At 35.2% G+C, this 57671-nt stretch carries 46 protein-coding genes and 4 tRNA genes (1 of these 50 running past the window's edge); 21 read left to right on the top strand and 29 right to left on the bottom strand.

Annotated features, from left to right (window positions below):
- Both pflB and pflA read left to right on the top strand, forming a co-directional pair.
- Nucleotides 1-930: the 3' portion of a formate C-acetyltransferase gene (pflB, locus tag J3U16_RS01705; RefSeq protein ID WP_267330063.1), read on the top strand. The gene continues 1353 nt to the left of window position 1, outside the view; only the last 930 of its 2283 coding nucleotides appear in the window; its start codon lies beyond the left edge, outside the window; its stop codon occupies nt 928-930.
- A 261-nt stretch (nt 931-1191) separates the two neighbouring features.
- A complete protein-coding gene (gene pflA, locus J3U16_RS01700; RefSeq protein WP_267330064.1) occupies nt 1192-1950 on the top strand; it encodes a pyruvate formate lyase 1-activating protein in 759 nt (252 codons plus the stop codon).
- A gap of 53 nt (nt 1951-2003) precedes the next feature.
- Here pflA and rarD read toward each other — a convergent pair whose 3' ends face one another.
- From rarD to recA, 11 genes are all read right to left on the bottom strand, one after another.
- The gene (gene rarD, locus J3U16_RS01695) at nt 2004-2900 is read right to left on the bottom strand and encodes an EamA family transporter RarD (RefSeq protein WP_267342428.1); all 897 of its coding nucleotides are present in this window, start codon (nt 2898-2900) and stop codon (nt 2004-2006) included.
- A 74-nt stretch (nt 2901-2974) separates the two neighbouring features.
- A complete protein-coding gene (gene serS, locus J3U16_RS01690) occupies nt 2975-4267 on the bottom strand; it encodes a serine--tRNA ligase (protein ID WP_065734216.1) in 1293 nt (430 codons plus the stop codon).
- A gap of 414 nt (nt 4268-4681) precedes the next feature.
- Nucleotides 4682-5749: an acyltransferase family protein gene (locus J3U16_RS01685; RefSeq protein ID WP_267330066.1), complete on the bottom strand. Its 1068-nt coding sequence runs from the start codon at nt 5747-5749 to the stop codon at nt 4682-4684.
- Nucleotides 5750-6275: 526 nt separating this feature from the next.
- A tRNA-Arg gene (locus J3U16_RS01680) sits at nt 6276-6352 on the bottom strand.
- Between the two features lie 18 nt (nt 6353-6370).
- Nucleotides 6371-6447: transfer RNA gene (locus J3U16_RS01675), tRNA-Arg, on the bottom strand.
- 16 nt (nt 6448-6463) lie between these two features.
- Nucleotides 6464-6540: transfer RNA gene (locus J3U16_RS01670), tRNA-Arg, on the bottom strand.
- 18 nt (nt 6541-6558) lie between these two features.
- Nucleotides 6559-6651: transfer RNA gene (locus J3U16_RS01665), tRNA-Ser, on the bottom strand.
- Between the two features lie 123 nt (nt 6652-6774).
- Entirely contained in the window at nt 6775-6975 is a 201-nt protein-coding gene (gene csrA / locus J3U16_RS01660) for a carbon storage regulator CsrA (RefSeq protein ID WP_065562297.1), read from the bottom strand.
- Nucleotides 6976-7114: 139 nt separating this feature from the next.
- The gene (gene alaS / locus J3U16_RS01655) at nt 7115-9748 is read right to left on the bottom strand and encodes an alanine--tRNA ligase (RefSeq protein ID WP_220225106.1); all 2634 of its coding nucleotides are present in this window, start codon (nt 9746-9748) and stop codon (nt 7115-7117) included.
- 196 nt (nt 9749-9944) lie between these two features.
- Nucleotides 9945-10445 carry a regulatory protein RecX gene (locus J3U16_RS01650; RefSeq protein WP_267330067.1) on the bottom strand — a complete coding sequence of 167 codons (501 nt, stop codon included), beginning with the start codon at nt 10443-10445 and terminating at the stop codon, nt 9945-9947.
- Entirely contained in the window at nt 10445-11491 is a 1047-nt protein-coding gene (recA, locus tag J3U16_RS01645; RefSeq protein WP_065562294.1) for a recombinase RecA, read from the bottom strand. Before recA ends, J3U16_RS01650 begins: the two co-directional genes overlap by 1 nt.
- 419 nt (nt 11492-11910) lie before the next feature.
- On the opposite strand from recA, the gene J3U16_RS01640 reads away from it, so the two are divergent.
- From J3U16_RS01640 to J3U16_RS01630, 3 genes are read left to right on the top strand one after another with little or no spacing between them, the layout of a single operon-like run.
- Nucleotides 11911-13149 (top strand): PqiA/YebS family transporter subunit, encoded by a 1239-nt coding sequence (locus J3U16_RS01640; protein WP_267330068.1) that lies wholly within the window; start codon nt 11911-11913, stop codon nt 13147-13149.
- Between the two features lie 15 nt (nt 13150-13164).
- Complete coding sequence (gene pqiB / locus J3U16_RS01635) at nt 13165-14802, top strand: intermembrane transport protein PqiB (protein ID WP_267342427.1); 1638 nt, start codon at nt 13165-13167, stop codon at nt 14800-14802.
- The gene (locus J3U16_RS01630) at nt 14802-15380 is read left to right on the top strand and encodes a PqiC family protein (RefSeq protein WP_220225102.1); all 579 of its coding nucleotides are present in this window, start codon (nt 14802-14804) and stop codon (nt 15378-15380) included. Before pqiB ends, J3U16_RS01630 begins: the two co-directional genes overlap by 1 nt.
- 61 nt (nt 15381-15441) lie before the next feature.
- On the opposite strand, the gene pabB is transcribed toward J3U16_RS01630, so the two are convergent.
- A complete protein-coding gene (gene pabB / locus J3U16_RS01625; protein WP_267342425.1) occupies nt 15442-17175 on the bottom strand; it encodes an aminodeoxychorismate synthase component I in 1734 nt (577 codons plus the stop codon).
- A 2-nt stretch (nt 17176-17177) separates the two neighbouring features.
- The gene (locus J3U16_RS01620) at nt 17178-17744 is read right to left on the bottom strand and encodes an anthranilate synthase component II (protein WP_267338217.1); all 567 of its coding nucleotides are present in this window, start codon (nt 17742-17744) and stop codon (nt 17178-17180) included.
- A 434-nt stretch (nt 17745-18178) separates the two neighbouring features.
- On the opposite strand from J3U16_RS01620, the gene manD reads away from it, so the two are divergent.
- The 9 genes from manD to J3U16_RS01575 all read left to right on the top strand — a co-directional run bounded on the left by manD (nt 18179) and on the right by J3U16_RS01575 (nt 26820).
- Nucleotides 18179-19393 carry a D-mannonate dehydratase ManD gene (gene manD, locus J3U16_RS01615; RefSeq protein ID WP_065734225.1) on the top strand — a complete coding sequence of 405 codons (1215 nt, stop codon included), beginning with the start codon at nt 18179-18181 and terminating at the stop codon, nt 19391-19393.
- A 31-nt stretch (nt 19394-19424) separates the two neighbouring features.
- Nucleotides 19425-20759, top strand: coding sequence for an MFS transporter (locus tag J3U16_RS01610; protein WP_267330072.1), 1335 nt, complete (start codon nt 19425-19427; stop codon nt 20757-20759).
- A gap of 24 nt (nt 20760-20783) precedes the next feature.
- Complete coding sequence (locus J3U16_RS01605; RefSeq protein WP_267330073.1) at nt 20784-22265, top strand: mannitol dehydrogenase family protein; 1482 nt, start codon at nt 20784-20786, stop codon at nt 22263-22265.
- 138 nt (nt 22266-22403) lie between these two features.
- On the top strand, nt 22404-23087 hold the full coding sequence (locus J3U16_RS01600; RefSeq protein ID WP_267330074.1) for a GntR family transcriptional regulator: 684 nt from the start codon (nt 22404-22406) through the stop codon (nt 23085-23087).
- Between the two features lie 79 nt (nt 23088-23166).
- A complete protein-coding gene (yccX, locus tag J3U16_RS01595) occupies nt 23167-23445 on the top strand; it encodes an acylphosphatase (RefSeq protein WP_267330075.1) in 279 nt (92 codons plus the stop codon).
- A 101-nt stretch (nt 23446-23546) separates the two neighbouring features.
- Nucleotides 23547-24113 carry an LPS export ABC transporter periplasmic protein LptC gene (gene lptC / locus J3U16_RS01590; protein WP_065562282.1) on the top strand — a complete coding sequence of 189 codons (567 nt, stop codon included), beginning with the start codon at nt 23547-23549 and terminating at the stop codon, nt 24111-24113.
- 3 nt (nt 24114-24116) lie between these two features.
- Nucleotides 24117-24671 carry a lipopolysaccharide transport periplasmic protein LptA gene (gene lptA, locus J3U16_RS01585; RefSeq protein WP_267330076.1) on the top strand — a complete coding sequence of 185 codons (555 nt, stop codon included), beginning with the start codon at nt 24117-24119 and terminating at the stop codon, nt 24669-24671.
- A gap of 1 nt (nt 24672) precedes the next feature.
- A complete protein-coding gene (gene lptB, locus J3U16_RS01580) occupies nt 24673-25398 on the top strand; it encodes an LPS export ABC transporter ATP-binding protein (RefSeq protein WP_065562280.1) in 726 nt (241 codons plus the stop codon).
- 6 nt (nt 25399-25404) lie between these two features.
- The gene (locus J3U16_RS01575) at nt 25405-26820 is read left to right on the top strand and encodes an RNA polymerase factor sigma-54 (RefSeq protein WP_416379925.1); all 1416 of its coding nucleotides are present in this window, start codon (nt 25405-25407) and stop codon (nt 26818-26820) included.
- A gap of 217 nt (nt 26821-27037) precedes the next feature.
- Here the strand turns inward: J3U16_RS01575 and leuD are convergent, their stop codons facing one another.
- The 7 genes from leuD to J3U16_RS01540 all read right to left on the bottom strand — a co-directional run bounded on the left by leuD (nt 27038) and on the right by J3U16_RS01540 (nt 35453).
- On the bottom strand, nt 27038-27640 hold the full coding sequence (gene leuD, locus J3U16_RS01570; protein ID WP_065562279.1) for a 3-isopropylmalate dehydratase small subunit: 603 nt from the start codon (nt 27638-27640) through the stop codon (nt 27038-27040).
- A gap of 11 nt (nt 27641-27651) precedes the next feature.
- Complete coding sequence (gene leuC, locus J3U16_RS01565; RefSeq protein ID WP_267330078.1) at nt 27652-29061, bottom strand: 3-isopropylmalate dehydratase large subunit; 1410 nt, start codon at nt 29059-29061, stop codon at nt 27652-27654.
- A gap of 64 nt (nt 29062-29125) precedes the next feature.
- Nucleotides 29126-30205 (bottom strand): 3-isopropylmalate dehydrogenase, encoded by a 1080-nt coding sequence (leuB, locus tag J3U16_RS01560; protein ID WP_267342423.1) that lies wholly within the window; start codon nt 30203-30205, stop codon nt 29126-29128.
- Nucleotides 30206-30266: 61 nt separating this feature from the next.
- Entirely contained in the window at nt 30267-31814 is a 1548-nt protein-coding gene (gene leuA, locus J3U16_RS01555) for a 2-isopropylmalate synthase (protein ID WP_065734235.1), read from the bottom strand.
- A 334-nt stretch (nt 31815-32148) separates the two neighbouring features.
- Nucleotides 32149-33456 (bottom strand): MFS transporter, encoded by a 1308-nt coding sequence (locus J3U16_RS01550; protein WP_267342421.1) that lies wholly within the window; start codon nt 33454-33456, stop codon nt 32149-32151.
- A 16-nt stretch (nt 33457-33472) separates the two neighbouring features.
- Complete coding sequence (locus J3U16_RS01545) at nt 33473-34360, bottom strand: sugar phosphate isomerase/epimerase family protein (RefSeq protein WP_267338222.1); 888 nt, start codon at nt 34358-34360, stop codon at nt 33473-33475.
- A gap of 10 nt (nt 34361-34370) precedes the next feature.
- Nucleotides 34371-35453 carry a Gfo/Idh/MocA family protein gene (locus tag J3U16_RS01540; RefSeq protein ID WP_065734238.1) on the bottom strand — a complete coding sequence of 361 codons (1083 nt, stop codon included), beginning with the start codon at nt 35451-35453 and terminating at the stop codon, nt 34371-34373.
- 456 nt (nt 35454-35909) lie between these two features.
- Between J3U16_RS01540 and nfsB the strand changes: the two genes are divergently transcribed.
- Complete coding sequence (gene nfsB / locus J3U16_RS01535; RefSeq protein WP_065562275.1) at nt 35910-36554, top strand: oxygen-insensitive NAD(P)H nitroreductase; 645 nt, start codon at nt 35910-35912, stop codon at nt 36552-36554.
- Nucleotides 36555-36607: 53 nt separating this feature from the next.
- On the opposite strand, the gene J3U16_RS01530 is transcribed toward nfsB, so the two are convergent.
- Nucleotides 36608-37459: a YcxB family protein gene (locus tag J3U16_RS01530; protein WP_267342419.1), complete on the bottom strand. Its 852-nt coding sequence runs from the start codon at nt 37457-37459 to the stop codon at nt 36608-36610.
- Between the two features lie 225 nt (nt 37460-37684).
- On the opposite strand from J3U16_RS01530, the gene ettA reads away from it, so the two are divergent.
- A complete protein-coding gene (ettA, locus tag J3U16_RS01525; protein WP_267342417.1) occupies nt 37685-39352 on the top strand; it encodes an energy-dependent translational throttle protein EttA in 1668 nt (555 codons plus the stop codon).
- A gap of 61 nt (nt 39353-39413) precedes the next feature.
- On the opposite strand, the gene J3U16_RS01520 is transcribed toward ettA, so the two are convergent.
- The 3 genes from J3U16_RS01520 to J3U16_RS01510 are packed head-to-tail and all read right to left on the bottom strand — an operon-like array spanning nt 39414 to nt 42972.
- Nucleotides 39414-41039 carry a DUF2813 domain-containing protein gene (locus tag J3U16_RS01520; RefSeq protein ID WP_267342416.1) on the bottom strand — a complete coding sequence of 542 codons (1626 nt, stop codon included), beginning with the start codon at nt 41037-41039 and terminating at the stop codon, nt 39414-39416.
- A 15-nt stretch (nt 41040-41054) separates the two neighbouring features.
- Entirely contained in the window at nt 41055-41858 is an 804-nt protein-coding gene (rfaP, locus tag J3U16_RS01515) for a lipopolysaccharide core heptose(I) kinase RfaP (protein ID WP_220225087.1), read from the bottom strand.
- A complete protein-coding gene (locus tag J3U16_RS01510) occupies nt 41851-42972 on the bottom strand; it encodes a glycosyltransferase family 4 protein (protein WP_267342415.1) in 1122 nt (373 codons plus the stop codon). Before J3U16_RS01510 ends, rfaP begins: the two co-directional genes overlap by 8 nt.
- Nucleotides 42973-43360: 388 nt before the next feature.
- On the opposite strand from J3U16_RS01510, the gene J3U16_RS01505 reads away from it, so the two are divergent.
- Nucleotides 43361-44299 carry a DMT family transporter gene (locus tag J3U16_RS01505; protein ID WP_065562269.1) on the top strand — a complete coding sequence of 313 codons (939 nt, stop codon included), beginning with the start codon at nt 43361-43363 and terminating at the stop codon, nt 44297-44299.
- 192 nt (nt 44300-44491) lie between these two features.
- On the opposite strand, the gene J3U16_RS01500 is transcribed toward J3U16_RS01505, so the two are convergent.
- Together J3U16_RS01500 and J3U16_RS01495 are read right to left on the bottom strand one after the other, a co-directional pair.
- Nucleotides 44492-45418 carry a TIGR01212 family radical SAM protein gene (locus J3U16_RS01500; RefSeq protein WP_065562268.1) on the bottom strand — a complete coding sequence of 309 codons (927 nt, stop codon included), beginning with the start codon at nt 45416-45418 and terminating at the stop codon, nt 44492-44494.
- Nucleotides 45419-45651: 233 nt separating this feature from the next.
- Nucleotides 45652-46059: a DUF1218 domain-containing protein gene (locus tag J3U16_RS01495; protein WP_065734244.1), complete on the bottom strand. Its 408-nt coding sequence runs from the start codon at nt 46057-46059 to the stop codon at nt 45652-45654.
- A gap of 291 nt (nt 46060-46350) precedes the next feature.
- Here J3U16_RS01495 and glyA point away from each other — a divergent pair, with 291 nt between their 5' ends.
- On the top strand, nt 46351-47607 hold the full coding sequence (gene glyA / locus J3U16_RS01490) for a serine hydroxymethyltransferase (RefSeq protein WP_065562266.1): 1257 nt from the start codon (nt 46351-46353) through the stop codon (nt 47605-47607).
- Between the two features lie 41 nt (nt 47608-47648).
- Here the strand turns inward: glyA and J3U16_RS01485 are convergent, their stop codons facing one another.
- Nucleotides 47649-49805 (bottom strand): hypothetical protein, encoded by a 2157-nt coding sequence (locus J3U16_RS01485; protein ID WP_267342413.1) that lies wholly within the window; start codon nt 49803-49805, stop codon nt 47649-47651.
- Nucleotides 49806-49988: 183 nt separating this feature from the next.
- Here J3U16_RS01485 and J3U16_RS01480 point away from each other — a divergent pair, with 183 nt between their 5' ends.
- Nucleotides 49989-51887: an ABC transporter ATP-binding protein gene (locus J3U16_RS01480; RefSeq protein ID WP_267338229.1), complete on the top strand. Its 1899-nt coding sequence runs from the start codon at nt 49989-49991 to the stop codon at nt 51885-51887.
- A 21-nt stretch (nt 51888-51908) separates the two neighbouring features.
- Here the strand turns inward: J3U16_RS01480 and J3U16_RS01475 are convergent, their stop codons facing one another.
- The gene (locus J3U16_RS01475) at nt 51909-53072 is read right to left on the bottom strand and encodes a sugar transporter (RefSeq protein WP_267336748.1); all 1164 of its coding nucleotides are present in this window, start codon (nt 53070-53072) and stop codon (nt 51909-51911) included.
- A gap of 170 nt (nt 53073-53242) precedes the next feature.
- On the opposite strand from J3U16_RS01475, the gene J3U16_RS01470 reads away from it, so the two are divergent.
- Nucleotides 53243-53596, top strand: coding sequence for a DMT family protein (locus tag J3U16_RS01470; RefSeq protein ID WP_065734248.1), 354 nt, complete (start codon nt 53243-53245; stop codon nt 53594-53596).
- A 63-nt stretch (nt 53597-53659) separates the two neighbouring features.
- Here J3U16_RS01470 and apbC read toward each other — a convergent pair whose 3' ends face one another.
- Nucleotides 53660-54727, bottom strand: coding sequence for an iron-sulfur cluster carrier protein ApbC (gene apbC / locus J3U16_RS01465; RefSeq protein WP_267342412.1), 1068 nt, complete (start codon nt 54725-54727; stop codon nt 53660-53662).
- Between the two features lie 244 nt (nt 54728-54971).
- On the opposite strand from apbC, the gene metG reads away from it, so the two are divergent.
- Entirely contained in the window at nt 54972-56993 is a 2022-nt protein-coding gene (gene metG / locus J3U16_RS01460) for a methionine--tRNA ligase (protein WP_267342410.1), read from the top strand.
- The last annotated feature ends 678 nt before the right edge of the window (nt 56994-57671 follow it).

The following is a 57671-nucleotide window of genomic DNA, read 5'->3' as shown; positions in this document are numbered from 1 at the left end:
GATGAAAAACTTAAAATGCAAGTTGGACCAAAAGAAGATCCAATCACTGACGAATACCTTGATTTTGACAAAGTATTTGCTCGTTTAGATCACTTTATGGATTGGTTAGCAAAACAATACGTAACTGCACTAAATGCAATTCACTATATGCATGACAAATACAGCTACGAAGCATCATTAATGGCACTACATGATCGTGACATTATTCGTACAATGGCATGTGGTATTGCAGGTCTATCGGTTGCTGCTGACTCATTATCTGCTATTAAATATGCAAAAGTGAAAACAATTCGTGATGAAGACGGTTTAGCTGTAGATTTTGAAATCGAAGGTGAATACCCACAATTCGGTAACAACGATCCACGTGTAGATGATATCGCAGTTGATTTAGTTGAACGTTTCATGAAGAAAATTCAAAAACTTAAAACTTATCGTAATGCAATTCCTACACAATCTGTTTTAACCATTACTTCAAACGTTGTTTATGGTAAGAAAACAGGTAACACTCCAGACGGTCGTCGTGCTGGTGCACCATTTGGACCAGGTGCTAACCCAATGCACGGACGTGACCAAAAAGGTGCGGTTGCTTCATTAACATCTGTTGCTAAACTACCATTTGCTTATGCTAAAGACGGTATTTCTTATACTTTCTCTATCGTACCAAATGCGTTAGGTAAAGATGATAGTGCACGTAAACGTAACTTAGCTGGTTTAATGGATGGTTACTTCCACCACGAAGCAACTGTTGAAGGTGGTCAGCACTTAAATGTTAACGTTTTAAACCGTGAAACATTATTAGATGCAATGGAACATCCTGAAAAATATCCACAATTAACTATTCGTGTTTCTGGATATGCAGTACGTTTTAACTCATTAACTAAAGAACAACAAAAAGACGTTATTACACGTACTTTCACACAATCAATGTAATTTAGTTAACTGATACTAACTTAAAATGGCGCCTACTTGAGGCGCTATTTTTTTATCAGAATAAGATTAAGATTTATTGATTCCATATCAATATTCTTAAAAAGAATGTTTTTCAACTGTTATTCTCATCATTAATTTAATAAGCGATTATCCAATTAATACAATTGGTGTAAGAAAGTATCATATGAGTTAAAATATCTTAAACAATAAAAAAGTAATATGAGCAAGCACTAGAGAATTTTTATGGAACAAAATATTATTATGACAACAAAGCAACCAATCAAAGGTCGCATTCACTCTTATGAGTCGTTTGGTACCGTAGATGGGCCAGGTATACGTTTCATTGTTTTTTTTCAGGGTTGCTTGATGCGTTGCTTGTACTGCCACAACCGAGATACTTGGGATTTAAAAGCAGGCCGTGAAGTCACTGTTGATGAACTGATGAAAGAGATCGTTACTTACAAAAGTTTTATTATGCCTAATGGCGGGGGCGTAACCGCTTCTGGCGGTGAAGCGACACTACAATCTGAGTTTATTACTGAATGGTTTAAAGCTTGTCATCAAGAAGGTATTCACACATGCTTAGATACCAATGGTTATGCAAGACAGTTAGATCACACAGTTGAAGCACTTATGGAAGTGACAGACTTAGTCATGTTAGATCTCAAACAAATCAATGATGAAATACATCAAAAACTAGTTGGCGTACCTAATAAGCGTGTGCTCGAGTTTGCTAAATATCTACAAAAAATTAATAAGAGAACCTGGATACGATATGTGGTTGTACCGGGGTGGACTGATGATGATAATTCCGCACATCTTTTAGGGCAATTTATTCAAGGTATGGAGAATATTGAGCGAGTAGAGTTATTACCCTATCATAAAATGGGCGCTTACAAATGGGATACGTTCGGAGATAAATATCAGTTAGAAGGGGTAGAGGCGCCACCGCGAGAAACCTTAGACAGAATACAACAGATCATAGAAAGTTATGGTCAATCGGTTACATTTAGTAAATAACATGATAATAAAAAAGGTACCGGCTATGGTACCTTTTTAGTTGCTATCCTTTTTTATCTAATTCTTTTACGCTTTATTGCTCGCAAAACAAAAATCGTTCCCTCCAGCGCAAGTACACATACTGACAACCAAATAAAGCTGTAAGAGATAATATGTTGTGCCGAGATCGATTCATGTAAAAATAGAACTGATACAAGCGTTAATAAAACGGGTTCAACATATCCAAGCAAACCAAATAATCCCAAAGGTAATAGTCGTCTAGCTAAAAAGTACATAGCAAAGGCGATAGCAGTAATGATCCCTAGCATTGGGATAAAAATGTGAAAGTGCGTAATATCACTCACAATCTGGCTAAATGGGTAATTAAAGGCGAAATAAATCACGCAACCAATAAATATAAAAAAGAAGTCGGAAAAGGTGCCACAAATCCCCTCTATTTGCAATTTACGACGTGTAATAAAGTAAATGGGGTAACCCAATGCAACCACTGCTGTTTCCCACGAAAATGCGCCTGTGGTATAGATTTCAACGGCTACGCCGATAGCAGCAAGGCAAACGGCAATCTTTTGCAAAAAGCTGAGTTTTTCCTTGTAAAAAATTTGACCTGAAATCACCATGGTTAATGGTAATAAGAAATAACCTAAAGAAGCAGATAAGCCATGCCCATTAAGCGGTGCCCAAATGAAAGTTAACATCTGAATAGTTAACAATAGGGAGGAAAAGATCAATCCGACTAAAATCATCGGTTGCTCTCTAATGCGCTTAAATAAATCCCTAATTGCGGACCACTGGTGTTCTATAAAGACTAACACCACTATGGCTGGAAACGAGGTTAATAAACGCCAGCAAAAGATGTCAACCACAGGAAGAGGCTGTAGTAAAACCGGATAGTAGTAAAGTAAGCCAAAAAGGCATGATGCGAGTATTGAAAGAACAACACCTTTAATCATTTTTCCACCTTTAATAAAAAAATAGCGCTAATTAATAGCGCTAAAAATGAAGTAAGCAAACTTTTAGTACATGGTTAACCGATTACTTCAACACCATTCATATATGGCACTAAAACAGAAGGCACTTTAATGCTTCCGTCTGCCTGTTGGTAGTTTTCCATGATTGCCACTAATGTGCGTCCAACAGCTAATCCTGAGCCATTTAAGGTATGGACTAAATAGGTTTTGTTATCCGCTTTATTACGATATCGAGCTTGCATTCGGCGAGCTTGGAAATCCCACATATTAGAACAAGACGAGATTTCTCGATAAGTGTTTTGAGCCGGTACCCAAACTTCAAGATCGTAAGTTTTGCATGAACCAAAGCCCATATCGCCGGTACACAATACGATTTTTCGGTATGGCAATTCAAGTAGCTGTAAAACCTTTTCCGCATGTGCTGTCAGCTCTTCTAAAGCTTTCATTGATTCTTCCGGTTTAACAATTTGCACAAGTTCGACTTTATCAAACTGATGCATACGAATTAAGCCACGGGTATCTTTGCCATAAGAGCCTGCTTCAGAACGGAAACAAGGTGTATGAGCAGTCATTTTCATCGGAAGCTGGCTTTCATCAAGTATCTCATCACGCACTAAGTTAGTTACCGGCACTTCTGCCGTTGGAATTAATGCATAGTTACTGCTTTCAGCTTCTTCATCGAGAGGTTTAGTATGGAAAAGATCACCTGCAAATTTAGGTAATTGACCTGTGCCAAATAAGGTAGCATGATTAACAAGATACGGAACATAAATTTCAGCATAGCCATGTTGTTCAGTATGCAGATCCAACATAAATTGAGTAATCGCTCGATGTAAACGGGCTAATTGTGATTTCATCACCACAAAACGTGCACCAGTAAGTTTTACCCCAGCAGCAAAATCAAGGCCACCAAAACGTTCACCTAAAGCGACATGGTCTTGGATTGGAAAATCAAAAGTCCTTGGAGTACCAAAACGAGATACTTCAACATTATCGCTTTCATCTTTACCATCGGGTACAGAATCATCAGGAATATTTGGAATGTTGGATGCAATATCTTTAATTTGGTTTAAAAGGATATCAAGCTCTGCTTTAGCGCTGTTAAGCTTTTCGCCTAATTGGTTTACTTCTTCTCGTACAACTGAAATATCTTCACCACGTGCTTTAGCTTCCCCAATAGCTTTAGAGCGGGCATTACGCTGTGCTTGTAAATTTTCAGTTTCAACTTGTAATATTTTGCGCTTTTCTTCTAATTGTCGAATGGTTTCAACATCTAATTTAAAACCACGACGTGCTAATTTGCTAGCAACAAGATCTAATTCGTTTCGAAGTAAATTTGGGTCCAACATAAAAAATCCACTATTATTTATTAAAGATATCTATCTACTTAAGTGGTTATTTTAATCTAGCTAACGACATATAAAAATAAAAAAGTAGATTGATAAAGGATATAAAATTTGTGAGCTTAGTATACTAGAATTTTACAGGGATTCAACCGAAATGACTCAGCCGAATGAGGATAAGTCTTATCAAATAAACGACAAATTAATCAATATTTTAATAATTTTAACCACTTGATTAAGTTAAATTTTGTTCACATTTATTAAATATTATTACTTTGGACATGAAACATTTACAGCACACTGATTATTTGCATAATTAGTAATTATGCAAAGTAGATATTTTAATATCTTTCAACTATTTTTGACATTAATTTCATCGGTTATCATTACTTAAAGGGCTGTACGCCCTTTTTTCTTAAACTAATTTCTTATCATAATGAACTTTATAAACAATAATGCCATTTGCTTGTATAAGAAATATAAAACTGTGGCAAAAATAACACATGCAATAGTTACGACAGTATACATTGCTACAATATTCATTTCCGTAAATATTGAATATTTTTTAAAAACGTCAATTAAGGCAACATGAGAAAGATAAAAAATATAAGATATAGTACCAGTTTTCGCTAATATAGGGTTGGATAAAAATTTCAAAAAAAACTCTTTCTTATAAAACAGCAAAATAATAAGGAAGGAAAACACAAAATAAATATTAAAATCACTTATATCTCCATTTCTTCTAAATGCAAGTAATTTTATAAATTCAATAATACATAATAATTCAAATACCATAAAAATAATGTTAATAACCTTTTTATTGTATTTATCCCAATTTGTTTTATTTATAAAATCAACAATAATATAAACAAATATCCCTACAGTTAACCCTAGCATACCTCTAATTACCCCAAAAGATAAAAAGTTTGCAAGTAATGGTTGTGAATGACCTGCTATAGAATTAAAGTTTGCAACTAAAACTAAAAGGGAAAGTATGCCTAAAGTAGGTATTATAAGAAACAATCCTTTTTCTTTAAAAAAGAAAACAAGACAATATATAAAGCAACCTAACCAAAATAACACAGAAACAAACCAAACCACTGAAAGTATGGATGGAATATTACTCATTCCACCAAACATCATCGCTTCAAGTAAAAATGTTTTTGATGGTTTATGTACATGAAATATTTTTAAAAAATAATATATAATAATTAAACAAAAGATAAATTCGGGATACAATCGCTTTATTCTCTCCCAAAAGAAAGAACTAACTCCACGATTATTTGCTGAATAGATAATATTAGAATAAAAAGACTTGGCCATTAGAAAGCCCGATAAAATAAAAAAACAATCAACAGCTAAGTGAGCTGTTCTGAAATATTTATTATATTCATATTCATTACCAAAAAATATTATTCCATTATGATGCCAGCAAATAAAAATAGCTAAAATAAATCTAAGGCTGTTAAAAGATAAAACAATTCCCATTATAAGTTTCTTATTACCAAAAAAGTGTTGGATTATAGGGATGTTTTTCTATAAGATCAAATGATTAATAGTATTACTCAGTTTTATTTGACATTTCAGTTAGTTTATAACTTTAAAAGAAGTGTCAGAAAGGAATCTAACAGCAAAATTATCAAACCTAAATTAGGGCTTTTAGTTTAGCGTATAAAATGGATTCGATTGAATTGATGCTTTGTGTTGGTAAGATTAACGAAGTAAAACTTAAAATAATATGGATTACAACAAGTGAAACTATTTTATATACAAAATTTTCATATCTATGACTACGTTAATCATCAGCTAACTGGTACATCTAAAGTAGAACTCTATTTTTTACACTAAGGGAAATGAATGGAGAGGAAACACTATCAAAGGTTAAGAAATATTTTTATTTAGATATCAATCACATGTTCTAATTTGCAAACAATATTACATTTGTGGCACAAAATTAAAAGACAGGTATAAATATATAACGATCTTAGAGAAACTTTTTTAAAAATATCGTTATTGGCGCACCCGAAGGGATTCGAACCCCTGACCGCTCGGTTCGAAGCCGAGTGCTCTATCCAGCTGAGCTACGGATGCTTGTAAGTTCGTAAAAAATGGTGCATCCGAAGGGATTCGAACCCCTGACCGCCCGGTTCGTAGCCGGGTACTCTATCCAGCTGAGCTACGGATGCGTATTAGATTTTAAAATGGTGCATCCGAAGGGATTCGAACCCCTGACCGCCCGGTTCGTAGCCGGGTACTCTATCCAGCTGAGCTACGGATGCATATTTTAATTTTTAAAATGGCGGTGAGAGAGGGATTCGAACCCTCGATGCAGCTTTTGACCGCATACTCCCTTAGCAGGGGAGCGCCTTCAGCCTCTCGGCCATCTCACCAAAACATTATGACTCTGCTTGAACAACAAAATCATAATGTGTGGCGCACATATTACGTTCTACAAAAAATAAGTCAAACATTTTTTTGCGAACACGTGCTGGTTGTTTATTTAGTGCCCAATATTACTCTTTGGGTTGAACTAATTCATCAACTTTGTCTTGTGATTGATGAATACGGTTGTAGATTTCTTCTCTATGAATAGAAACTTCTTTAGGTGCGTTAATACCGACTCTGACCTGATTACCTTTCACGCCCAAGACGGTAATAACAACATCGTCACCAATGATAAGTGTTTCACCTACTCTCCTAGTTAAAATTAACATTAGATCTCCTAATATCAGTTAAGTATATATCCAAACAATTTTAAGATATAGCTTCGTCAGCCTACTATCGAAGAGATAGAAAGACGTAATTTTACAGAAATACACTAATGTCTAATTAACAACACTGGAGTACTTCCGGCTAACTTGCTTGTAATTTATTACTGATTTCCTTTTTTACAGAAGATAACGCTTCTGGTAACGCCGAAAGATCCATTCCACCTGCTTGGGCGAAATCAGGCCGCCCACCGCCTTTACCACCTACTTTTAATGCTAATTGAGAAACTAATTCGCCAGCTTTAACAATGTTTAATAAATCATTGGTTACACCAGCAGCTAAATTGATTTTGCCATCATTGACAGCAGCTAAAATAATTACGCCAGTTTTTAATTGATTTTTGAGATCATCAATCATGGTACGTAACATTTTTGCCTCGACGTTATCAACCTTAGCAATTAGTAAGTTTTTATTATTGATTTCCACACATTGATTAAGCAATTGCCCACTTTGTTGGCTAGCTTGTTGGGCTTTTAACTGCTCTATTGCTTTTTCAAGTGTTTTGGTTTGATCGAGCAGTTGCTCAATTCGTGATAAAACAGCAGATTTATCACTTTTAACCAATTGTCCAATTTGATTTAGCAAATTGGATTCATGGTGTATATATTCCATCGCATTTTGACCTGAAGTAGCTTCAATACGACGTACTCCTGATGCAATACTTGACTCAGAAATAATTTTAAATAGTCCTATATCTCCAGTTCTATCAACATGTGTTCCACCGCAAAGCTCAATGGAGAAATCTCCCATAGTTAATACTCTTACAATATCTTCGTATTTTTCACCAAATAGCGCCATAGCACCTTTATTTTTAGCCTGATCAATAGGCATGAGTTCTATGTCTACTGGTAAATTACGTCGAATTTGTTGATTAACTAAATTTTCAATTTCTTCAATTTGTTCTGATGTAATCGGTTGATTATGTGAAAAATCAAACCGAAGATAGCTATCGTTAACTAATGATCCTTTTTGATGTACATGACTTCCTAAAATACGTTGTAACGCGGCTTGTAATAAATGTGTTGCAGAATGATTACGACGAATGCGTTCACGTATCTCTACATCGATTGCAGCTGTTACTATATCACCAACTTTCAATGATCCTTTGGTGACCTTACCTATATGACCAATGCTTTTACCATATTTCTGGCTGTCTGAAACGTTAAATACTAAATCGGCAGCGGTTAATACACCTTTATCGCCAACTTGACCACCAGATTCACCATAAAATGGTGTTTTATCTAATATGACAACAGCTTGATCACCGGCATTTATTGTTTCAACTTTGTTTCCATTTTGGAAGATTGCAATCACTTTTCCTGAAGCTTCGCTAGATTGATAACCTAAAAACTCTGTCTTATCATCAAGCTTAATCATATTGCTATAATCAACGCTGAATGAACTAGATTCACGAGCTCGTTTACGTTGTTCTTCCATGCATTGATTAAAGCCATTTTCATCAATAGTGATATTCTTCTCGCGACAAACGTCAGCGGTTAAATCTAATGGAAAACCATAAGTATCATAGAGTTTAAAAGCAATATCGCCAGGTAATACATTGTTAGTAATCTTACCTAACTCTTGGTCTAGTAAGAATAAACCCCGTTCTAATGTTTTTAAGAACTGCTCTTCTTCAGTTTTAAGTGTATTTTCAACTATCTTTTGATTATTTGCTAATTCATTAGCAGCACTTCCCATTACGTCAATTAATGGTTTAACTAGCTTATAGAAGAAAATATCTTTAGCACCTAACATATGTCCATGGCGTACTGCTCGGCGAATAATTCGACGTAATACATAACCACGCCCTTCATTTGAAGGTAGGACTCCATCAGAAACTAAAAAGGCGCAAGAACGTATATGATCTGCAATTACTCTTAATGATTTACTTTCTAAATCTTTAACTTGAATGATTTCAGCAGCAGCTTTTATTAATGTTTTAAACAGATCAATATCATAATTTGAATTGACATGTTGTAACACAGCTGCTATTCGTTCAAGCCCCATACCAGTATCAACTGATGGTTTAGGCAAAGGTTCCATAGTACCGTCAGCAAGACGGTTAAATTGCATAAAGACGAGATTCCAAATTTCAATAAATCTGTCACCATCTTCTTCTGCACTTCCAGGTGGTCCACCCCATATATGATCACCATGATCATAAAAAATTTCTGTACAAGGCCCACAAGGTCCTGTATCACCCATTTGCCAAAAGTTATCGGATGCATATGGTGCACCTTTATTATCGCCTATGCGGATGATACGCTCTTTAGGAATACCGATTTCATTTTCCCAAATAGCAAATGCTTCATCATCAGTTGCATAAACAGTAACAGTCAATCTGTCTTTTGGAAGATTAAACCATTTTTCACTGGTTAGTAGTTCCCAAGCAAAATGAATCGCATCACGTTTAAAATAATCGCCAAAACTGAAATTCCCAAGCATTTCAAAAAAAGTATGATGCCTAGCAGTATAACCTACGTTGTCAAGGTCATTATGTTTTCCGCCTGCTCGTACACAACGTTGAGATGTTGTTGCTCTGGTATAAGGTCGTTTATCAATACCAAGAAAAACATCTTTAAACTGATTCATTCCCGCATTTGTAAATAAAAGTGTTGGGTCATTGTGTGGAACAAGGGAACTACTTGCAACGATTTCGTGTCCTTTGCTATGGAAAAAGTCAAGAAAACTTTGACGAATTTCTGCAGTGCTTTTCATTTATGCTTCCATATTAAACGATAAATTTTTAGACATAGTAATATACCCGTTACAACTTAAGTTGAAAAGTAAATATTCTTAGTACAACGATTGATCTAGTTACTATTAATAAGTAATAAGGAATAAAATTAAAAGATCTTGAGAGCTTTTTACGTAATGGGTATTATCTAGGTAATATTGTAGGGACTATAATAATTTAAGTCAACAAACTATACGCAGTTTTTATATCAAGTTGTGTAAATCCTCGGGCCTTTAAAAATTGTATTACTTTTTGTTTTTGTTGATTATTTTTTGGTTCGATAAGTTTGAACTTTTTTAATAATTGATGACATGCAATTTTTGACCAATCAATATCAGCTAAAAGTAATAGCTCTCTACTAAGATCTGATGGCAAACCTCGCTGTTTTAATTCCAAGCTTATTTTATATTTTCCATAACCTTTATGAGCACGCATAAAGATATACTTTTCAATATACTGCTTATCATCCATCCAATGTTGATTAGTACAGTGTGCAATTACATGTTCTATTTCTGTTTTTAACTTATTTAGTTGTTCTGGATAATCATCTTTTGAGCAAGTAATTTTTTTGCTAAAAAATAATGTTAATTTTCGGCTAAGTTCGCATGATGAGTGATCACGCTGTGCAAGTAATTGCACAGCTTTATTTAAGATTAATTTATTGAGTTTTTTTTCCATTACTCAAAGCTTTCATCATCTGCCGAAACGTCTTCATCATCAGCAGAGAAAACAGCAGGACTATTTAACAATAAATCTCGTAATTTAGTTTCAAGTTCTTTGGCAATTTCAGGATGTTCTTGTAAAAACTTAATTGAATTTGCTTTACCTTGACCTACTTTCTCACCGTTGTAGCTATACCAAGCTCCAGCCTTATCGACTAATTTATGTTTAACACCTAAATCAATCAATTCACCTTCTTTAGAGATACCACATCCATAAAGGATTTGGAATTCCGCTTGTCTAAACGGCGCAGCTACTTTATTTTTAACTACTTTTACACGCGTATCACTACCAATAACATCTTCGCCTTCTTTTACCGCACCAGTACGACGAATATCTAAACGAACAGATGCATAGAATTTTAAGGCATTACCACCGGTAGTGGTTTCTGGATTTCCAAACATTACACCAATTTTCATACGAATTTGGTTAATGAAAACGACAAGACAATTTGCATTTTTGATATTAGCGGTTAATTTACGTAATGCTTGAGACATTAAGCGTGCTTGTAACCCCATGTGAGAATCGCCCATTTCACCTTCAATTTCTGCTTTTGGTGTTAATGCTGCAACTGAGTCCACAATAATCACATCAACTGCACCAGAACGAACTAATGCATCACAAATTTCAAGAGCTTGCTCTCCTGTATCAGGTTGAGAAACTAATAAATCATCGACTTGAACACCTAACTTAGCTGCATAGATAGGATCTAAAGCATGTTCAGCATCGATAAATGCACAGGTTTTACCTTCTTTTTGTGCTTGAGCAATAACAGATAATGTTAATGTTGTTTTCCCTGATGACTCCGGACCAAAAATTTCAACAATTCTTCCCATTGGTAAGCCGCCGATACCTAATGCAATATCTAACCCTAAAGAACCTGTTGAAACCGCATCTACGTCTAGTGTCTGAGTATCACCTAAACGCATTATTGAACCTTTACCAAATTGTTTTTCGATTTGGCTTAATGCTGCAGAAAGTGCACGTTGTTTGTTTTCATTCATATAATAAAATTCCAATAAGTAAGGATATTGGGGTACATTATACTGTATTGTTATACAGTATCAAGTTTTTTTTATAAACATTCATAAATTAGTTAACTCTGTGAAATTGGTCACAAAATTTATTAATTTTTTGCAGAATTTGTTTATGATCTAGTGCTGAAAAAGATATTGAATTATTTAAAAAGGTGACTAAAAAATAGATCTTTTAAAAAATGAGAATAATCAAATTAAGGTAATTTAATTAGGTAATACTTTCATAAAAAAAGACCATTTGGTATGATGATAGAAATAAATTTTAGTCGTTATTGATGTATTAAATTAATTGCCTCAACATATTATAATCATTGAAGATTTTTATACCTAAATGTTATGCTAATCAAAAACATCTTTATAGCTTAAAATATAAATAAAGGAAAATAATGACCACTGATAGTCAAGACTATGTATTGTGTTCTCATTGTGATTTGGTCATCGAATTAGCTGATGTTGCAGTTGGCCACAAAGCTGTTTGTCCACGATGTAATACAATATTATTTAAAAACAATGTCAATATGAAGTTTAGAGCGGCAATGTATGCAATTTGCTCTCTAATTATGCTCATTGTTGCTTGTGGTTTTGTTTTTATTGATATCAATTTAGTTGGTAATGTCAATGGCGTAAGTGTGCTGGACATTCCAAGAATACTTTTTATTGATAAATATAGTTATATTTCAGCATTATTTATTTTTTTCGTATTAGTCTTTCCATTACTCAATTTATCAATTATTGCCTTACTTTGTTCAAATATTAATTTAACCAAATATCGGAAAAGAGATTTACTTATTGTTTATGAAAAAATCCAACATTGGTGTATGCCTGAAATATTTTTAACTGGCATATTAGTTAGTTTCGTTAAATTAATGAGTTATGGCAATATTGGTGTGACTAGCACATTTTGGGCATTTTGTTTATTCGTATTCTTTTATATTAAAGCTTTAGTTATCTTCACTCCGGGTAAAATCTGGAATGAAATTCATCGAAGTGATTTTTCAATAAAAGCATTAGAAGTTGGTGAAACGGGAATTTCTCAAAATATAAAATTGTGTCAATGTTGCCATGCAATCGTCCCTGTTGAGTATGCCAAATGCCCAAGATGTAAACAAAAAAGCCAAGTAAGAGGGCGAGATAAAATACAATGGACAATTGCATTATTGGTAACTTCATTAATAATTTATATTCCCGCTAATTTATTCGGAATTATGATCACAGTTGTATTTGGCTCAGCGTCGACCTCAACTATTATGGATGGTGTTATCTATATGTGGCAGTCAGGGGATGTGCCGGTGGCATTAGTTATCTTTTCCGCAAGCGTGGTTATTCCAATTTTAAAGATTATTTCACTCAGCTGGTTATGTTATTTTGCTTTAGCCGTGAAAGATAAAAATAAACATAATTGCTTAAAAATGAAGAAATTATATAATGCGGTAGAATTTATTGGTAAATGGTCAATGATAGATATCTTTGTTGTTTCTGTAGTTTGTTCTTTAGTTAGAAACCAACAAATGATGGGAGTTTATCCTGATATTGGTGTTACTTTTTTCGCAACCGTCGTCATCATTACTATGATTGCATCCCAAAAATTTGATCCACGCTTACTTTGGGATCGAAATCGAAAATAGAACAATAGGAATAATATGGCAACCTCAAGAAAATTAGCAAAAATAATTAAAATCCGAGCAATTTCTGCAATATGGATTATTCCCATAGTAACCGCCGTTGTTGGATTATGGATTATCTATGCCCACTTTGCTGATAGAGGCACATCTTTTACCTTATTAGCCAATGATGCAAATGGCATTGTTGCAGGTAAGACTGTAATCAAAAATCGTAGCGTTGACGTTGGTATAGTTGATGAAGTGACATTATCTGATGACTACAAGAAAGTCGTCGTAAAAGGTCGAATTTATAATGATATGGAGCCATTGTTAAAAAATGACTCAATTTTTTGGGTAGTTAAACCTGAAATTGGCCGTGATGGTGTGACAGGGCTTGGCACTATTTTATCTGGTGTATATATTGAACTGGTCTCAGGCAACGATACGCATAGTTTCAAAAATAACCCATTTATTCTATCTGATACACCACCGTTATCTGATCCAAGTATAAAAGGAATTCGCTTAAATTTAGAAAGTGACCAAAGTGGTGTAGTACCTCGTGGTGCAAAAGTGATGTTCCGTGGTTATCAAGTCGGTAATGTTGAAACGTCCTTATTTGATGTCGATGCTCGTAAAATGAAATATCAAGTTTTTATAACCAAACCTTATGATGCATTAGTTACCGAAAATGTACGCTTTTGGAAAGAGGGTGGTATCAATTTATCTTTATCATCACGTGGAGCAAGTCTTGAAGTTCCTTCGTTAGATGTTCTAATGTCTGGTGGAATCAGCTTTGATTTACCAGATGGCGCGAAATTAGGCGAACCGGCTAAGCAACATGATGTCTATAAATTATATGAAGATAGAAAATCGATTCAAGATTCACAGTACACTGAATATAAAGAATTTCTAATTATGATTACTGATTCCATATCGGGATTAGCCGAAGGTGCGCCAGTGGAATATCATGGTATAAGATTGGGTACAGTGAGTAAAGTACCGTTTTATACCACAGAAATGTTAAAAGAAAGATCAATTCTCAACCAAAAAGTACCAGTATTAATCAGAATAGAGCCTGATCGTCTATCAGAATTAGTTGATGATAAGATCGATATAGCAGCTTTGATAAAAGATGAACAAAAAAATGGACTAAGAGCATCATTAAAAACGTCCAATATGTTTACTGGTGCGCTTTATATTGATCTAGATTTTTATCCTGATTTAAAAAATAAATACAATATAAAATTAGCTAACCAATATGGTTACGATACTATCGAAACAACATCAACAGGATTTGCTCAAATTCAAGCAAAAATATTGCAATTACTCGACAACTTTAACAGTTTACCGTTGAATAACACGATGACACAATTTAATAAATCATTAGAATCAAGTGAAAAACTAATGAATTCATTAAATCAAATTATGGCGAGTAAAGAGATGCAAGCTATGCCGAAGGATTTACAAAAGGCAATTCGTTCATTACACGAGACCATGAAAGGGTTGCAACCGGGATCTGAACTTAACACACAAATGATCGAAAGTTTACAGAAAATTCAACTAATGATGGATGAGCTGACTCCTTTACTTAACACATTAAATAATAAAAGTAATGCATTGATTTTCTCAGCGCCAAATAAAAAAGACCAAGAACCCAAAGCCAGAGGTAAGAAATAATGGTTAAATTAATTCGAACGCTAAAAGTTACGATATTGGTGACATTATTAGGAACTATAATTGGTTGTTCATCAAATGCACCGAGTAAAAGTTATTTTCAATTAACTAGTAATTTGACTGGCTCAAGAATGACACAAACTACAGATCATTTTATTTGGATTGAGTCCATTGAGGTAGCTAGTTTCTTAAATAAACCCGGTATTGTCCTGCAAACACAGGACATAAAATATGTCACAGCAACTAATCATTTATGGGCATCAACGCTGTCTCAACAACTTGCCGATCGATTGTCACAAGACTTAACTCAAATTTTGCCTAATTATTTGGTGTCAACTAAATCAATTACCACGCCAACTTTTACAGTTAAACTTTTTATTGATGGTTTCCATGGCGGTTATAATGGCGATGCAATCATAAAAGGACGCTGGGTAGTGACAGATAAGAAAGGTAAAATCGTAACTAAAGCTATTGAACGTCATGTTCCACTTGCAACAAATGGTTATGATGCTTTGGTAAAAGCCTTATCCGAAGGCTGGCAAAATGAAGAATTAGACTTTGCAAATTCAATTAAACATTAATACTTACTAAACATTCCGTCAATATGATGACGGAATGTTCTCTGCTCTTAATTTCAGATCATCAAAACTGTGCTTTTAATTTATCTAATATTTGGTCTTTAATTTCAACCCATCCTCGCACACTATTAATAAATGCTATTTTCTCGGCTTGCAAAATATCTTGTTTGACAATCTTTTGCTCGGTTAATTGATGATTATCCAAATAATACTGTCGCATAGTACCCGCAAGTAAACCCGAAGTCATAGTTGGTGTTACCCACTTTTCATTAATCAACAACGCAATATTACCATTAACAAACTCAGTGATTTCATCATATTGATTATAATTGATATATTCTTGCCCAGCTGCTAATTCAGGAAAGTGTTGTCGATTAGTCGTTTTATGATAGAGAAAAGCGTTTTCCTTATCGACACATTTGGGTGCAAAATCAAGCTTATCAATCACCATTGAGTGAGTAAGTTTATCGAGACTTATTTTTGCTTGGCCATATTTAGGTTGCAGAAGCCTAATTTTATATCTTCCTGATGAATGAGTTTTTGCTAAATTAGTCAATGTCTGTTTAATTGTTTGAATATCACATTCAAAATCAAAATAACTTGTTGAATTTATCAACCTATCTAAATGCATATCAAGCAAAACCAACTCGCCATCTTTAAGCAATAATGTTTCAATAATATATTCAGGAATAGTCAGCGTTCGATTTAAGATAGCTGTTTTAGCTAAAATCTCATGATATTCATCATCAGCAGTTGAATCCCATGTAATGCCACCACCAACACCATAATTCAACTGTTGATTATGTATGGTTAAAGTTCGTATTGGAATATTAAATACTGCCTTTTTCATTAAAGGTTCTACATAACCAATCGTGCCACAGTAAACCCCGCGGGCCGAGTTTTCAATATCACTAATGATTTGCATGGTACTTGATTTGGGCGCACCAGTAATTGAACCACACGGGAACAGCGCTTGAAATAGCTGATACAAACTTATATTTTCTTTTACGGTTGCTTGAATAGTTGAAGTGAGTTGCCAGACAGTCGGATACTTTTCTGCTGTAAATAAATGTGGAACGGTTACTGAACCTGGCACTGATATTTTGCTTAAATCATTACGAAGTAAATCAACAATCATCATATTTTCAGCAAGATTTTTTTCTGACTTCAACAGCGCCACTTGTTGTTTATCTTGGTCAGAATTTAAACCTCGTGCTGCTGTTCCTTTCATCGGTTTAGTTGTAATGGTTCTATCTTCTAATTTAAAAAATAGCTCAGGGGAGATAGATAAAATATGATAATTTTCAAATTCAATATAGGCACAATAATTTGCCTGATTATTTTTTTGTAGAAAATGATAATAATCTAAAGGATCACCATTGAATGGAGCGTTAAATTGAATGGTATAGTTGGTTTGATAAGTATTGCCTAATTCAATTTGTGATCGAATATAACTAATTTTCTGCTGATATTCGTCAATATTAGTGTCACAAGACAATTCAAAATATTCGGGTAAAGCGCATTCAGTATGAGCTATTGTTGTATAGCTCTCAAAAATACCAAAAAAAAGTAAAGGTAAATCCTGGTCTGACTTTGTGACTATTTTGGTCTTATTTGACTCATTAAAGCTCATAGCGCTTTCATAAGCAAGATAACCGCAAGCAAAATAACCTTGTTGTATAAACTCTTCTATCTCATCAATATGTTTTTTTATTGAGTGATAATCAGATGACTTTATAATTTTTATTGGATCACAAAAATATTTACGTTGCCCCTCAAAATCGATATAAATTTTCATGCTTATTGCTCACTAACAAAATTGCTTATCATTTTTAAACCAAATTCAGTCTTGATCGCTTCAGGGTGGAATTGTACAGATTCGATAGGTAATGTTTTATGTCGTAACCCCATAATCAACCCTTGTTTATTAGTAGCAGTGATTGTTAAAGGTGACTCATTTGACGAATTTTGTACAATTAACGAATGATATCTTACAACAGACAGAGGATTTTTAATTCCAGAAAATAATCCCTTTTCATCATGAATGATCTCATCAATTTTTCCATGCATGGGTACAGGTGCTTTAATAATCGAGAATCCAAAATATTGAGCAATCGCTTGATGGCCTAAACAGATACCAAGTATTGGACATTTATTCTCAAAAGCCTGAATTGCTGACAACGATATCCCAGCATTATCTGGCGTACCTGGCCCTGGGGAAATTACCATTTTAGAAAACGACAATTGTTTTAATTCATCAATAGATTTTTCATCATTTTTGATGACCATAACCTTCGCGCCAGCACGGCACAGGTAATCATATATATTAAATGTAAATGAATCATAGTTATCAATCAGAAGAATCAAAATTATATCCAATACTTATTACTTTAAAAAATGAAGGTTTGAAATGTGACAGATGATTCTATTATAAAAAGGGATATCACATAAAGCAGTTTATATATAAGCTTTCAAAAACCCCGTTCCTCAACTTTTTTTTAAATTTTGAGGAACGGGGTTTTTGAATGTAATTTAAGAAAAAAATTTAACTTAGGGGATCAAAATCATGTATAAAATTGCATGATATATAAAATAAATGATGTTCCTCTTTCAATAACTTTCAATGCATTACATATGCCATCTTTTATTTAAACTTCTGTGAAGCGCGTTATAAAAGCTCCTTTTTTCTTTGAGATATTTCTTCGTAATGTGATCTCTCTCACAAAAATATACTAATCTACTTGTATGGTAGTATTTAATCGATTAATTTGTAGTTACACAATTTATTTTCGAGGTATTTAATGAAAATTGTAAAAGCAGAAGTTTTTGTTTGTAGTCCAGGAAGGAATTTTGTCACATTAAAAATAACGACAGATAGCGGCGTATATGGAGTAGGTGATGCGACGCTCAATGGACGTGAGCTTTCCGTCGCATCATATCTTAAAGATCATCTTTGCCCACAATTAATAGGGCGAGATGCCAGTCAAATAGAAGATATTTTTCAATATTTCTATAAAGGTGCCTATTGGCGTCGTGGACCTGTGACGATGTCAGCAATATCAGCCATAGATATGGCGTTATGGGATATCAAAGGTAAAGTTGCCAATATGCCACTTTATCAATTATTAGGTGGAGCTTCTCGCACTGGTGTAATGGTGTATTGCCATACCACAGGTAAAGATATTGAAGAAGCGTTAGATGATTATGCTAAACATAAAGAAATGGGCTTTAAGGCCATTCGAGTGCAGTGTGGCATACCAGGAATGAAAACCACCTATGGTCAAAGTAAAGGTAAAAACTTAGCTTACGAACCAGCAACACGAGGTAACTATCCTGAAGAACAGTTTTGGGCTACCGATAAATATCTTGATTTCACACCAAAATTATTTGAGGCAGTAAGAAATAAATTTGGTTTTAACGAACATTTATTGCATGACATGCACCATCGTTTAACACCGATTGAAGCAGCTCGATTTGGTAAAAGTGTTGAAGACTATCGCCTATTTTGGATGGAAGACCCAACACCAGCGGAAAATCAAGAATGTTTCCGTTTAATTCGCCAACACACCGTAACACCAATTGCCGTAGGTGAAGTATTTAACAGTATTTGGGACTGTAAACAGTTAATTGAAGAACAGCTTATTGACTATATCCGAACCACAATAACCCATGCAGGCGGTATAACTCATATGCGTCGAATAGCTGATTTTGCGTCGCTTTATCAAGTTCGAACAGGCTCTCATGGACCATCAGATTTATCACCAATCTGTCATGCAGCTGCACTTCATTTTGATATGTGGGTACCTAACTTTGGTGTTCAAGAATTTATGGGTTACTCAGAGCAAATGCTAGAAGTCTTCTCACCAAACTGGACCTTTACTGATGGTTATATGCACCCAAGTGACAAACCAGGTTTAGGTATCGATTTTGATGAAAAACTAGCAGCAAAATATCCATACAACCCCGCTTATTTGCCAATTGCTCGTTTAGAAGATGGCACGTTGTGGAATTGGTAATTTAATTATAAAGCGAACTAAAGGAGTTTATATGTCAGCTACAGGAATTCAAGAAGAAAAAGAAAGACGTAACATGATAAAGCGAGTGGCTGTTGCATCATCAATTGGTACAGCTGCAGAATATTATGACTTTTTTGCCTATGGAACTGCTGCGGTATTATTTTTTGGGCAATTGTTTTTTCCAAGTGATGACCCATTTATTAGCACACTTGCAGCTTTTGCTACTTACGCGGTTGGCTTTTTTGCGAGACCAATTGGTGGTATCGTATTTGGTCACATGGGCGATAAAGTAGGGCGTAAAAAAGCATTAGTAATTACTATTCTGATTGTAGGTTTAGGTACATTTGTGATCGGGTTGCTACCAACTTATGCTTCAATTGGCTGGTGGGCACCAGTGATTTTAATCTTGATCCGTGTATTACAGGGGTTTGGTGTCGGAGGTGAGCAGGCAGGAGCAGTACTTATGACTGCGGAATATTCACCACCTAAAAAACGTGGTTTCTTTTCAAGCTGGGTTCAAATCGGTGCACCATTAGGATTCTTATTGCCATCAGCATTATTTGCGTTATTAACATCAATTCTTTCTGAAGAACAAATGTTGAGTTATGGTTGGAGAATTCCCTTCTTATTAAGTTTGCTCTTAGTTGTACTTGGTTTATTTATTCGTTTACGAATTGATGAGTCACCTGTGTTCGAAAAAATTAGAGAAACTAAAGCAGTTGAATCTTCAATGCCTTTAAAAGATGTTATGAAAAATTATCCAGGAATTGTTATCAAAGGTGTTGGCGCTAAGCTCATCGAAGCATGTTCATTTGCAATGTTCACTGTTATTGTTCTAGCATATGTAAATGTAAATAATTTAACTAAAAGCTATGTACTAGACGCAATTATCGTTGCAGTTGTTATAGAGATTTTCACAATTCCTTTGATGGGGGCAATCTCTGATAAAATAGGAAGGAAAAAAGTTTATATACTTGGTGCATTGATACAAGTTATCTTTATTGTTCCGTTTTTCTTAATGATAAACACACAAAACTATTTATTGATTCAACTTGCAATGATTATAGTGTTACCTATTGGACATGCAATGTGTTATGCTCCACAAGCTTCATTCTTCCCAGAATTATTTCCAACAGCGATCCGTTGTAGTGGTATAGCCTTAATTTGGCAAGTAGGTTCTTTAATTGGAAGTGGTATATTAGGTCTATGTGCCGTGAAAATTCTTCAGATTTGTAACGGTCATTATACTGGTTTAGCACTTTATGTTGGTTTTTTAGGTGTTGCATCTATAATTGGTATTGCATTATTACCAGAAACAGCACCAAACAAAATCAAAAAAGAATATCAACAATGGATAGCAAAATAATGATATTTTAATTAGAGATTTATTATGAGATTATCAAATCAAACTTTATCACAACTACCTAAGGAGGTAGTTGTCCCTACTTATGATAGAAACAAAATTAAAACCAAAATTGTTCATCTTGGTTTTGGGGCATTTCATCGTGCTCATCAAGCTATCTATGCAGATATATTGGCTACGCAATATGATAGCGATTGGGGATACTGTGAAGTTAACTTGATTGGTGGTGAAGCACAAATTCAAGATTTAAAACAACAAGATTGCTTATTTAGTGTGTGTGAAATGTCTTATGATAATTGGAATACTCGTGTTGTAGGTATTGCAAAAGAAGCATTACATGCAGATGTTGATGGAATTGAGAAAGTCTTAGATGTGATGACTCGTCCAGAAATTGCAATTGTGTCAATCACTGTAACCGAAAAAGGTTATTGCTATCTACCATCAACATCATCAATTGATACTAATAATCCATTAATTATTCATGATGTAACTAATCCACATACACCTAAATCTGTTCCAGGCGTCATTGTGGAAGCTTTACGTTTACGTAAAGAGCAAGGATTAAAACCTTTTACAGTTATGTCTTGTGACAATATGCCTGAAAATGGACATGTTACTCGTAATGTTGTTTTAGCCTTGGCTAAGCAGCGTGATGAAAGTTTAGCGCAATGGATTGAGGATAATGTTACTTTCCCATCAACAATGGTTGATCGAATTGTACCTGCGGCAACGCCAGAAACGATGGCTAAAATAAAAAAACAACTTGGTGGTATTGATGATCCGGCAGGTATCGCTGGTGAACCATTTAGACAATGGGTGATTGAAGATAATTTTGTGGCTGGTCGTCCAGAGTGGCAAAAAGCAGGGGCAGAATTAGTTAATGATGTATTGCCTTATGAAGAGATGAAATTACGCATGTTAAATGGTAGTCATTCATTTTTCGCTTATTTAGGTTATTTAGCTGGTTATATGCATATTGATGAATGTATGCAAGATCCTAATTATGTTAAAGCAGCTAGGCATTTAATGTTAAATGAGCAAGCAACTACATTACGGGTAAAAAATGTTGATTTGTCAGCTTATGCTGATTCATTACTAGATCGATATCGCAACACCGGTTTAAAACATCGTACATGGCAAATCGCAATGGACGGAACATTAAAGCTTCCACAACGTATGCTTGATTCTGTTAGATATCATTTAGCTAATGGTACACCATTTGATTGTTTAGCTTTAGGTGTTGCAGCTTGGATGCGTTATGTTAGTGGTGTGGATGATAGTGGTAACGTTATTGAAGTTTGCGATCCAGCAGCCGAGAAATTAAAAGAGTTGGTTTTAAATAGTTCAGATAATCAAGATCGAGTTAATGCACTGTTATCTTTAAAACATGTTTTTGGAGAGGATCTACCCCAAAATCCATTGTTTATTGAACAGGTAACTAAAGCTTATCTTTCTTTAAGAGACATAGGAGCAAAAGAGACCGTTAAACAAATAACTCAAAATTTTTAATTCCACTAACAATAATTAATAAGCCAAGTGCAATCATCTTTAGATGATTGCACTTTTATTATTAAATAAAAAACTTTTCTTATATTCAAAAATCCCCTATATTCTCTTTTATTGTAATTTGTTTTTTGAAAGTGATATATGTTCAAATCGGAAGCGTTAACTACCTCAGAACCTGTTAATCAACAAATATATCGCCAATTAAGAAAGGCAATCATCACTTGCCGAGTATTACCAGGTGTTTTATTGTCTGAAAAAGATATTTCGGGTCAGTTTAATGTTTCACGCCAACCCGTTCGTGAAGCTTTTATTAAACTAGCAGAAGCTGGATTGGTCCAAATTCTTCCACAACGTGGAACTTTTGTAACGAAAATATCAGTTAAAAAAGTAATTGATGGTCAATTTATTCGTGATGCAGTTGAGTGTGCAATTATTAAACGTGCTGCACAAGAAATTAATGATTCAGATCTTTTATTACTTGAAAAAAATCTAAAAGAACAAATTGACGCCAACAAGTGTAAAGACATTAGTTATTTTCTTGAAAAAGATGATGAATTTCATCAGATTATAATGAATGTTATTGATTGCCCCATGGCATGGGAAACCGTCGAAAATATCAAAGCAATGATGGACAGGGTAAGATACCTTACTTTAGAAGATATATCCCCACCAGAAGACCTAGTTAAACAGCATGGAAAAATCGTTATTGCGCTAAAAAATCATGATCCTGAAATGGCTGCACTTGCACTTCATGAGCATTTATCAACTATATTAAAAACGATAAAAATAGTATCACAACAGCATAATGAATGGTTTGTTGATTGATCATTTTATTAAATAAACAAACTAATTCGCGATTTCAATTTTTAAATTAAGCTTAGTTTATCGAGTGAGACTTTTTAGTATGATAAAACAAGTTATAATTAGAGTATCTGGTCGTGTTCAAGGGGTAGGGTTCCGTTTTTTTACCTATCAACAAGCAGTTAAGTTAGGATTAGCGGGTTATGTTAGAAATTTAGATAATGGTGACGTTGAGTTAGTTGCTAAAGGGGACGATTTAATAATATCTAAGTTAATACAGTGGATTGAAAGAGGTGGTCCTACATCCGCACGAATAACTGGTATTGATGTTTCAGAACAGCCCCCCAAAAATGATTTAACTTCTTTTAATGTTAGATATTAATTTACTAAAAAATAAAGTAAAATAAGGCAATTTTTGGGTGATTTGTAATAAAGGTCTACTTTTATTAGTGATTAACTTTATTTACATAATTAACGTAAACTATGAATAAAAAAAATTTAATCTGTATCCTACTCCTTATTCTGATAATTGGTATTTATTCTGTTTACCAAACAGAAGATAGTGTTTCGGTCGCACCATCAAACGCAAATTCGCCTGATACACCCATTTATCAAAGTGATGAGATGATAACCAATGTCTATGATTTATCAGGCACTATGGTATATAAAATTGCTTCAAGCAAAGTAAAACATTTTGATAGCAATGAAAATACAGATTTTGATTTACCTAATGTCACGCTTTACGATCAGGAACATGCCGCGACTTGGCATATTCAAGCAAAACGTGCAACATTGACTAATGATAAATTAATCTACCTTTATCAAGATGTACAATTAACAAATTTATCACCTGATTCACAATTACAGCAAGTATTGACAGATAACGCAGTGGTCGATTTAAAAACACAACTTGTCACATCAAATGATCCTGTAAAAATAAAAGGGATTGGCTTTTTATCGACGGGGACAGGGTTAGTTGGCGATTTAAGAGAAAAGACGGCAAATATACTTGAGAATATAAAAACCTATTATAATACTGAGGCACAATAAAAAATGAGATTGAGAAAACAAGCAATTTATCCATTATTTTTTATGTTATATGTATCATTTGCTTGTTTTGCAAATGAGCCTAATTTTGAAGCGTCTTCCCCTCAAAAAGATCAAAAGATGGTTGTTAATGATAAACCTATTACAATTGATGCAGATAACCAACAAATCGATATTGAAAAAAATATTATTACCTTTAGTGGTAATGTACAGATTGTTCAGGAAGGTCTTACCATTTGGGCTGATAAGGTTGTTATAACCGATATGCAAGACTCTACCAAACAAAAAATTACTGGATATGGTAACCCTGTAAGATATAAGCAAATTATGCCTAAAAATAATAAAGTTGTAACAGGTCATTCATCACAAGTTATTTATGATGTGAAAGAAAGTAATATTGTACTACAAGGTGATGCGGAGCTTATTCAGCAAGATAACCGTATAAAAAGTCCGATCATTACTTATGATGTCAAAAAACAACGAATACTTGCGCAGCCGGGTAATTCAGGACGGGTGAAATCTACTATCATCCCAAGTCAAGTTAAAGAGATGAATAAATAAAATGTCAATTTTAAAAGCTGAAAACCTCGCAAAAGTTTATAAAAAACGACGTGTTGTTGAAGATGTAAGTCTTACCGTCAATTCTGGTGAAATTGTTGGTTTACTTGGTCCTAACGGTGCGGGTAAAACTACTACTTTTTATATGGTAGTTGGCATTGTGACTTTAAATGCAGGAAGAATCTATCTTGATGATCATGATATCAGTATTTTACCATTACATGAGCGTGCTCAAAAAGGTATTGGTTATCTACCTCAAGAAGCCTCAATATTTAGAAAATTATCTGTTATAGACAATATTATGGCTATTTTAGAAACACGCCAAGATATTGACAAAAATGAAAAATTAAATCGAGCAGAAGAGTTACTTGAAGAATTTCATATCACACATATTCGAGACAATATAGGCCAATCTTTATCAGGCGGTGAAAGACGAAGAGTTGAAATTGCTCGAGCTTTAGCTGCTAATCCAAAATTTATTTTACTTGATGAACCATTCGCTGGGGTTGATCCGATTTCTGTTATTGATATCAAAAATATCATTAAACATCTACGAGATCGTGGGTTAGGAGTATTAATTACAGATCATAATGTCCGCGAAACGCTTGATGTTTGTGAACGTGCCTATATAGTAAATAAGGGACATTTAATTGCTGAAGGTACGCCAGATAGCATATTAAATAATGAATATGTAAAACGTGTTTACTTAGGACATGAATTCAGATTATAGATTATGATGAAACAAGGGTTACAACTGAAGGTATCGCAACAGTTGTCAATGACGCCACAATTGCAACTGGCGATTCGAATGTTGCAATTGTCTACATTAGAATTACGACAAGAAATTCAAACCGCACTTGAAAACAATCCACTATTAGAGGTTGCTGATCAATACGATGAGATCAATGTTGAAGAGCATGAGCCTAGCGAAAATATTGATACTCGTGAAGCACTCGATAGTCAAGAAATCCCAGAGGATATTCCTTTAGATGCAACTTTAGATGATATCTATACTGCAGGCACACCATCAGGAACCTATTCAGATTATCGTAATGATGAGTTACCTATCTATCAAGGTGAAACACACGAAACCTTGCATGATTATTTAAATTGGCAATTAGATTTAACGCCTTTTAGTGAGGTAGATCGTGCAATTGCGCTATCCATTATTGAAGCAATAGACGAAAGAGGTTACCTGACTGTTTCAACTGAAGAAATTTTAGAGGAACAAGGTAATAATGAAATTGAGCTTGACGAGGTTGAAGCTGTATTAAAGCGAATTTGGCATTTTGATCCCATCGGGGTTGGAGCAAGAACATTACAAGAATGTTTATCTATTCAAATCCAACATGTAACACCACCGGCGTTAGTAAAAGAGATCATCAATGACAATTTAGATTTATTAGCAAGTCATGATTACCGGACACTGAAAAAACGATTAAATGCTTCTGATGAGCAACTAAAAGAAGCTATTAACTTTATTCAACATTTACAGCCTTATCCGGGTGATTCTGTTAATACCACGCCACCTGATTATGTTATTCCGGACGTTGTAGTGAAAAAAATTGATGGTAAATGGATAGCAGAATTAAATAATGATACTGTTCCAACGCTACGTATTAATCAACACTATGCTGCGATGGAAAAAGTCAGCAATGAACATGACAGCCAATATATTCGCTCACATTTACAAGACGCTAATTGGTTTATAAAAAGTGTCGAGAATCGTAACGAGACGTTATTAAAAGTTAGTCAATTTATTGTTGAGCATCAACAAGACTTTTTTGAAAATGGCGCTGAATATATGAAGCCAATGATTTTATCTGATGTTGCTGAAGCTATAGATATGCATGAATCGACTATTTCACGAGTGACAACGCAAAAATATTTACAATGCCCAACCGGTATTTTTGAGTTAAAATTCTTTTTCTCAAGTCATGTTAACACTCAATCCGGTGGGGAAGCCTCTTCCACAGCAATTCGGGCATTAATTAAAAAATATATTTCAGATGAAGATTCTAAAAAACCTCTGAGTGATAGTAAATTAGTCTCACTCCTTGAAAATCAAGGTATCATAATTGCTCGCCGTACAGTGGCCAAATATCGTGAAGCGTTATCAATACCTCCATCAAGCCATCGAAAACAACTTTAACTTAATTCTTAATATTTAGTCATCACACCTTAAGTGATAACTTAACTGATAAGCAATAAACCATTTATCTAATTGAATTTATTAATATAAAACTCAGTGATTACAAGTATAGCTTTGGTTAGTTATTTATATGAAGTGTAGTTGAAAGTTTATTTAAGAAGTAGTGTGAGATATCATCGCTTAAACAACAATAAGCGATGATATTTTCATAAAGATTTTAAGCTAAAAATGTTGGAATCTTATGTTCAAAGGCACTGATTGCATCTTCATGTTGAAGTGTTAAACCGATATTATCTAGTCCATTTAACAAACAATGGCGTTTAAAAGCATCAATTTTAAAAGGATATTGTTTATCTCCAGCAATGACAACTTCGTTAACCAAATCAATAGTAAACTCAATTCCTTCGTTGGCTTCTACAATCTTGAAAAGCTCATCAACATCTTCTTCAGGTAGATTCACTAACAATAGTTGATTATTGAACGAGTTATTATAAAAAATATCGGCAAAACTCGATCCTATAATAGTTTTAAAACCATAATCTGTTAATGCCCATGGAGCGTGTTCACGAGAAGATCCACAGCCAAAGTTTTCACGAGCTAATAAAATACTCGCACCCTTGTAACGAGGTTTATTTAACACAAATTCAGGGTTTGGTTGTTTACCGGCATCATCTAAAAATCGCCATTCATGAAATGCATGTTGTCCAAATCCTGTACGAGTAACTTTCTGTAAGAATTGTTTAGGAATAATGGCATCAGTATCCACATTTGCAGCATCTAAAGGAACGACTAATCCAGTATGTTTTGTAAATTTCGCCATGACAAGTCTCCTTAAAATGGTTTGCGAATATCAGTAAAATGACCAGTAATGGCAGCAGCCGCCGCCATTGCAGGGCTAACTAAATGTGTTCTGGCATCACGTCCTTGTCGTCCTTCGAAATTACGATTACTGGTTGATGCACAGCGATCGCCAGGAGCTAACTTATCATCATTCATCGCTAAACACATTGAACATCCTGGTAAACGCCATTCAAAACCTGCATCGATGAAAATTTTGTCTAATCCTTCAGCTTCCGCTTGTTCACGTACAGGCCCAGAACCTGGAACAACCAAAGCTTGAACGCCATCAGCTACTTTACGTCCTTTGGCGACTTTTGCCGCAGCACGAAGATCTTCGATACGAGAATTCGTGCAAGAGCCAATAAACACTTTATTGATCTTAATATCAGACATCTTAGTACCAGCAGTTAAACCCATATAAGCTAACGCACGTTCAGCAGACTGTTTTTCAATCGGATCAGAAAAATCTTGTGGATTTGGAACTTGCTTATCAATGGCGGTTACTTGACCAGGGTTAGTTCCCCAAGTTACTTGTGGAGCAATATCTTTAGCTTCCAAAGTTACAATCGTATCGAAATGTGCACCTTCATCTGTTTTTAAGGTTTTCCAATAAGCGACTGCTTGCTCAAAATATGTCCCTTTAGGCGAAAATTGTCGACCTTTCAAATATTCAAATGTGATTTCATCCGGTGCAACCAGTCCAGCTTTGGCACCCATTTCAATCGCCATGTTACATAATGTCATTCGACCTTCCATTGACAAAGATGTAATTGCTTCCCCGCAAAATTCAACTACATGGCCAGTACCACCAGCGCTCGTTGTTTTGCCAATGATGGCTAAAATAATATCTTTAGCAGTTATGCCACTGGCTACTTTGCCTTTTACTTCAATTTTCATGGTTTTAGCCCGACCTTGTTTTAAGGTTTGGGTAGCTAAAACATGTTCAACTTCTGATGTCCCAATACCAAAAGCTAATGCACCAAAAGCACCATGCGTTGCAGTATGTGAGTCACCACACACAATGGTCATACCAGGCAATGTCATGCCTTGTTCAGGTCCAACAACATGAACGATACCTCGTAATGGACTTTGTAAACCATATAAAGATACGCCAAATTCTTCAGCATTCTTAGCTAACTCAGTTAATTGGATTCTAGCCATCTCGCTACAAGCACTTAAATCATTGCTTTTCGTTGAAGTATTGTGATCCATCGTAGCAAATGTTTTATGAGGTTGGCGGACTTTACGATTCATCGCTCGTAAGCCATCAAAGGCTTGAGGAGAGGTTACTTCATGAACCAAATGGCGATCGATATACAAAATAGGGGTCTCATTCGGTGCTTCATAGACAACATGTGCATCATATAATTTTTGATACAATGTTTTTGGTTTTGTAGACATTGCTTATATTCCTTTAATATTCTTTAAAAGGGTTAAAATGATAGCTTAACCCTTAGTCTAAAAATTAAATTAAACGACAAATGGTATCACCCATTTCATCGGTTGAAACATAACTACCACCACGAGCAAGATCGATAGTGCGGGTCCCTTGTTCTAAAGCTTTATTAACTGCATTTTCAATAGCTTTGGCGATATCATCACGTTTTAAACTATAACGCACTAATAATGCTAAAGATAAAATTTGTGCCGCTGGATTAGCAATATTTTTACCAGCAATATCTGGTGCACTACCGCCAGCTGGTTCATATAATCCGAATCCATCTTCATTCAAGCTAGCAGACGGTAGCATTCCCATTGAACCGGTAATCATAGCGCACTCATCAGATAGAATATCACCAAATAAATTAGAACATAATAATACATCAAATTGAGAAGGATCTTTAACAAGTTGCATGGTTGCATTATCGATATACATATGTTCAAGTGCGACATCTGGATATTGTTTAGCAACTTCGTTTACAACTTCACGCCACAATATTGATGTTTGTAATACATTAGCTTTATCAACAGAAGTGACTTTTTTACGACGAATTATTGCAGCTTCAAATGCCATTTTAGCTATACGCTCAATTTCAAAGCGGTGATAAACTTCAGTATCAAAAGCACGTTCTTGAGGGCCAGAACCTTCACGACCTTTAGGTAAACCAAAATAGATACCACCAGTTAGCTCACGCATACATAAAATATCAAAACCACGCTTAGCAATATCTTCACGTAAAGGACATAATTCTTCTAAACCTTGATATAAACTAGCAGGGCGCATATTCGCAAATAATTTAAAATGTTTTCGTAATGGTAATAAAGCTCCGCGTTCAGGTTGTTGATCTGGCGGTAAGTTTGTCCATTTTGGACCACCAACTGAGCCAAACAAAATAGCATCGGCTTTTTCACAACCTTCTAGTGTTTCTTTAGGTAATGGACAACCATGAATATCAATTGCTGCACCACCGACATCATATTCACTAGTCGTAATTGCAAGGTTATATTTTTGACGAATGACTTCAAGTACTTTATAAGCCTGTTTCATCACTTCTGGACCAATACCGTCGCCAGGTAATACTGCAATATGGTAATTTTGAGACATATCTATTCCTTATAATTAATTTAAGCATTTCGTCAATAAATAACGAAATCGCATCTATTTTTTAATCGTGGTGCAATTTTTGTTTTTGCTCAGCAACTTGATTAGCTCTATAAACATTATTTAAAACATTAATTAATGCTAATGCGGATGAATGAACAATATCAGTCGCAAGCCCAACACCGTGGAATTTGCGTCCTTTATATTCGGCAACGATATCAACTTGACCTAAGGCATTTTCACCTTGACCTTTAGAGGCTAATTGATATTTTACAATGGTAATTGGTTCACCGGTAATACGATTTATTGCTTGATAAACTGCATCAACTGGACCATTACCCGTTGCCGCATCTGAATATTTTTGATCGCCAATAATCAAACTTACTGACGCAGTTGAAACGACAGTAGAGCCTGATTGAACATTAAAATAATCTAAAACATAATGCTCTTGATCATCTTTAAGTTGATTAATAAATATCAAAGCTTCTAAATCATAATCAAAAACTTGGCCTTTTTTATCAGCAAGCTCTAAAAAAGCTTCATAAACTTGATCTAAATTATAATCGTTATCGTGGTAACCCAATTCTTCTAGGCGATGTTTAACAGCTGCTCGACCAGAGCGTGAAGTTAAATTTAATTGGATTTGATTTAAACCGATCGACTCTGGTGTCATGATTTCATAAGTTTCGCGGTTTTTTAATACACCATCTTGATGTATTCCTGAAGAGTGGGCAAAAGCATTGCTACCAATAACCGCCTTGTTAGACGGTATTGGTGTATTAGTAATTTGGCTTACAATTTGGCTGGTACGGTAGATTTCTTGATGATTGATATTAGTGTGAACGTTTAAGATATTTTGACGAACTTTGATCGCCATAATCACTTCTTCTAAAGCAGTATTACCAGCTCGTTCACCTAAACCATTCATCGCGCCTTCAATCTGCCGAGCACCTTCCTGAATCGCGCTAATCGAGTTAGCCACCGACATGCCCAAGTCATCATGACAATGAACAGAGATAATCGCTTTATCAATGTTCGGGACACGTTCAAATAAGGTACGAATAATGCCACCAAATTGATAAGGGACAGTATAACCGACAGTATCCGGAATATTGATCGTTGTTGCCCCTGCTTGAATTGCTGCTTCAACAATCCGACATAAATTATCAATTGGGGTACGGCCTGCATCTTCACAAGAAAACTCCACATCATCTGTATAATTACGTGCACGTTTAACACAGTGCACCGCTCGTTCAACGACATCTTCAAATGTCATTTTTAATTTATCTTTAACATGTAAGGTTGATGTCGCCATAAAGGTATGAATACGAAATTGATCGGCTACTTTTAGCGCTTCAGCGGCAACATCAATATCTTTGTCAATACAACGAGACAACGCACATACACGACTATTCTTAATGGTTTTAGCGATAGTTTGTACTGATTCAAAATCACCAGGCGATGAGATAGGAAAACCAACTTCCATCACATCAACCCGCATTCTTTCTAATGCTAAAGCTATTTGTAATTTTTCTTTAACACTTAAACTTGCTTGTAACGCTTGCTCACCATCACGTAATGTTGTGTCAAAAATAATAATCTGATCGCTCATTGTTATTTCCTTTATATTTTGGTGCTATCTCGGTATTTCAAGTTAAGAAAACAAAAAACCCGCACTTTAGCGCGGGTTCTTGTTAATCTATCGAGTTAAGTATTAAATCACTTTTACTCCACACACAAGCTATCCGCGCAAACCGATGCGAGGAGGAGGCTGAGTAGGAGGCTAGTAAATTTAATCATTAACTTCTCAATTGTTATATTATTTATAAAATATTGGTGATATTTTTATCAAATGATCATTGTTGTGTCAATGATTATTTGAATATTAATTACTCATTACAATAAATATCAGCAACAAATATCACCATAATAAAATTAAATTATCGTTAGATTTCTTCAGGAATTTCTATTGTTTCTAATTTTTTAATAATGAAAATGTGTGCAAGAGCCCCAATTAAAGAAACAGCAGAGATATAACACATTGCATAAGCAAAACTATTAGTGTATTCGAGAATTAACCCCATGATAATTGGAGTAATTATACCCGCACAGTTACCAGCAATATTGAAAAATCCTCCAACTGTACCCATTACTTTTGCTGGTACAATATCACTTAGTAAAACCCAACCGATATTTGCAAAAGCATTTGCAAAAAAAGCAAATGATAATAAACCAATGGCAATAGCTGGATAATCTTCAAAAAAGTTAGCTAAACACATAACCCCAGCAAAACCTAACCCTAAAATTGATGGTAATTTTCGTGAAAAAGTTCTACTTTTGCCTTTTTTCATTAATGCATCACTTACAAATCCACTGCATAATAATCCAACCATCGCCATAATATAAGGGAACATTGCCCCAATACCAGCTTTAGATATAGATAAATGTAACCCTTTTTCTAGGTAAACAATAAACCAAGTAAGAAAGAAATAAAGGGTTGAATTTAAGGCAAATTGAGCGATACATAAGCCTAAAAAATTACGTTGCTTTAACACATAACTAATTTCTTTCCATTCAACTTTTTCTTGGCGTTTTTGGGCTTGTCCTAGACCACCTCCTTGTTTTATGTAATCAATTTCAAGTTGATTAGTATTTTTACTATCTAGAGGATCACGATAACGGATTAACCAATAAATACCGAAGATGATACCTACAATACCACAAACGTAAAATGACATTTCCCAACCATAATTAGCCACAACGAAAGCTAAAATTGGTGTCAATCCCGCAAGGCCAATGTATTGCGCACAAGCATAAAGTGCAGTAGCACTAGCTCTTTCTTGGGTAGGAAACCAAGTTGATATTATTTTAGTATTAGCTGGAAAAGATGGCGCTTCAGCTACACCTATTAACGCTCTGCATAACAGTAAAAAAATGAATGATGCTGTTGCTGTGGTAAATAAATGATTTGAAGCAATTCCCATAAGTAGAGTGAATATACTCCATAAAACAATTGCACATCCGTATAATTTTCGTACTCCAATTCGATCAAGTATATAGCCAACTGGTATTTGACTTAAAACATATGCCCAAGTAAACATTGAAAAAAGAAGACCAAGTTGTGTTGGAGTTAATGAAAAATCAGCTTGAATACTTGTGCCGGCTACAGATAAATTTGCTCTATCCATATAATTGATTGCTGTTACAATAAAAAGTAACACCAATACAAAATATCGAGATTTTGTTGCTTTCATGTTATTTCCTTGTTAGTTATACATAACGTCCATTAGTTAAACAGTTACAATCACTCATGATTTTATGAGTTGTTTGATATGCTTGGGAGATTATCCACTCAGGCGTCTTTTCCCAATATTCAGGCCGAAATGTTTCAATCGAAACCATTCCTGTGTATCCCATATCTTTTAATGTGATTAGAAAATTATTTAAATCGAGTACTCCTTTATCGCAAAAACGACGTAATGCTTGAGATAACTGTTCATCAGGTGCGTCGTCACCATTATTTATATGTACAGCAAAAATTTTATTAACAGGAATTTGTTTTATTATTGAAAAGTCGTTCAAACGGTTGTATAGATAAAGATTAAAAGAATCAATAACTAACCCAACATTATCTTTATCTACTGCTTTTACTATTTGCCAGGCTTGTTCAACAGTTCTAACAGAGCTGCGATTAAAACCAACCAATTCAAAGCAAAGTTTAATGCCATAGGGCTTAGCTAAATTTGATAAGTGGGATAGGATTCGTACTGAATTTTTATAATTATCTTCCCATGAACCAATAAATGGCCCGCCATCGGGATTTCTTTGTAATGGGGGAACAATAATAAAATATTCAGATCCAATTATTTGCGCTATTTCGCATCCCCAGATAAATTCTGCTACTAAATCTTGCTCCTGTTGGCTTTGAGAACCATCAAATAATGTTGAAAATGTATAAAGTGCATTTAATGCATGAGGTTTTAAGTTATTTTTTTCAAAAAATTGCTTTAATTCATTTATATCATGATCTTTTAGATATTCATGAAGCATATCTAACCTTAGTTCGATAAAATCAAAGCCATTTTTTTCACACAAGACTAAATCTTTATCTACACTAGAGCATTTCATTGCATTTGATTGATTGTATCCAATTTTCACGATAGCACTCCTAATCTAAAGGAAACTTCACAACTTTATTGCTTTGTGTACTTCGATAAATTGCTTCAATCAACTCAACAGTTTTTAAACCAGCAAGCCCATCAATTAAAGGAGGTGTATCGTTTATTATTGAATTGAGAAAATCTTCAATTTGAAGTTGATGATAATAGTACATGGAATCAACACTATTAAAAAAATCACAATCTTCTTTTTTCCATGTTTGTAACAGATCTTCCTCACCTTGAATTGTCCATAAATCATTATATGGGGGCTCAGTAATTGAAGATACACCAGCAATAAACATTGCACCTCCATCAGTTTGTACTCCAATAGAAGCTCCATTTTCACCATGGATATGTACTTTTCCATATAGCGCAGGATTTTGAGAATTACTTACTAACACATTACCTATACCACCATTCTTGAATTTAATAATTGCAACGGCTGTATCTTCGACTTCGATATAAGGATGATTTAAGTTACTCCATAATCCATAAACCTCTTCTACTTCACCCATGTACCATAAAAGTAAATCCAGTTGATGAGGAGCTTGATTGACTAAAACGCCTCCACCTTCACCTTTCCATGTTCCTCTCCAAGGATCACTCTCGTAGTAAGCCTTATCACGCCAACCTAACATTGTTACTGTTCCGATGATTGGTTTTCCGATTTTTCCTTCATCAATTGCTTTTTTTATTCTTAAACATGGTCTATAAAAACGACGTTGACATACGGTTCCGACTTTAGCTTTTCCGTTTTTGGCAGCAGATAATATTGCATGAGAATCGGCTAAATTTGATGCTAAAGGTTTTTCGACAAGAATATGGCATCCTAAACTTGTTGCAGTTATGGCGACCGATGCATGGATAGGGTGAGGAGTACAAATACTCAACATCTCAATTCCTTCATTTAAAATCATTTGCTCAACATTATCATAGGCTTTAACACCATACTGTTTAGCAAATTCTTGAGCTCGTGATAAGTTCTGATCACAAACAGCAATAAAATTAGATTGTTTTAAATTCATTAATGCTTTTGCGTGAAAATGTCCTACTTTTCCACAACCAACAATAGCTGTTTTTAAATTTTCCATTCAATAAAATCCTCCAATGTTACTGGTAACTTATTGATTCAAAAAAAATGAATCAATTTTTTTCAATTATAAGATTAATCGAATAATAAATTATTTGATACCGGTCACATTTTTGGAAAAATTATTTTCTATTTATCAAATTAAGGATTAACTCGGCATAACCAAAGGATTATATTTTTTTGAAAGTAAATCAATTTCTATATCCATCACTGATTATTAATGGTTCATCAAACATGAACGCTAAGAAATAAATTGAAAAATAGTTTAATAGTATGCAAAATGGTAGGAATTTAAGGGCATAAGCGATAAGGTGCCTGATAAGTACTTTTCAATAGATTCAAAATAATCATTTCAAAAATAAGAATGTTCATTATTTATGTATCATTTTTTGCTCTAAAAAATAGTTTTACACAAGTAACGCTATTTCAGAATTAATTATCAATTATTGGAGCCATTATGAATATTGTCGAAATTTCACAAAAACGTTATACCACCAAACATTATGATAAAACGAAAAAGATTCCCCAAGATAAGATTGAGCAGTTATTAACTGTTTTAAGAAACAGTCCGTCATCGGTCAACTCTCAACCGTGGCATTTTTATGTTATTGATAATGAAGCGGCCAAAAATAAAATTTTGCCGGCAATAGCTGATTTTAATCAACCACGTGTCACCGGCTCATCACATACTATTGTTTTTTGTATTAAAACTCCGTTGGATGAAGCCCATTTAGTTAATCTCCTTAATCAAGAAGAGAAAGACGGTCGTTTGCCTTCGGCGGAATTAAAGGCGTCTCAAGATCAGGGACGACGTTATTTTGTAAATTTAAATAGCAAAACACCTGAATCACAACAGTGCTGGGAAGGTAAACAAGCCTATATTGCATTAGGGCAATTGCTTTTTGCTGCTGCGGCAATTGGTGTTGATTCTACCGCAATAGAGGGTTACGATTCTGCTAAAATGGATGAAATTTTAGATCTTAAAAGCAAAGGATTGAAAAGCATTGTGGTTGCAACGTTAGGTTATCGTGCTCAAGATGATGGTAATGCGCATCGTCCAAAATCACGTTTGCCGAAAGATCAAATCTTCACCTTTTTATAATCTGATTAACATCCCACCTCGTATTAGGTGGGATGAGTAAAAAAGGTATGTTTTTATTTCACTGAATAATTTTTATAGTGTTTCAGTTTCTCTTCCAGCGCTTGTTGTTGTTCTAAACTAAACTCGTTATAAAAAAAGTAATACCCCGAACTCTCTTGTATGAAAAACACATAACCTTTTGATGTTTTATCTATTTTATGAAATTCAGCATAGTTAATATTAAAAGATCCAACTGTTTTTTTGTAATTGAATGTTAGATGATCATCATAAAAAATACAGGTCATACTGCCAAAGCGTTCATTCAATGTTAAAACCTGCTTTTTTGATTGTTTTTTAAAATTAGCCAAAAATAAGGTAAGTAATAAAATAGGCAGTATGAAAATTAGTACTGATAAAGTAGGATTTTTTGGAAATAGCAACAAACTCAAAAATAAAAGGATAGTAGATAAAATAAACATCCTTTTTCTTGAATTTCGAAATTGATAACAAATAAAAGCATATACTTTTTGATAGTCAAATTGATAATTTACCGTTGCTATTTCGGGTTGTTGGTTTTTGCTTAAATAAGGAGCCAGATAATCTTTTAGCAGCAGTAACTCATCCGGTTGAAACAGATCAAAACGAACAAATTCAAAAATAATCTTATTACTAAAAAAAAATAATCCAGTTGTGGTTTCTTTTATTTGATACAAATCAGAGTAATAGAAAGTACTGACTTCGTTTTTATCTCTATTTAGCTGTACTATTTTTTCATTATCGAAGGTGAAGGTAAAATTACGCATATTATCAGCAATCGAATCATCTAATTGCTGTGCAAAATCATTATCTAAACAATCTAGCAGTGCGTAATAAGTATCAACTAAATATTGTCGATCAATGTGGCAATTAACGGTGATATTACTCATCCTTGCTCCTAAAATGGTCTTTATCACTAATACTGTCAATTTAATTGATTATATATAAAACCGATTAAATTGCATGTAAAAAACAAAACCGACAGTGAATAAATCTAATCAATTCGACAAATAACCCTAGACCCCATTGACAGAAACGTTACAATATACGGCATGACTTTTATAGCAAGTAAAATTAACTTAGCTATGATTAATTTAACAAACGGATGATGTTTTATGGCGCAATATGTTTATACCATGAATCGTGTTGGGAAGATTGTTCCTCCTAAACGTTATATTTTAAAAGATATCTCATTAAGTTTTTTCCCCGGTGCCAAAATTGGTGTTCTTGGCTTAAATGGGGCAGGTAAATCGACATTACTACGAATTATGGCTGGAGTGGATACCGAAATTGAAGGTGAATCTCGTCCACAGCCGGACATTAAAATAGGTTATTTACCGCAAGAACCTAAACTTGATCCTAAGCAAACTGTACGTGAAGCTATTGAGCAAGCCGTTGGTGATGCCAAAAAAGCTTTGGCTCGTTTAGATGAAGTGTATGCGGCTTATGCTGATCCAGATGCTGATTTTGACAAATTAGCCAAAGAACAAGCGGAACTTGAAGCAATCATACAATCGCAAGATGCGCATAATTTAGATAACCAACTAGAGCGAGCAGCTGACGCCTTGCGTCTACCGGATTGGGATGCAAAAATCGAAAATTTATCCGGTGGTGAACGCCGTCGTGTTGCTATTTGTCAGTTATTGCTGGAAAAACCGGACATGTTATTAATTGACGAACCAACTAACCATTTAGATGCTGAATCTGTCGCATGGTTAGAACGCTTTTTACATGACTATGAAGGCACGGTGGTCGCTGTAACCCATGACCGTTACTTCTTAGACAATGTTGCTGGTTGGATTTTAGAGCTAGACCGTGGTGAAGGTATTCCATGGGAAGGTAATTACTCTTCTTGGCTTGAACAGAAAGATCAGCGATTAGCGCAAGAAGCGGCAACCGAATCCGCTCGCCGTAAGTCGATTGAAAAAGAGCTTGAATGGGTGCGTCAAAATCCGAAAGGGCGACAAGCAAAAAGCAAAGCTCGTTTAGCCCGTTTTGAAGAGCTTAATAGCAACGATTACCAAAAACGTAATGAGACCAATGAACTCTTTATTCCGCCTGGGCAACGTTTAGGTGATAAAGTCATTGAAGTCGCTAATTTAACTAAATCATATGGCGATCGAGTATTAATCGATAATCTCTCATTTAGTATTCCTAAAGGGGCGATTGTTGGGATCATTGGTCCAAATGGTGCGGGTAAATCGACGCTATTTAGAATGCTATCGGGTAAAGAACAACCAGATTCAGGAACTATCACATTAGGTGATACCGTACAACTTGCCTCTGTCGATCAATTCCGTGACAGTATGGATGATAATAAGACTGTTTGGGATGAAATTTCAAATGGACAAGACATCATGCGTATTGGTAACTTCGAAATCCCAAGCCGTGCTTATGTTGGTCGCTTTAATTTTAAAGGTGTGGATCAACAAAAACGAGTTGGTGAATTGTCTGGTGGTGAACGTGGTCGGGTGCATTTAGCTAAGTTATTACAAGTTGGTGGTAATGTACTATTACTCGATGAGCCAACCAATGACTTAGATGTTGAAACACTGCGAGCGCTTGAAAATGCGTTATTAGAATTTCCGGGCTGTGCATTAGTTATTTCGCATGACCGTTGGTTCTTAGACCGCATTGCAACTCATATTCTCGATTACCAAGACGAAGGGCATGTGGAGTTCTTTGAAGGTAACTTTACCGAATATGAAGAGTGGAAAAAACGCACTTTAGGCGCGGAGGCACTTGAACCTAAACGAGCCAAATATAAACGAATTACAAAATAACTTCATAAATTATTCCGCCGAAAGTTATCGGCGGATTTATCAATCTCTAATCAATAAAAATTTAAAGCAAGGATTTAGATGTCTTAACCAACTTAGCAAAAGTATCGGTTAATAATCTTGGAATTGCTGTAATACCTCGAGCTTTAGCATCATCACACACTGCAATAGCCAAATCTGGTTTTGAACTTTTATGGATCGCCTTTTGAATAATTTTGGGTACCGACATATCAATATGAGCAACGGTATTATAAGCAGCTAATTTATAGACATGACTAAAGCCATGTTTGAATAAAAAGTTTTCAATATCACGCGCGGGTAATACAGTAATATAATCGTTTAGATTTTCACCTGGAGCACATTGTGATTGCACGGTTTCGGCATATTTTTTTCCAGCCATATCGCCATCAGTAATCACGTACCAACGAATGCCCATTTTATTTGCATAATGGATTAATGGTTTTAAACCACATTGCGCAAATTCTAACAATTGAATTCCTTCCGAACTTAAGTGATAACCACTTTGTTCTGCGAGCTCTCTTAATAACCACACTTCAGTTTCACCCTCAACCAGTAACCAACAACGGGCAAATAGGGCTGTAGGGCGTCGATAAAGGACATGGAATAAAATGCGTCGACTATCGGCAACACTCAATGAATGAGGTGAAATGTACTTAGTGACAATTTGATCTGGAAGTCGGATTAATCGATAAATACTCTCCAAAGGAAATAACGACACCAAATCACTTGAATTAGAGGTAATAATTTTTTGAGCGGGTAAATTTTTCAATAATCGAAAGCCAACCGATAAAATAATTGGATGTAGCTGACTTTCTGGCTCTTCCAAAATTAAAATAGGGACTGAACTGTGTGATAGAGGATTATCACCCTTAGCATTAACAATAGAACCAAATATACCTAAAAGGGCAGTACGTAGATAATCATTATCCAAATCATCCAAAATATTATTGATGCGCTCAAGAGAATTCCAATCTTCTATTTTTGGATTATTTTTTTGCGCCATTTTTTTATAATTAGAACGTTGTTGATAATCAACAAAATAGTATTCTAATAATGAACGAGCAGCTTGTAATCCTCGATTAAGTTCAGCTTGGCTCAATTGCTCTGAATGGGCTTTTAACTGTTCGGAAAGCTGGTCAATAAAGTGTTGTGATAAAGGTTGATTAGTAACAGGTAAATCTTTAGCATTAATCGAATTTTTAAGCGGCATCACTGGATTCAAATTAATTAAAATAGCAATTAATAACTTAGAATCATCTAATTTTAACAACTGTCCGTGCTCATTTAACAAATGATGCTCAGTGATAATACTATCACCACTTTTTTGAGCACTCATTTGGTAAGTAATTCGATATAAATTATCTAACTGCGAGCTATAGCTAACGGCTTGCAAAGGTTGATAAGCTTGTTCATTTAATTGATTTGGATAGGATTCACAATAGACAACATTTATTGAGATATGATTACCATCATTATCATTATCATAATAGAAATCTGAATCGACAAACTGATAAAACTTATTATCTAGAGTTAGCAACTTTAACGCACTAAGTAAACTTGATTTCCCCCATTGATTTTCACCAATTAGAACGCTTGATTTAGCGTTAAGTTTTAACGAAAGTTGCTTAATTCCTCTAAACCCTTTGATATCAATTTGTTCAATAAACATGACATATCCTTATGGTTAAAGTTGGTACTTTTCAGTTCGTTTCGCAATGCGCTCAGCTTTACGCTTAGCACTATCAATTAACTTATGCTCATCACGTACAATGGCTTTAATGGGTTTATTAAAATAGGTTCTTAAAAAACGCCAAATATCTCGCTGAGTTAGCCCAATATTAATTGATGAAAAGTAAAGTCCAATTAAATCTTTATCACGCCAACGCGTCGGGACTTTATCACGTGTTTGTGCTCGATGAAGATCAATTACAGAAAGTTTTATTTCTTCACTATTTTCATATAACGGTAAATCCAACAAAAAATGACACAAATAACAATCACGGTGATTCACACCCGCGCCGTGCATTTTAGCGGTCATATTAGCTAAATAAATAGTTAACGAACGTTTTAAATGATAGCTAGGTGGATTGTCTAACCATGGTCGAGTAAAATCCTCTAAACTAATGGTTGGATTAAGATCTTTAGTAATAATAAACGAATGCCGAGTAAGCGGATTTAATCCCTTGCGCCCAAAAGCTCGCCCATCCATCGTATTAACACCAACTTGCTCTAAACGATGAATTGCATCCCACTCTTGTTTAGCATCTAGAACTGGCAAACGTAAAGAAATAAGGTTTTTTACAATCTCTTTAACCGTGCTGCCACGATGAATTTTAATAAAATAAGATTCACCATCCAACTCAAAATTAAGGGTTTTTCTTTGTTTAACCGCACGATAAACTTTACCTGAAATTAATTCAACTTCAGTGAATGGATCTTTACCTAACCATAACTCTTTAAAGGGTGATTTTAGTTTGATTTCATTCATAACGACATCCTAAAATAATGTCTGCTGCGCGTTGTGCTAGATGATATAAATCTTCACTATCACCATAAGCAATCGCATGATTATGCCAATTACCCCATTGCTCCTTATCACTAATAGACCGTTCTAACGCTTGATTCAATGTGCTTTGATCATAAGGTTCTGGCAGCACAATGCCGGCATTAGCTTGGCTGATATGATAAGCATACCCAGAAATACCCGACACAATCACCGGTACCCCAGCCGCTAAAGCTTCAATCAATACCATGCCTGCGGCTTCTTGCCTTGCCGGATGCAACAAGAGATCGGCTGAAAATAGAAAATCAGGAATATCATTACGACCGGAGAAAAAACGCACTTGTTTACTAATGCCTAAGTCATCGGCTAACTTCTGATAAGGTTCAGGATTATCCTGTCCTACGACCAGATAGCTAACTTTCTGCCTAAGCGCATCGGGTAAAGCTGCAATAGCTCTCAAAGAACGGTCAACTCCCTTACGTTTAAAATCTGACCCAATTTGCACAATTACAAAATCATCTAAGCTAATTTGATTAGCTTGTCGAAATTGTTCACGTTTTTTGGGGCTATCAGCACAATATTTTCGATCTAAAGCAATCCCTGGCGGTAATAAAAAAAATCGCTCATCTTGGGTATGATAGTGATTCTTAAAATCTTGAATTTGTTGCTTAGTTAGCACCATGATTTTAGTTTGTGAACTAGGTGAAAATACCGATTTTTCAAATGCTAAATAGTGCTTGCAACGTTTCGATAATCTATAAAGAAAGCCTTTATGAGCGGCTTTTTCAGCAAAACAAGTATCTCCAGCAAAATAGACATCCAAATCAGGCATTTTATTAAAACCCACCACACAGTTTACTGGATTAGCTTGTAAGTGAGCTTTCACCCAATGATAATAGGCTTGATTTCGGCTATGGTTAGAGAATCCTTTTTGGGGCACGATAATAATATCAATCCCAGCTGGTTTATCACCTTGCCAGTCCAATACATAAACACGGATCTGATGTCCACGAGCTTGGCAAGCGGTAGCAATTTGCAAGAAATCACGTTGTAACCCGCCAAAAGGGAAATATTTATAAATACAAAAAGCTAGTTGCATCTAGATTGCCTCAAGTCAGAAAGGAATATTATATACTCACTCTTGATTGATGCGCAAAGCTTGATTTTGCCTACAAGGATTGTTAAGACTATTTATAAATTCCAGTATTTAAGAGTGAAATAGTAAAAACTAAATAGAATCTAAAAGCGATTTTAACGGTTAGAATCGCAAATAATTATCTTTTCATTTCTTATTAACAATATTAAAAGAACTAAAAAATAAATGATTGTTTTAGACATGTTCAAAGCACTTTATATCAAAGTAAATTCATAGCTAAAACTATTTTTCTGAAGAGAATCTAACAATATTTTTTATAAGCTTACAAAAACCTATATTTTATATTATATTAGCAAACTTAGTTTTTATTAATGGATAAGAGAAGATTAGTATGAATAAGGACATTTTTTTTAATAACAAATATGTTATTTTATTTCTCTTTCTCGTTGTGTGCTTCACATGGGGAACGACATGGATTGGAATAAAAATTGCCGTTGAAACTGTTAACCCTTTGTTAGCCGCAGGTCTGCGCTTTGTTATCGCATTTCCTTTTTTAGTATTAATTACAATTATTGCTAAATCACCAATACTGTTTCCTCGAAAATCATTCCATTTTTTTCTACTATTAACGTTATTTTATTTTACCATTCCTTATTATTTAATTAGTTTTGGTGAACAATATGTATCGTCAGGTTTAACCTCATTGTTATTTAGCACTATGCCGATTTTTTCAATTATTTTCGCTAAGATAATCTTAAAAGATAAAATATATATAAATCAGGTAATAGGTATTACAGTGGGATTTTTATGTTTGATGTACATTTTAATCTCTGAAGGTTTTATTCTTTCCTATAGCGATTTTTGGGGCGTAATATCAATACTGTTAGCGGCATTGATGCATGGTTTTTTATATGTTTACTCCAAAAAAGCTGGCGAAGGTATAAATGTATTTACCTTCAATACCCTACCGATAGGCGTTGCGGGTATCGCACTTTGTTTGTTAAGTTTTACTTTTGAAGAAAATAATTTTCAAACTATCTCGTTAAATAGCTGGTTAGCATTAATTTATCTCGGTATTTTTGCATCCGTATTTGGCTTTATTGCTTATTTCTTTTTATTAAAACGAATGAGCCCGGTAGTATTGTCATTTATTTTTATTATTTTCCCGGTCGTTGCTATTTTTATTTCATCGATTTATGAGCATAAAATCATTTCAACTAACTTCATCATTTGTACAATCATTATGTTGTGTGGGTTTGCTATAACAAAATTACCTGTCAATGTTTTTAAAAAGTGGATAAAGAGCGACAAAAATAGAGACAATCAATAAATCGTTACTTCAACAAAAGGTTAACTTGATTTTTTGATTCAGACATCGATTGACTTTGAATGGTTTTAACACTTATCAAAGTCAATCCTTATCTACTATGATTGAATCCTGTTTTATCTACACTTTTTAGATAATTAAAATTATAGCAAGTTGCAACTAAATGATTGATAGCAAAGTTAAGCTATAGCAATATTATAACTCAAAGCGATAAGTGTCATTAATTGCACTACCTTGCGCACCAAATTGGCGTAAATTATTATCAACCGCATTCATCGATTGCCAATGGTTTTCGCACCAATCAGGGGCAAGTAGGGTGGGTTTGCGGGCATTGGCGGAGATACGGTGGTATAAAATATTGGCAGGGGTTTGCCGAATAATATCACCAGCAATATCGACATACTGCTCTAAGGACAATACATCAAGCCGACCTGCACGCCATGCTTTAGCCATAATACTACCTTCTACAATATGTAGTGGATGTAGTTTTAAACCATCAACACCGCTATTTAAAACACAATCTAGCGTAATTAAATTATCTTGCTTAGTTTCTTTAGGTAGACCAATAATTAAGTGAGTACAAACTTTTATACCAAGTCTACGCGCCTTTTGAACGGTTTGATGATAAACATCGAACGTATGTCCACGATTAATACTGTGTAAGGTTTTATCATGAGCGGTTTGTAAGCCAAGCTCCAGCCAAACTTCAAAGCCTTTAGCATGATAACTGGCAAGTAAATCGAGCGCTTCATCCGGCACACAATCAGGGCGAGTACCAACACAAAGTCCAACAATATCGGCATTATTAAGTGCTTCTTCATACATATTTTTGAGTATTTCGACTTCGGCATAAGTACTGGTATAAGCCTGAAAATAAGCAAGATAGCGCTTAGATTTTTTCATCTGATGCGCCTGTTGGGCAAGTTGCTGTGAAATGGTTTTGACTTGAATCGACTCATCGATAATCGATGCGACATTACAAAAGGTGCAACCGCCTACACCGATAGTTCCGTCCCGATTAGGACAGCTAAAACCGCCATGTAAGGTGAGTTTATAGATTTTTTCGCCATAACGGCGTTGCAGGTCAGCACCAAACGTATTGACCACTAAATGAAGTTGCATAATCAGCCAAAAATAAAATTTTGCCTATTTTACGAAGCGAATGAGTTAAATTCAACCGATGATAAATTTTTATATACAATTGACGTAACTTTAGTCGGCTTTTCTTTAAGATGTTTTGAAACGAACACTATGGTGTAACATATTATGCCGTAATAAGTTTTATTGATGATTTTTAGAATCGCAATATTTTCAAAGCTTAATACTGAGAAAATTATACGAGTAATCTAATCTTTTTATTTTTCTGTACCTAGAAAATAAGATGTTTCAGTTTCTACCTTACTATCATCTTTCCAATCTTGGATATCTCTTTCATATTGTATTAATTCGACCTGATCACCTTTTTTATAATTGCGTAATTGAAAGGCTTTTTCTAATCCTACTTCTAACTCGTAAGGTTTATCATTGGGTAAAAAACAACCATGATCTGCGCGCCCCCTCTTTTCCGATTTGGTAATTAACACCTTGATATCAAATACACTTTTTTCATGTTCCTGTTCGCCTTCGCCAATAGAAAAAATACCGTGTTGTGGATCTTCTAATAATGTCCCGGTTAGCAAACAGAGATTTTGGAAAGAGGCAGTAGCTATCTGACTGAATAAAATACAAATAATAAAACTTATTATGCGGCAAATCGTTTTCATAGCGTTAATAGACTCGGTAAGACAAATTTCCAATATTATTCAAAAAATTTAATTAAAAAAAAAGCGTTTTTTTGTCTAGTCCTGATACTTTTACAAGTTGTTTGATTTTTTATTAACTGGCTAAAAAACAATAATTGCGATCTTCTGCTTTACTATAAATATTTTTTATAATTCAAAAAAAGGATTGAAATCGTTGGCTGATTAAGTAAGGATATTCGTTATGCTGTTTTCCATACTTGAAAACAATAATTAAGTCAAAAAGTCAATGTAATCCAAAAACAAGGAGTCAATATGTTTAGTAAAGAAATGACTATTGCCGATTATGATAAGGAATTATGGGACGCCATTAAGGGTGAAGAGCAACGTCAAGAAGATCATCTCGAATTAATTGCCTCCGAAAACTATACCAGTCCAAGAGTGATGCAGGCACAGGGTACTCAATTAACTAACAAATATGCTGAAGGCTATCCAGGTAAGCGTTATTATGGCGGTTGTGAATATGTTGATATTGTTGAGCAATTAGCGATTGAACGAGCCAAAGCGTTATTTGGTGCAGATTATGCCAATGTACAACCACATTCAGGATCACAAGCGAATTTTGCCGTTTATATGGCATTGTTAAAACCGGGCGATACTGTGTTAGGTATGAATTTGTCGCAAGGTGGTCATTTAACTCATGGTTCACCAGTTAGTTTTTCCGGTAAACTCTATAATGTGGTTGCTTATGGCGTTGACGAAACTGGGCATATTGATTATGACCAATTAGCGAAAACGGCCTTAGAGTCAAAACCGAAAATGATCATCGGTGGTTTTTCAGCTTACTCAGGCGTGGTTGATTGGAAGCGTATGCGTGAGATTGCTGATAGTGTAGGCGCTTTCTTATTTGTGGATATGGCACACGTGGCCGGCTTAGTCGCAGCAGGGGTTTATCCAAATCCTGTCCCATTTGCGCATGTAGTGACAACCACAACGCACAAAACGCTTGGCGGACCTCGTGGTGGACTTATTTTGGCCAAAGGTGGCAGTGAAGAACTTTATAAAAAATTAAACTCAGCTGTATTCCCAGGCGCACAGGGTGGTCCATTAATGCATGTCATTGCTGCCAAAGCAGTTGCATTAAAAGAGGCGATGGAACCAGCATATCAAGAATATCAAAAACAAGTTGTTAAAAATGCTCAGGCGATGGTTGATGTAATTATCAAACGTGGCTACAAAGTCGTGTCTGGCGAAACAAAAAATCACTTATTCTTAATTGATTTGGTTGATAAAAAGATAACCGGTAAAGAGGCTGATGCCGCTTTAGGTAGTGCTAATATCACCGTCAATAAAAATAGCGTACCTAATGATCCACAAAGTCCATTTGTGACATCTGGCGTTCGAATTGGTACACCAGCCATAACTCGTCGAGGTTTTAAAGAAGAAGAATCTCGTGAATTAGCCAACTGGATTTGTGATGTATTAGATAACATTGATGATGAACAAGCGATTCAAGCAGTTAAACAAAAAGTTTTGGCAATTTGTCATCGATTACCTGTTTATCAACATTAATATTCTCGCCGACGTTATGTCGGCGAAATTATTATAAAATATTAGTTTTGAGTTGTTTTTTGAGTCATTTGTTGTTGCTGCTTAACATAATTGGCAATATCATCTTTAAACCATACTGCACTGCCAACAAGTAATACACCAACTAAGATAGCTGACCAAAATATTATCCGTGCTTTTTTATTACGTTTTCTTAAAGGATCACTTAAGTTTCGTTTAGCATTGGCTGGTAATTCGGCCTTACTGGTCAGTAGCCCACCAAGAAGTAAATTGATTTTTACTTGCCCATTGATTGCCCAACCTGAAGCTTCGAGCAATGGACCTAATGTTCTTCTTCTTAATTTTAACCAAGCTAAAATGACTGATGGCCCAGATATAATTAAGAATAAACCTAAAATCACCAATGGAAATTGCCACCAGGAAAGAGAAAAAATAGCCTGAAAAATGGTAGCTAGTGCAGTACCAATCGCGCCTATTGCTAAGCCAATCGCAGCAAATATGCCAACACTCTTACCAATATCAAATTTATTTTCTGGACTTTGCACAGCTTGGGTACTGGTCTTTTCAATATCTGCGTCTTTATTGCTTGCCCATTTATTGATCTGTTCCGTGATTAATCGACCAATACGTTGATAAGGTGCCCAAATTGCTTGTTGAATACTAATTGGCTTACTAATCATTTTGACCACATTAGCATCCCAATCATTACCAGCATTATCAATAAACACCCCATTACGGCCTTCCATTAATAAATCACCTTGTCCGGCGGTTATAGCAGCGACAATCGTCTGTTTTTGACCTAGCCTTGTACATTCACAATACAGCAAGCATAGCTCTGAATAATTTGCCATTGTTGAATGTTTAGCGATGTTTTCAACGGCAACACAAAGCGTAGCACAGCGACCATCAATATAAAGCTTGCCTAATTGAAAAGCGGCATAATGGTCAAGTGAGAAGAACTCGGCAAATGAAGCAAAGTTAATCAATAAACGATAAAGATGTTTTTGAAAAAGTACTAACTTTTCTAACACAAAAACATCCGAAGCTGAAATAGGCGTTTTATTATCTTGTTCGACCATTTTCTCAAATTCATCTAATAAATTATCATTGATAAAATGAGTGATCTGATCGGCAGGAATATCCTCAATACTCGCCGTTGGTTTAGTTGCAACACTTAACTGCTCTATATCGGGTTTAGAACTAATTAATGTCGCGTAGGCATCAAGACTAGTTTGAATATTTTGCCACTCTTGTTGTGTTAAATGATTTGGATCGGATAAGTGAGAAGCCACTAAAGCCCTAAATCGAGTGATTTTACTTTTCCAAAGTGGGTTAAGCCCATTAACGAGATCCAATGAATTATTAGTATCAATCTTTGATAAAGGCAGTTCAGAAAGTGCTTCATCTGAAAGTAATCCATTTTGAGAAGGGACAATATATTTCTCATCAACATTTAATGCCGTTTGTGCTTGAGGCGCATATTGAGCTAATTCAACACGAAGAAAATAATCATCAATTTTGGGTTTGAGCTCTTGAACTAATTTCCATATTTCTGAGCGATTTTCCCCAAAAGGTGTTTGGGTATTGCTGATATTAGTTTGCCACGCTTGCCAACTTTTTAGATTTTTAACAAAAGTTTGGGCTATTTCCAGATTTATACCATCTTGCCCACTCATATCTTTTTGCCCGCCAGTAGTCTTAATGGCTGTTTGGATAAAGCTTTGCATTTCAGGCGATAACTCAGCAGAAGGTGGAAAAATCAAATCACCATTGTAGAGCTTGCTGGCATTAATTTTTAGTGATTGTTGGACATCATCTTGAGTCAAATAATCGGCTTGGCTTTTATTTAAATTGGCCAAAATACTATGCGCTGTAACTAATAATTTTTTACCTTGCTCGGTTGAATCATCAATTTGTGATAACGACAAAGTTTCGGATGATTGAATAATAGTATCGAAAGAGGCGATTTTATCTTTTACCCAACTAATCGCATCTAAAATATCAGGAATACGGATGCGTCCATCTTTATCAGAATCTAATAACTCTAATGTTCTTTGATCAAAATCTAAACCGGTAGTCGGGCAACTTAGTGCAACCCATAATTTTGGATCTAAATTGGGCAAATTGATAATGTCATTGGCATTTTTTAAAACGACTTGATCTAAACCACCAACACGCTGAAATGTCCAAGTATGACTCATAATCACCTCCATACTAAAATATTATTAATTTATTCAATTTATTAATAAGTATAGCAGTATTTATTTTTAGAAGAGAAAAGGAATGCTCATATTTAAGAGCTGTAATATATCTTTGATAATTGATTGCCAATTGCAACTTTATGATAGAATAACGCCTTATTATTTAATATCCAAATAAAAAATATGTCATTAATAAATCTTACCAATGCTTATCTGTCATTTAGTGATGCACCACTACTTGACCATATTGATATGTCGATTGAAATCAATGAACGAGTCTGTCTTGTTGGTCGTAACGGTGCAGGTAAATCAACACTGCTAAAAGTACTTAACAAAGAAATCCCATTGGATGAGGGTCAGATCGTTTATGAAAGTAACGTTGTTGTCTCTCGATTACAACAAGATCCGCCTCGAGATATTCAAGGTAATGTTTTTGACTTTGTAGCTGAAGGATTAAAAGAGCAAGCTCAATTATTGAAAGATTATTATGCATTATCACATTTGGTTGAAACGGATCCAAGTGAAAGTAATCTATCTAAGTTAGCTAAAATGCAAGAACAGCTTGATCACCAAAACGGTTGGCAACTGGATAATCGTATTCGTAATGTTATTTCTTCACTATCGTTAGATGGCGACGCCTTATTATCATCATTATCAGGTGGTTGGCTACGTAAAGCGGCGTTGGCAAAAGCACTCGTTTGCCAACCTTCAGTTCTATTACTAGACGAGCCAACCAACCATTTAGATATCGAAACCATTAAATGGCTCGAAGAGTTCTTAAAAAGCTTTAATGGTAGCATTGTGTTTATATCGCATGACCGATCTTTTATTCGGCAGATGGCGACTCGGATTATCGATTTGGATCGCGGTAAAGTCGCCTCTTGGGGTGGCAATTATGATAGTTATTTGCTTGGTAAAGAAGAGGCATTACGCGTCGAAGAGCTACAAAATGCGGAATTTGATAAAAAATTAGCACAAGAAGAAGTCTGGATCCGCCAAGGAATCAAGGCCCGTCGAACACGTAATGAAGGACGCGTTCGAGCACTAAAAGCCATGAGGCAAGAATACTCACAGCGTCGCCAAGTTATGGGTAGCGCTAAAATGCAAATTGAAGAAGCATTACGTTCAGGAAAAATTGTATTCGAGCTGGAAAATGTTACTTATCAAATTGAAGATAAACGACTGGTTAATGACTTTTCCGTGCAAGTATTACGAGGCGATAAGATCGCTTTAATTGGACCGAACGGTATTGGTAAAACGACATTATTAAAACTAATGTTAGGCAGCCTAGCACCAACATCAGGAAGTGTACACTGTGGAACCAAACTCGAAGTTGCTTACTTTGACCAGTATCGACTAGAACTCGATCCCGAAAAAACTGTGATGGATAACCTTGCAGAAGGTAAGCAAGAAGTGATGGTAAATGGTCGTTTAAGACATGTGCTTGGCTATTTACAAGATTTCCTCTTTCCGCCAAAACGCGCTAGAACCCCAGTACGAGCACTATCTGGTGGAGAGCGCAATCGTCTATTACTCGCAAAACTCTTTTTGAAACCAAGTAACTTATTAGTACTTGACGAACCAACCAATGATCTTGATATTGAAACGTTAGAGTTATTAGAAGAATTGGTTAATGATTATCAAGGAACGGTTTTACTTGTTAGCCACGACAGACAATTTGTTGATAACGTGGTGACTCAATGTTGGTTTTTTGAAGAACAAGGGCGAATTGGAATATATGCTGGTGGTTACACTGACGCATTACAACAACAAGCGCAATCAATGAGTGCACAAGTTACTAATAGCAAAAGTCATGAATCGGTTAAAAATGACCCAGCAAAAACGGAGAAAAAGAAGGTAAAATTAAGCTATAACGAACAACGAGAATTGGCACAGTTACCCAATAAAATTGAAGAACTTGAAACAGCGATTGCTGATTTACAAGCACAAATTGGCCATAGTGACTTCTTCAATCAACCACATGAAGTCACCAGCCCAATATTACAATCTTTAGCCGATAAAGAAGCGGAACTTGAAGCCGTGTTCGAACGTTGGGAACAATTAGAAGCATTAACACAATAAGCGCTCACTATGAGCGCTAATTTACCAAGTCTTTCTTGAAATAAAGCAGAAAAGTATAAGTGTCAAAATCACAAAAATAGCACCGACAAAGCCAATGTAATGGGTAGACAAATAAACTAATACTTGGCTACCCACAAAAGCGCCTCCACCAATACCGATATTATAAATACCGGAATAAACCGAAGTTGCAATATCGGCAGCATCAGGTGCTGCATCAATCACTTTACTTTGCATCACCATACTAATAACGGTAATCGAAAGCCCCCAGACCATCCCTTGTAATATTGCGGTAATAAGGCTGAACGAACAAACATAAAGCGATAATAGACAGATTATTAATAGTAGTGCAGGAACAACAAATATCGCAACAGGGTGAGCATCAGCATACCTAGCAAAAATAACACTACCAATCATCCCTGAAAAACCAACGGCTAATAACAAGTTAACTATCACGTGCTCATCAAAACCGCCAACATTAATCATAAACGGCGTAATATAAGTATAAGCCGTAAAATGACCAGTAATCATAATTGCCGTTAACAAATAAATATTTAGCAATACAGGGCGTTTAAGAACTTTAGGAATATCTTTGACTAAAATCTTGTTCAAACTTGGTACAGAAGGTAACAAGTAGAGCAGCGATAACATGACACAAAAAGCAATAAAACCGATACATAAAAAAGTTACACGCCAGCCAACCAGTTGCCCAATCATGGTTCCAATTGGAATACCTAAAACAGTTGCCATTGAAGTACCAACCACAATAAAGCCCATGGCTTTAGCTTTTTTACCATTTGGCGCTAACCGAACCGCTAAAGGCGTAGTAATAGCCCAAAACACAGCATGAGCGCAGGCAATACCAATCCTCGCAACCATTAAACTGTAAAAACTCCAAGCAAAGCCAGCAAGGATATGACTACCAATAAACAAACAAAACAGAAAAATCAAAAGTTTTCGGCGATCCATCCTTGACGTTAAAACCGTTAACGGCAAAGACAACAACGATACAGCCCAAGCATAAATCGTTAATAACAACCCAGCATGAGCAACATCCATCGAAAAACTTTCGGCAATATTGGGTAGCAACCCAACCGGTACAAATTCTGTTGTATTAAATATAAATGCAGCAAAAGCAAGGCAAAAGATCGATGACCAGATTCGAGACCGGTGGTTAACTTTTCTCATGATTAGTTTTAAGAAGGGATTGATATTTAATAGTGTAATTATAGCTGAATATGTTTTACGATTAAACAGAGAAAGCAAATAAATAATAAGATCAAATTAAATCATTTAACCACAGTACTGCTTTAATGGATTATAATATTACCACCTAAATCATTCTTCGATTAACTATCATGAATCAAATTCTTATCACAGTTTGTCTATTAACCTGTAGTAATATTTTTATGACTTTTGCTTGGTATGGGCATTTACGCTTTTTGCATAATCAAGCTTGGATTGTGGCTGTATTGGTTAGTTGGGGGATAGCATTATTTGAGTATTTGCTACAAGTACCTGCAAACCGTATCGGCTTTCAAGTCGCCAGTGCGGGGCAATTGAAAATTATTCAAGAAGTGATTAGCCTATCTGTATTTATTCCGTTTTCAATTTACATATTAAAAGAACCATTCAAAACTGATTACATCTGGGCGGGGCTATGTCTACTTGGTGCAGTTTTTTTTATGTTTAAAGATAAAATTTTAGCATAAAACCAATCTACAGCACGCATGATGATATTGGTTGTTAACGCCTAACAACCAATATCATTTCGACTATAACGCCTTAAATGAAATATCCGGTAAAATGGTTTCACCTTGCCAATAAAGTTGACTAGCAACTTGTGCGGCAATATGACAATATAGCTGGGTAAACTCACTATCAGGATGACTAATAACCGTCGGCTTGCCGGAATCTAAATCTTGACGTAATAAACGGTGAAGAGGAATCTGACCCAGTAATTTCGTATGATATTTTTCAGCCAAATGCTTAGCCCCCTCCTCACCAAAAATCGCTTCGTGATGCCCACAATTTTCACAGATGTGATAACTCATATTTTCGATAATACCAAGGGTAGGGATGTTAACCTTATTAAACATCACAATCCCTTTTTGGGCATCAATTAAAGCAATATCTTGTGGCGTCGTCACAATCACAGCAGCAGTAACCGGAATATTTTGGGCTAGAGTTAATTGAATATCTCCTGTCCCAGGTGGCATATCCATAATCAAATAATCCAGTTCAGGCCAAAGCGTATCTTCCAAAATCTGACACAATGCTTTACTTGCCATTGGTCCACGCCACACCATAGCATTATCAGGCTCAACCAAATAACCAATAGAATTACTCGCAAGACCATAGGCCATAATTGGTGACATATGTTTATTATCCGGTGTTACTGGTTGCTCTTTTTCGGTGCCGAGCATGGTAGGAATAGAAGGACCATAAATATCCGCATCTAAAATCCCCACTTTAGCCCCTTGCTTTTGTAATGCTAAAGCTAAATTAACCGCGGTTGATGATTTACCAACTCCACCTTTGCCCGAACTTACCGCAATAATATTTTTAACATTATTGATAGGATGATTATTATTCGCCCGCTTTAACGTCGCAATATTATAGTTAATCTTCCAATTAACCTTTTCAACCCCATCCAACTTAAGTAACTGAGGTGTCAAGGTTGTTTTCAGGTCTTCAAAGCCAGTTTGCCAAGCAAAAGGCATCACTAAGCTAATTAGCAGTTCTTGGTTAGCCTGTTCACATTGAGTAATTGCGCCAAGCTCAATCAAATTTTTGGATAAAGTGGGATGAGTAAAATTCTCTAGAATTTTTTTTGCTTCCATGGTTATTAGCCTTAACTGTTATCAACAAGTTTTATACTCATATTGCTTCAAATAGATATGATTATCGATATTGTTTTAACTTGATAAGAGTGATCACTCTTTCTGATAGAATGATATCCATTCCCTGCACAATATCGCTCAAAGTATATAAAGAATTTTTATCAAATTATGGCATAAATCTGGCGATAATCCCACGATTGATGTACTATTTCCGCCATTATGTAATAAAAGGTAATAATTCAACATGACAACTCAACGCAAAATATTGGTAACTTGTGCGCTTCCTTACGCTAATGGTGCAATTCACTTAGGTCACATGCTTGAACATATTCAAGCTGATGTCTGGGTGCGCTACCAACGTATGCGCGGTAATGAGATCTATTTTATCTGTGCGGATGATGCGCATGGAACACCGATTATGCTTAAAGCACAGCAATTAGGCATCACCCCAGAACAGATGATCGATGAAGTTAAAATTGAGCATCAACGTGATTTTGCCGGTTTCAATATTAGTTACGATAATTACCACTCAACCCATAGCCCTGAAAATCGGGAAATATCTGAAAAGATCTATAAACGATTAAAGGCTAATGGTTATATTAAAACCAAAGTAATATCACAACTATTCGATCCCGAAAAAAAGATGTTTTTACCGGATCGTTTTGTTAAAGGGACTTGCCCTCGCTGTAAATCACCAGACCAATATGGCGATAACTGTGAAGTTTGTGGGGCAACTTATAATCCGATTGATTTAATTAATCCGCAATCAGTGGTATCGGGTGCAACGCCGATCATGAAAGATTCAGAGCACTTCTTTTTTGACTTGCCTGCGTTTTCCGATATGTTACAAGCGTGGATCCGATCAGGAACATTGCAAGATCAAGTGGCTAACAAAATGCAAGAGTGGTTTGAAGCAGGCCTACAACCATGGGATATCAGTCGTGATGCGCCATATTTTGGTTTTGAAATTCCCGATGCACCGGGCAAATATTTTTATGTTTGGTTAGATGCGCCAATCGGTTATATGGGGTCATTCCTCAATTACTGTAATAAACACAACAAACCGATCTTTGATCAGTTTTGGAATAAAGATTCAACCACTGAACTTTATCATTTTATTGGTAAAGATATTGTCTACTTCCATAGCCTGTTTTGGCCGGCAATGTTAGACGGTAGCGAACATCGAAAACCTTCCAATATTTTTGTGCATGGCTATGTCACCGTCGACGGCGCGAAGATGTCAAAATCACGAGGCACCTTTATCCAAGCAAGCACCTATTTGAAACATCTAGATCCCGACTGTTTGCGTTACTATTATGCAGCCAAACTCTCGCCACATATTGATGATATCGATTTAAATTTAGAAGATTTTGTGCAACGGGTGAATAGTGATTTAGTTAACAAAGTGGTGAATATTGCATCCCGTTCGGCTGGCTTTATCAGTAAACGCTTTGGCGGAAAATTATCCGACAATCTTGCAGAGCCGGAACTTTATGCTTTATTTGTTGAAAAATCAAAAGTCATCGCTGATTATTTTGAACAACGTGAATCCGGTAAAGCGATTCGTGAAATTATGGCATTGGCTGATGAAGCAAATCGTTATATCGATGAAAAAGCGCCATGGGTGGTGGCTAAACAAGAAGGACAAGATCAAGCATTACAAGATATTTGTTCTATGGGTATTCATCTATTCCGCATTTTAATGACCTATTTAAAACCAGTCGTGCCGTCATTAGCGGAGCGTAGTGAGGCGTTTTTAAACAGCCAATTAACCTGGGACACGATTGATAAACCATTAACTGGGCACACGATCAACCAATTTAAAGCCCTGTTTAACCGTATAGATATGGATAAAATTACTGCTATGATTGAAGAAACCAAAACTGCTTTAGCAACACCTGCCAAAGAAAAAGTGGCAGAACCTATTGCTGATACTATCAATTTTGATGACTTTGCCAAAGTTGATATGCGTGTTGCGTTAATTAAAAATGCCACGGTGGTTGAAGGGTCGGATAAATTATTGCAGTTAACACTGGATATTGGTGATGAAACTCGCAACGTATTTTCCGGTATCAAACAGTTCTATCCTGATCCTGCGGTTTTAGTTGGTAAACTAACCATAATGATCGCTAACTTAGCGCCGCGTAAAATGCGCTTTGGTATCTCAGAAGGCATGGTACTTTGTGCAAGCGGTAAAGATGATAGTGAAGGTGTTTACCTATTATCACCAGATAGCGGGGCAAAACCGGGTATGCGAATTTCGTAATCCTCTAAATTATTGGCATCTTAACAAGTTAAATACTTGTTAAGATGTATTTAGGATAATATTTGCATTATAAAATTGGCTCCTAGCCATAAACAACCCAACTCTCAACTTAAAAGGCTTTTGTGGTGTTTTATATCAAAAAAAAGTTGAGGAGTGGGGTTTTTGGGGTTCTAAATTCTGTTTTGAAATATTGTCCCAAATAAATAATTCCGCTTTAACTGTGGTGCTTTTTAGTAGCTGTGTTTTTCCATCAAAAAAAGTTGAGGAGCGGGGTTTTTGGGGTCTAAATTCTGCTTTGAAATATTATCTCAAATAAATAATTCCGCTCTAACTGTGGCACTTTTTAGTAGTTCTATTTTTCCATCAAAAAAGTTGAGGAGTGGGGTTTTTGAGGTTTTAAATTTCACTTAAAAACTTTTAAATGGTCAAAATAACTAAATTTGTAATCCGAAGCCCTAAAATAAAATTTCCGAGGATCAATTGCTCTAATTTTAAAGATTCGTAATTGCAATATATTCAATTAAAACAATAGATAACCAATTATAATTTAGATCCTTTTTAGATCCTATTTACAAAAGTTAACGTAAATGAGTGAAAAAAAGTGTTGCATCGTGTTTTTCCAATCACTATACTTTTTACACGGTTTTAGCTACAAGGCTAAAATTTGATATAAAAGTA

It is taken from the genome of Gilliamella sp. B3023 (assembly GCF_026536845.1).
GTDB lineage: Bacteria > Pseudomonadota > Gammaproteobacteria > Enterobacterales > Orbaceae > Gilliamella > Gilliamella apicola_E.
Note: the sequence above shows the minus strand (reverse complement) of the source record. Positions and strands in the feature narration are given on the sequence as shown.

Excerpts from the sequence above, each read along its gene's own strand:
- pflA (WP_267330064.1), top strand. The coding sequence starts at position 1,192 with ATGACAACAAAGCAACCAATCAAAGGTCGCATTCACTCTTATGAGTCG.
- rarD (WP_267342428.1), bottom strand. The coding sequence starts at position 2,900 with ATGATTAAAGGTGTTGTTCTTTCAATACTCGCATCATGCCTTTTTGGC.
- serS (WP_065734216.1), bottom strand. The coding sequence starts at position 4,267 with ATGTTGGACCCAAATTTACTTCGAAACGAATTAGATCTTGTTGCTAGC.
- J3U16_RS01685 (WP_267330066.1), bottom strand. The coding sequence starts at position 5,749 with ATGGGAATTGTTTTATCTTTTAACAGCCTTAGATTTATTTTAGCTATT.
- csrA (WP_065562297.1), bottom strand. The coding sequence starts at position 6,975 with ATGTTAATTTTAACTAGGAGAGTAGGTGAAACACTTATCATTGGTGAC.
- alaS (WP_220225106.1), bottom strand. The coding sequence starts at position 9,748 with ATGAAAAGCACTGCAGAAATTCGTCAAAGTTTTCTTGACTTTTTCCAT.
- J3U16_RS01650 (WP_267330067.1), bottom strand. The coding sequence starts at position 10,445 with ATGGAAAAAAAACTCAATAAATTAATCTTAAATAAAGCTGTGCAATTA.
- recA (WP_065562294.1), bottom strand. The coding sequence starts at position 11,491 with ATGAATGAAAACAAACAACGTGCACTTTCTGCAGCATTAAGCCAAATC.
- J3U16_RS01640 (WP_267330068.1), top strand. The coding sequence starts at position 11,911 with ATGACCACTGATAGTCAAGACTATGTATTGTGTTCTCATTGTGATTTG.
- pqiB (WP_267342427.1), top strand. The coding sequence starts at position 13,165 with ATGGCAACCTCAAGAAAATTAGCAAAAATAATTAAAATCCGAGCAATT.
- J3U16_RS01630 (WP_220225102.1), top strand. The coding sequence starts at position 14,802 with ATGGTTAAATTAATTCGAACGCTAAAAGTTACGATATTGGTGACATTA.
- pabB (WP_267342425.1), bottom strand. The coding sequence starts at position 17,175 with ATGAAAATTTATATCGATTTTGAGGGGCAACGTAAATATTTTTGTGAT.
- manD (WP_065734225.1), top strand. The coding sequence starts at position 18,179 with ATGAAAATTGTAAAAGCAGAAGTTTTTGTTTGTAGTCCAGGAAGGAAT.
- J3U16_RS01610 (WP_267330072.1), top strand. The coding sequence starts at position 19,425 with ATGTCAGCTACAGGAATTCAAGAAGAAAAAGAAAGACGTAACATGATA.
- J3U16_RS01605 (WP_267330073.1), top strand. The coding sequence starts at position 20,784 with ATGAGATTATCAAATCAAACTTTATCACAACTACCTAAGGAGGTAGTT.
- J3U16_RS01600 (WP_267330074.1), top strand. The coding sequence starts at position 22,404 with ATGTTCAAATCGGAAGCGTTAACTACCTCAGAACCTGTTAATCAACAA.
- yccX (WP_267330075.1), top strand. The coding sequence starts at position 23,167 with ATGATAAAACAAGTTATAATTAGAGTATCTGGTCGTGTTCAAGGGGTA.
- lptC (WP_065562282.1), top strand. The coding sequence starts at position 23,547 with ATGAATAAAAAAAATTTAATCTGTATCCTACTCCTTATTCTGATAATT.
- lptA (WP_267330076.1), top strand. The coding sequence starts at position 24,117 with ATGAGATTGAGAAAACAAGCAATTTATCCATTATTTTTTATGTTATAT.
- lptB (WP_065562280.1), top strand. The coding sequence starts at position 24,673 with ATGTCAATTTTAAAAGCTGAAAACCTCGCAAAAGTTTATAAAAAACGA.
- J3U16_RS01575 (WP_416379925.1), top strand. The coding sequence starts at position 25,405 with ATGAAACAAGGGTTACAACTGAAGGTATCGCAACAGTTGTCAATGACG.
- leuD (WP_065562279.1), bottom strand. The coding sequence starts at position 27,640 with ATGGCGAAATTTACAAAACATACTGGATTAGTCGTTCCTTTAGATGCT.
- leuC (WP_267330078.1), bottom strand. The coding sequence starts at position 29,061 with ATGTCTACAAAACCAAAAACATTGTATCAAAAATTATATGATGCACAT.
- leuB (WP_267342423.1), bottom strand. The coding sequence starts at position 30,205 with ATGTCTCAAAATTACCATATTGCAGTATTACCTGGCGACGGTATTGGT.
- leuA (WP_065734235.1), bottom strand. The coding sequence starts at position 31,814 with ATGAGCGATCAGATTATTATTTTTGACACAACATTACGTGATGGTGAG.
- J3U16_RS01550 (WP_267342421.1), bottom strand. The coding sequence starts at position 33,456 with ATGAAAGCAACAAAATCTCGATATTTTGTATTGGTGTTACTTTTTATT.
- J3U16_RS01540 (WP_065734238.1), bottom strand. The coding sequence starts at position 35,453 with ATGGAAAATTTAAAAACAGCTATTGTTGGTTGTGGAAAAGTAGGACAT.
- nfsB (WP_065562275.1), top strand. The coding sequence starts at position 35,910 with ATGAATATTGTCGAAATTTCACAAAAACGTTATACCACCAAACATTAT.
- J3U16_RS01530 (WP_267342419.1), bottom strand. The coding sequence starts at position 37,459 with ATGAGTAATATCACCGTTAATTGCCACATTGATCGACAATATTTAGTT.
- ettA (WP_267342417.1), top strand. The coding sequence starts at position 37,685 with ATGGCGCAATATGTTTATACCATGAATCGTGTTGGGAAGATTGTTCCT.
- J3U16_RS01520 (WP_267342416.1), bottom strand. The coding sequence starts at position 41,039 with ATGTTTATTGAACAAATTGATATCAAAGGGTTTAGAGGAATTAAGCAA.
- rfaP (WP_220225087.1), bottom strand. The coding sequence starts at position 41,858 with ATGAATGAAATCAAACTAAAATCACCCTTTAAAGAGTTATGGTTAGGT.
- J3U16_RS01510 (WP_267342415.1), bottom strand. The coding sequence starts at position 42,972 with ATGCAACTAGCTTTTTGTATTTATAAATATTTCCCTTTTGGCGGGTTA.
- J3U16_RS01505 (WP_065562269.1), top strand. The coding sequence starts at position 43,361 with ATGAATAAGGACATTTTTTTTAATAACAAATATGTTATTTTATTTCTC.
- J3U16_RS01500 (WP_065562268.1), bottom strand. The coding sequence starts at position 45,418 with ATGCAACTTCATTTAGTGGTCAATACGTTTGGTGCTGACCTGCAACGC.
- J3U16_RS01495 (WP_065734244.1), bottom strand. The coding sequence starts at position 46,059 with ATGAAAACGATTTGCCGCATAATAAGTTTTATTATTTGTATTTTATTC.
- glyA (WP_065562266.1), top strand. The coding sequence starts at position 46,351 with ATGTTTAGTAAAGAAATGACTATTGCCGATTATGATAAGGAATTATGG.
- J3U16_RS01485 (WP_267342413.1), bottom strand. The coding sequence starts at position 49,805 with ATGAGTCATACTTGGACATTTCAGCGTGTTGGTGGTTTAGATCAAGTC.
- J3U16_RS01480 (WP_267338229.1), top strand. The coding sequence starts at position 49,989 with ATGTCATTAATAAATCTTACCAATGCTTATCTGTCATTTAGTGATGCA.
- J3U16_RS01475 (WP_267336748.1), bottom strand. The coding sequence starts at position 53,072 with ATGAGAAAAGTTAACCACCGGTCTCGAATCTGGTCATCGATCTTTTGC.
- J3U16_RS01470 (WP_065734248.1), top strand. The coding sequence starts at position 53,243 with ATGAATCAAATTCTTATCACAGTTTGTCTATTAACCTGTAGTAATATT.
- apbC (WP_267342412.1), bottom strand. The coding sequence starts at position 54,727 with ATGGAAGCAAAAAAAATTCTAGAGAATTTTACTCATCCCACTTTATCC.
- metG (WP_267342410.1), top strand. The coding sequence starts at position 54,972 with ATGACAACTCAACGCAAAATATTGGTAACTTGTGCGCTTCCTTACGCT.